Genomic DNA, 57,671 nt, shown 5'->3' with positions numbered 1-57,671 from the left:
TAAAATCCATTTGAGATACTATTTTTAGTATATTTTTAATTTTATATTATGTAAAAAATAATAAAATTTTCTGCGTAAATTAAAAGCAAAAAAGGAATATCTTGAAAAATCTAGTAAAAATAAAAGAATATAAGGGTATATATTTTATAGACAAAGATAAGAAATTGGAGGATATAAAAGAAATTAGCTTAGTAGAATTGCAAAGAAGATTAACTATACCATACGAATTAGCTATAAGATATTATGAAGGAAAAAAATCAAGTTATGAGATATTTCCTATTTTAAATAACACCCAGACCCTTAAAAAGAATTGTGAGTTAATTGCCTTGCAAAGAATTAATGGAAAATTTGCAAAGAAATTTAAAATTAAAGAACCTAAACTAAATGAAGTGTTTGAAGAATGGATTAGTATGCGAAAAAATACTATTTCTAAAAAACATTATGAGGTAACCATATTTTCATATAATGCACATATAAAAGATGTTATAGGAAACATCAAAATAAAACAAGTCAAATTAAAAGATATGCAAAATATTGTCAATAAAATGATTGATCAAGGCAAATCTCCAAGGACAACAAAAACAATAAAAGACATACTTTCTCCAGTATTTGAATTTGCTATTAAAAATGATTATATAGAAAAAAATATAGCAAGAGAAATAGAGATACAAAAATTTGATAACAAAAGATATTTTACTATTGATGATGAGGATAGAAATGCTCTTTATAAAGCTATTATTAATTATGAAAATTTAATGATAAGAGCTATGTTTATATTTCTTTTACATGGAAGAAGAAAAAGTGAAGTTCTTACATTAAAATGGGACAATATTGACTTTGCTAATAAAATTTATTTTTTACCTTCAAGCCAAAATAAATCAAGGAAAAACTTACAATTTCCATTAAGTTCTTTACAAATAGAAGCTTTAAAAAGCATTGGAGTAAAAAATAAAGGATATATTTTTATTAAAGAAGATGGAAACCCTTATAAAGATATAAGATGGCATTGGGATAAAATAAATCAAAAATTAAAAACTCCTATTAGATTGCATGACTTAAGACATTTAATAGGATATATAGGTATTAATATGGGTATATCTTTAGAAGCCATTGGAGAAACATTAGGACATTCAAGCATAGGAGTTACAAAAAGATATGCAAATATTAAAAATGAAACTATTAATAATACTCTAAATGCTATTTTTAGTAATTTTAAAACTGAAAAACGCTAATTTACAATGGTTTTTTAGGTTTTTCGGTTTTTTAGTTAAGTGTGATTAAAATTTTAAACTATTTTTAGAGCTATTAAGTTTTAAATATTCATCAAGATCATCTTTTTTAAAAACAAGTTTTTTACCAATTTTACAAAAAGGAACTTTTCCTAAATTACAATCCTTGTAAAGTTTTGAAGTACTTATTTTTAAATAATTTGAAGCCTGTTGTACATTTAAATTTTCATCAGTTTTATTTTTAATTAATTCATTTTCTTTTAAAATCTTTTTAAAAATATCTTCAAGATCGCTAGCTTTGCAAATTACTATATTATCCATATCCATTATTTTTCCTCATTTTTTAAGTAATAATAAATCGAATTGTTATCAAAACGATCTTTGAGCATGCACCATTTTCCTTTTTTTGCATATTCTTGCAAAAGTTTTCTTGCCTTTTCACGACCAACATATCTTTTGCAATTTCTTAAGACCAATTTAATCAATTCACTTTGATTAATTTTGCCCATTTTTAAAATTTCCAATGTTGTCTTAATAAATTCTAATTCATAGCAACTAAGTTCTGCTTCATTAAATTCAACCTCTTCTATTATTCTTAAATTTTTAACCCTAAAAGCTCTATTTTTAAAAAGAGGGTACCGTCCCATTTTCTCATACATTAGTAAAATAGACTCTTTTTCTTCACTATAAACACATCTAATAGTATAATCAGAATAATCTATAATTTGCTGAGAGTCAGCAAAAACTCCATTTTTGTTCAAATGATGTATAAAAAGCACAGAACCTCCATTTTTTCTAATAATTTTTTCTCTTGCAAACAAATAATTAGGATCTATAAATTTTCCAATTTTTCTTGCTATAGAGTTTAAAGAATCAACAACTATAAATACCTTAAAAGTATCTTGCATACTCAAAATCTCATCGTATATTTTTTCAAGATAAATATATTTTTCATTACAACAAGTAAGATCAGCTACATAAAAACGATTTTCATACAGATCAAGCATTTCCTTAAAACCGTATTTTTTGAGATTTGCAATACCCATGTCCGCATTAATATAAAATACTCTGGTATGGTTATTTTTTTCTAAAATTATTTTACACAAGTATAAAGAAATAGTTGTTTTTCCACTACCGCTAGCACCATATAAAACACCTATAGACTCGCTAGGTATAGTAGAATTTAGCAACCACTCATCCTCATTTGAACTAAAATCACTTTTTTGTATAAATATTGTATTTAATAACATCATGTCTCTTTTATAATTTATTATGATATAATATATCATATTTTATTATTAAATTTCAATTAAGTGATAAAAAGATAATTTATATCATATTAAGTAATATTATTTTACAATTATAAAAAAGGAGTTATAAAATGTTTGGAGAAAATCTAAAAAAGATAAGAAAAGCAAGCGGTTTAACTCAATTAGAACTATCAAAAATGCTAAATACAACACAAAGAACAATTAGTCTTTGGGAAACAGGAAATTTTGAGCCACCGCTTAATACAATTTTGCTTTTATGTGATATTTTTAAAGTTACCCCAAATGATCTATTACTAGAGGGGTGCTATGATGATGATAATGAATATCTTGCACATCATATTGTAAGATTATCAAAAGAACTTAATTACAGAACTTATACAAAAAGATTATTTAATCACATTTTACGTAGACTAGAGTTAGAAAAACTTACATCACATCTGCAAAAATTTAAAGGTGATTCTTTTGCTAGAAAATTAGCTCATTCTTGGACTGGGAAAGGTGAAAGAATGCTCTTGGTTTTTTATTATTTTATTGAATATTTAGAAAAACATAATATTAACGAAAACAATATTGATAAAAATCTTTTTTTGAAACTCTTAAATGATTTTAATCTATCTAAAGATAATACAAATACCATTCATTGTTTTATTTTAAAAGAAAAAGATAAGAGAAATCTTATAGAATGGGTTGAAAAAGAAATGCAAGAATTTGAAATAAAAGTTTTAGTAGCTATGTTAAAAGATGAAATTAAGACACTGATTAAAAAAGAAATAAATATGCTGAATAAATTACTAGTGTAGTATATTTTCAGCCAATATTAAACATCCTGCTTTAATTTTAAATTATGCTTCTCAATATGGAGCAGGTAGTAATGCAGGAGAAACTTTAAAAGTACTATAAATATTAGATATTTAAATATATTAATATCTAATCCATTTTGCAATTTAACTTATTAATTTTAACTTTAAAATTAATATTAGTAAGATAAACCCTGATTTTTACTTGACAATTGTTAAAACATTTATCAAAAATTGTGTATAATAGTATTTAAAAATACCAAAGGAATAATCATGGAAAATCGTTTCGAAATAAAAAGAGAAGTGGATAATGCCTTTGATAAAGTTTTTAATGGTAACGACAGAATCAATGAAGGTTACACTGACAATCATTGCAATAAGGCTACACTTGATTATTTTGTTGGGTTGTTTGATCAAGATAAAAAATCACTAGAAAGACAAGAAAAAATATTAAAAAAAATAGAAGAAGAAGATTTTAGTGATATTGAAAAAAACATTGAGAGCATTTTAAATGGCTGATAATATTAGTAAAATTGGAGAAGTGGCGAATACTGAATACAATAGAAAAGCTATTGCTGGTATGATACTTGAATTTCATAATGTTTGTGCAAAAAAGGGTGTATCGATTCCTAGTGATTATAGGCAGCAGTGCATAGAGGAAATTATTATTTTTTATGACAAGTATTTAGAAACTCATAAACAAAAACTTTTAGATATTGATTATTATAAAATTATTTCTTGGTACGCTGTAATTGTTGCTAAAAAAATGCTTAATTTTTACAAAGAAAAAGAAATTAAAAATAATAGTTGGTTTAAGGTTATTGATTTTGCTGTTTGGAGAATGCTTGAAGAATTAGAAGATAATGAAAAACGAACAATAGATAAAGCTTATAAAAATAAAATTATTGCAATGACTGCTTGTGAATTAACAAATCAAGGGGAGTTTGGTATAGGAAAAAATGGATTATATATGCTAATGCTTATAGCTAGAATAGTCCAACCTATCAATTCATAATCTAATTAAAATTTTAAAAAAACCAAAAAAGTATTCTAAAATTCGTAAATTTATATAAATTCAATAAACTTGTACAAAATTAATCTATCGAAAACTTTCTTGATAAAAGCTAATAATTCTATTTGAATAATAAGAAAAAAATAATTGCATAGATAGATTATATAAAAAACAATAAAGGATAGATTAATTTTTATGCAAGCTGTATAATTTTTTTATATTCATCTTCAAAAATGGCTTTTCTTGTGCATTGATTAGACTTTTTCAAGAAACATTCGAAAAGATTGATAAAAAATTTATCACGAAAAAATATTGCATATTTATTATACTTTTCTGCTTCTTGTTTTTCTTTTTCACCTATTTCGTCTACTTTTTCACATGTTATTTTCGGAAGTCCTAATCCTTCTTGAATAAATCCATCTTTAATTTGAGAATCCTCAAGATACTCATCAATAATTTTCAGAATTTTTGATGATAACGAAGTGGCTTCGTGACTGTTAATAAATTGCCAAAGTAAATCTCCTATAATATATTTCAAATATAAAATCTTATCATCTGGTTGTGTTTTGGTGGCATAGTTAATTACCTCTTCAATCCATTTTTTCATTTCATCTGTATTCAATATAGGCTGATTTGTTATTGGATTTAAAAAAGAAAAAAATTTTAAAAAATAAAAGAGATTTTCTTCGTAAGCTTTTTTTGATTTGCTATCAAGTTTTTGCATATCATTATTATTTGGAAAAATCAAATCGATAAATGAGTGCGGATTTTGAAGCATATATCTTAAAGAAAATATGCAATTAAAATTTCTTAGCTGTAAAAATTTCCATTCTATGTTAAACATAATAAATAGGTTTAAATCTACTTCTTGTAATTTTTTGATTATTTCTCCATAGTAATATCTTTCTTCATCTCCATTACATTTTTTTGGATCAACTTGCAACATTGCATTAGTTATATCTTCTATGTTGATTTTTATTTTATCAAAAGAAATCCACATTGATAATGAGACTCCTAAAAATAACAAAGCCTTTTCTGGCATATTAAAAGATAATAATGTATAAAAAATTGAGGAAATTAAATCAGAATCTTGTTCAACATATATAGTAAAATTTTCCCAATAATGTTTTTGTTCATCGAGATTTTGTTCTTTTAAAATTTTTAATTTTGTATTGTCGGGTTTGCTAATTTTAAATAACTCTATTCTTTGTTGTGCTGTGATAGATTTTAGTTTAATATTGTCTTGTAAAATCTTATCAATATTACGTAAAAAGAAGCCTCTTGCGCATAATTGTTTATTTTTTGTATTAGAAACAAGCCATTTAAACATTGTAGACTCAAATTTCAAATAATTAATTTCATATATAATTTCACCAATTTTTCCACATACTATAGAACTTGATTCTCTAATTAAAATAAATATATATCTTACCCCTGCTTGCTGACATATATTTTTTATTGCTTGTAAACGCTGAGTGTGCAAGTGCTCTGAATTCTCTTTTCCATGATATTGAAAAAGATGTAGATTTTCATAAAGTGGATTGTTAAAACAAATACTTTCCACAAGCTTTTGCATTTTAGTTATACACTCACGGGATACCGGCCAATTATAATTTTTAATATTTTCAATTTGCTCAGTAATTTTCTGTTTGATTTCAAATTTCTTTTTGTTATTCGCATTTTTTAAAAAGGTTTCTAATTTATCCACAAAATCCGATTGATATTTAGTGTTAATTTTTGTTAATATGGATATGCAATAAAAACTTTTTTCAAGATTATTGGTATTTTTCAATATAAGTTGAGTTGCTGCTTCTATGTATTCTGAATATTCATTTGAAATATTTTTGGAATTAAATTCAAATCCATTGTGCCAATTACGGTGTTTAGGATATGAATGTCCTATTTGTACTTCATAGTTCGACGGCAGGATTCCACAAAGTATATTCCATATAACTTCACTATTGTTTGTATAAAAATTTTCTAGCAAAGCAATTCTTTTATTATGCGGAGTATTGGTATTATGAATCCATCCGGTAAATAAAGTTTGAAGTGTGATTAAGCATTCTTTCTTGCAAAAATCATTTTTTCCTAATTCAAATAGCACTTTTACAACTTCTGTAAAATAATTATGATCCCAAGCAATAATTTTAAGTGTGTAAAAAAGACATTGCGAATCATCAAACAAAAAAGTATCTTTTTCAAAAAACCGCTTTAATAATTCTCGCTCTTTTTTATTTTTTACCAAAAGTTTAAATTGGTTAATAATTCCTCTTGGACTAGCTTCTGCTAATAAACCTAAAACATCTTTTAAGTTAAAAATAGACTCTACTATATTATTTTTATCAATAATATCTTCTATTGTTTTATCTATTTTATGTTGATTATTTGGATTATCCACGGCAAGAATAACCAAAGTATCAGCAAGTTCTTTTCGTAAAAAACGTGAATGTGTAAAAGTAAAATTGGAAATAGACGCTTGTTTTTCTTTGAATGTTTTATCTTTTTCCAAAAAAACATTTTTTATATTTTCTAGAAATAAATCATCAATTGTGTAATTATAAAAATAATTTATGATTAATTTTTTCAAAAGAATTTTGTGATAGTGTAAACCTGCTATTTCCAAGAGATTAGTAATTTTTATATTTTCAATATGTTTTTTTAAATCTATATATTTTTTTTCAGAAATTGCTTCTAAAAAATTCACATCTCCTGTGTACGAAGTATCCCAAGAACCAGCTAAAAATAAGGGAAGATATGAGTGCAAATCATTTTTTATTATTTTTTCAAGTTTAATCAGGATATTGTTATCAATGGGTTTTAATTTTGGATGTATGGCTATAAAATCGAGATTTCCAAAAGTATCTTTATTAATTTTATTTGCCTCCAATGTTGAAAATCCCATTTTTTCTAAAACTCGTGTTTTATCTTGCTTGGTAAGATATATATCATTGTGTTCTTTTGTTATTTCTTTGTTATTTCTTGAAATGCGAACTACAAGATGTTTGCTTGTGGCATATCCAATATTATTTGGCTCAAATCCCTCATAAAATAAAATCAATCCGTTATAAACTTCCACAATGTTATCCCAAACATCTTGTGATTGAATAATTAGGGTTCTATCTGTATAATCGGTATTTTTTTCTATTATACTTAAAGAAAAAATTAATCCCTCTGATTCTATAGGTGCAATAATATTTATAAGCCCATTTTTATTTTTAAGAGAATTTATAAATGCAAATTGTTCGTTTTCTCTATTACACAAAACCAACTCATCTTTTAGTTCGACTTGTGTTTGCTTTCTCCAATCTTCTAACCTTGCTGAAATAAGTTTAATGTTTTGTGGTGGCAACTTACCGATTTCTTGTGCTAAATGTAGAGCAATACTTGGATGGTCTTCTAGCCAAGCTTCATAGTCAACAGAATTTAGTGCTTTAACTTCTTTCCATTTATGTTTATCTGTATATTTTTTACAAAAAATATCTTTTTTTGTCCATGCTCTAAAAGTGCCAAATATAAAAGTAATATTTGGGTCTGAATTATGTAGCCGTTTTTTATAGTCTTTTTCTGCTTTTGAGCTAATCTTTTGATCTGTACCAAATTCCCAAATAGATTTTCCAATGGGGATTATTCTGTGGCGATCTTTGGTTTTTATAAATCCATCGTAGCCAGGGTTGCTAATACTGCTTCCTTTAGGAAGATAAATTTGTTCTAATTCTACACTTGCCTTAATTAGTTTATAAGTAAGATTTGGTAGTAGTTCTTGAGCTCTTCTAGGATTTGTATTGCAAAAATTCTCCAAATCTTTAGCGGTAATATTCCATTTCAAATTTCAACCTTATTTTATTATAGATTTATGCAAAAAAATATAAATTTATAATAAGTTGTTTGTTAAAAAGCAACTTATTTCTAGTCTATTATATTTTATTATTGTTTATTGTAATAAATACTTAGATAATTATAACTTTAAATAATGTAAAGTCTTAAATATTTTATCTGTTTTTATAAAATATTTATATTATAATTAGATTATAAAATGTAATTAGAATTTTTTATACAGATTAAAGAATAAAAAGATAAGTAATCATCAATTTAAGTGGTAATATTATAGATTCTTATGAAAAAAAGTCCAAAGAAGCATACCTTACCAAATTTTAATTAAAATATTGTAATTGCTTAGTAAAATTAAATAATAAAAAAAGGAAAACACTATGGAAAAACTATCCCAAGAAGAAATACAAAAAGCTATGAGAGAATGTGTAGTAAGTTCTTATACTTATAATCCAGCTAATCCTAATGGTTATTCTCAAGATTTATTTGATGTAGAAAATGAAGTTTTTGCTAAAGATTATGAGTTTATAGAAAAGTGTGGTTTAGATGATATGGTAAAACACAAAGAAAGTGGTTGTGTTTTTAAAGTTTTTTACAAACAAGATCACAAAGTTAGACTTCTTAGAGTTAGCAATATGCAAGCAATGAATAGTTTTGAAAGCTATAGGGGTATAATGGCAAAAATAATAGGTTTTAAGCCAGAAGATCAAGAGTGATAATAAAAGCATACAGTTTTTAAGAAGTTTAGTGAATTTTTAGAAGAATATCATATTTTTCCTATAAATTCTAATATTAGGAAAAGAGATATCTAAAAAATTTTATCTCATCTAATGATAATATAATTAATAATATAGCAAATATAGCACTTATTACAAAAGAACATAATAATAAAATCAATAATAAAAATCCAAGCACATATATAAAAGAGTTGCTAAATAAAAAAATACAAGATAATCAACAAGAACAATTTTTTAAAGATTTAGAAACACATTTTATAACAAAAGATATGGTTGAATATTTATGTAATGATGATTTTGAGAATTTTATTATTAGTCGAACAGCTTTAATTTATGATTATATGAAAAACATTACTTAAATTCATAGGATAACTATGTTATCCTAACTATAAAAATATATAAATAAGATATAGTAAAAACTTTAAATAATTTTTATTTTAAGCTTTCTAGCATAAAATTCATCATAGCCCAAATGCTTGAAAGTATAGTTACTGTAGTTGCTACTGCAGTACCTAAAAGCCAATAAAGTGCTTTTTGCTTAGCGCTAGAAATTTGTTCTGAGAATTCAGTTTTAATTTCAGCTATTTTGGTGTTAATAATTCCTTCTAGTCTTGCAACTTCAGAATAAATTAAACTTTCCAATCTTTTAATCTCTGATTGAAATAAATCTTTACTTACAAGCTCTTGTCTTATTTCTTCTATAGCTTGATTTTTAAGATTTTCAAAATTCAATCTTTGAGTAGTTGCTCTACCATTAACAAGTTCTTCAAAAGCTTTAATTAATTTTTGTGATTGTTCAGGATTAGAAAAAATACTTTCTAATAAAGCTTTAAAACTTTCGTTAAGTATATACTCTTTTTCCTGAGCCATAATATTTCCTTGTATATTTATCCTTTGTCATTATAACACAATTTGTGATAGGTTATTTATTTTATATATCAAGCTTTTGTATTTAACTTATATTAAGCTGTTTTATATTTTATACTAGATTGTAGGCATTTTCAATGTTTTTTGCGCATATTCACTATATGCAACTTCAACTACAAAAGGTTTATCGCTATCAGTTCTATAAACTTCATAAATTGCAACCAAATCTTGAGCGTATTGCCATTGATTATTCACTAATTTTGGATAGTTTTTAATCTCGCTATAAGAACGAATACCACCAAATTTTCCGCTTTTGCGAGCAATAGCTAAAAAGCCATCTCTGCCCACTAAAGGTTCTATTTTTTCAACCCACACATCTTTACCATTTTTTGTAACTTTTGCCCTATGAGGAACAAAAAATACTTGGTGCAAGAAAGGATCTAGATCATATTTAGTTACAACACTAAGGTAATATTTTATTTCTGTTTTATTACTCCCAACTTATAGGGTGTGTTAAAAGCTAAAGACTAACTTTTTCTTTCATTAATGTATTTATCGTTAAATAATGAGCTACTAAAACCAATGTGCCAAAAATAAGAGTGATAGCGCCGATTAAAATAGCTATATTATAACCATCCATTCTCTCTTATTTTCTTTTAAAAAAAGATCAATCTTTAAGAAAGATCGATGATAGTGCAACTATCGCCCATTTGCAAACCATAAAGACTATTTACAAATAATCCTACGCCAATAGATTCCATGAATCTTAAGATTGTTTCGCAGGTATTTTTATAAATAATGCTTTTTAAAATTTTTATTTATATTATTATCTAGCAATAAAAAATAAAAGCTAAAAGATATAAACATGCTTCTAATAATAAAATATCAAAATCAATTATTTTTTATTATTATCGATTTTTTTATCTTTATCAAAGTCATAAAATGTCACAAATATAGCAACTGCTATTGCAAAGGCTAATACAATATATTGTCCCATTTTATTTCATTTTTTTGTTATAAAAATTATTAAATTAATATATTATCTAATCAACTTTAAAAATACAATATTATTTTTTAATTATAATATTTCAAAGATCTAGCTTTTATCAACTTTGTATTATATCCATAGTTACTTTGTTGATATTCTTGATATTTGCGAAATCTACAAATTTCTACTAAGAATAGTTTAAATAATATATTTACAGAAAAATGTTTATAAGTTATAAAGTCTATTTTTGATATATTCTTTATATTATTAGCTTAGGATTTTTAATGGGTGTAAGCGAAAATACTTTTGAAATTATCTTAGAAAAATTAAAATAAGCAAAATTAAATAATAAAACAAAAGGATAGATATGTTTAAAAACGAAGAATATATAAAGCAGAGAAAAGCATTATGGATAAAAAGTTTTGAGGCTTTTAAAGATGATGAAGAATTTCACAAAGAACAATTAGAACTTGCTGAAGCAGGAATAAATGATGGATTTGAGGAAGATCAATTATATAAATTAAACCAAAATTGTAAAAATAATACAAAACAAACTTACTCATAAATATTTAAATTGTTTTAGCTAAAAAACCAATTTTAGATATTATTGATTAATCTGTATATAATCACAATATAAAAAAGAAGCAGAGTTTTTTTAAATACCATTATATTGTTCTAATAATTTTCTAAAATAATATAGATTACTTTGAGTTAGATTATTTAGTGAATTTTTATCAATCTCACGCTGATCATTGCAAAAAACAGCGATATTACAAAAATACTTTTCAGCATTTTCTATACATCCATCTTTATTTAATATTTGAGAATATAAATCGTTAGTAGATGATTTAAAATTCTTACTATCGCTATATCCTAATTTTTTATAAAAATTTGTTTTGTTATTTTTACTATTATCTACAAAATGAAATCTAAGCCAATCTTCAAAATCATCAAGAGTAAGAAATAAATGTATATCTTTTGACTTTTTTATATGTTTTATAAGTTTTTCTAAAATTTTTAACTCATTAGTATCACTTTTTGCTCTATCTAGATCCATTACAATAATAAGTTTATCAATATAAGGTGCTTTTTCTATTTTATAAAGAATGTTTTTATATGAATTATTATTTTTTAAATTTTTTACATCTATTTTAACATTATCATAATTTAGATATTTAAAAAGGGAATTAAAATAATCTTCTTCTGTTTTACCTTCACACCAAATCTGTATACTGGGTTTTGTTTTTTTATTCATCATAAAGCCCTTTTAAATAATCAATATATGCTTTTTTCTTTTCGCTTCTAATATCATAATCGTAGTAAGTTATTATCTTACTCTCTAGGTGTTGATCTTTTTGAATTAAAAATATTTGTTGTGAATTTAAAAAACTAACATCAAATAATAAAACATTATGAGATGAAACAATTAATTGTCCATTATGATTTTCCTCTGTATTAATAAGATTGTTAAATATAAGTATTAGCGCCAAAGTGCTTATTGAAGAATCTAATTCATCAATAAAAACAATTTTTCCTTCCTTGATAATTTGGGTTATTTTATCTGCAAAATATACTATTTTTTTAATACCTTCTGATTCTATTTGATAATTAAATTTCTTTCCATTGCGAACAAAAAAGATTTCGTATATATTCTTTCCATCTTTTTCATACTTTTTAAACTCAAAATCTTTTATAGTTTTATCTAGCAATTGAAAAATTTCCAAAATACTTTCTTTGTGTTCTAAAAAATATTTCTTTTTATTTTCTTCAAATTCAAAATTATATTTTTTTGAATAATTACTATTCATATAAACTTCGATATTGTTTATAAGATTTATAAATATTTCTTTTTGTTTTATGTCAAAATCTTTTAAGAAATAAAATATATTTTCACTAAGATTTCTTGAAAAGAATAACTCTAGCTGTTTATTTTTTTCTTTGCTATCAATATTAAAAATAGCCTTATCATTCTCAAATTTATATATAATTTTATTATTTTTCAAAAAAGATTCTTTTAGGATATATTTTTTATCAAACTCTATCGAATATGTAAAAATATCTTTATCGTTATTAGATAACTCAATACTTAATTTTATAGAATTTGAATTTTCATTAAAGGCATTGTTTGTTAAATGCTCTCTTAGGGTATGAGAAAAGCCATATTTAATTATATTTAGTAAAATTTTTACGCCTATAAAAAAGTTAGTTTTTCCGCTAGTATTCTTTCCAAAAAAAACTGCTGATTTCATAGGTTTCCCAGCTTGTGATAAATTAAAATTATACTCGTATTTTGTATTTTTCAACTTACTTTTTGGCTTTGCTGTAAAATCAACAATTTGTGTTTCTATTCCAAAAGAATATAGACCAGATATTTCTATTTTTCTTAACATAATATTTTCCTTTTGTGTTATTATAAAGCATTGATAGTTAATATAAACATAAAATATGTTTATATTTACAAATATATAGTTTTAAAGTCTGTTTTGATATTTTTTATAATATTCACTAAAGAATTAAAGCTATAAAAATGAATTAATAAAAATACATTCTTAATCAAGGTAAAAAATAAACAACTTAGCAAATTTCAATATTGCACTTCATAGGCATATAAAATATTAGTATAAAACTAAATCCACAAAATATATTTGCTCTTAATGATTTAAATGAAACATTCAATAAATATATTTTGAAATATTGTTAAGAATAAAATAAGTTATTATGAAGCCCTTTGAAATTAATATAATAATTATGGCTTCAAAGAAAACTAAAGCATAAAACTGTATAAGAAGATATCTCTATAAAGAAAACACTACTGATCTAATAAGCTTTCTAGTAGGTATAATATCCATTTATAATTACACAAAATAAAAATACAAAACTTTTATATTTATAAGTTACAAAGTTAATTTTTGATATATTCTTTATATTATTAGCTTAGGAGTTTTAATGAGTGCAAACGAAACTACTTTTGAAATCATCTTAGAAAAATTAAAAAAAGCAAATTTAAACACTAGATCGAAGGGATCTATGTTTGAAAAACTTTCAAAACATCTTTTAAAAGAAAAAGATACAGCAAATATTTATAAAAATATTTATCTTTGGGATGAATGGGATAAAAAAAATGGGCAAGATTGTGGTATAGATTTAATCATTCAAACAAATGATGATGATTATATTGCAGTTCAATGTAAATTTTATGAAAACTCAAAAGTAGATTTTAAAGACTTAAGTACTTATTTTAGCAAGTTGCAAAGTGGAATAGGGGAGATTAAATTTAGTAAAGGCATTATTATAAGTACTAGCGATCTTACTCAAAACGCTAAAAAAGAGATGGAGCAAATTTTAAAAAACACACCTATAGAATTGATCACTTTAGAAGATTTTTTAAGCTCAAACATAAGTTGGGATAAATTTGATCCAAATAATTCTTTAGAACTACCAATTACTGCAAAGAAAAAACCAAGAGAACATCAAATACAAGCCATAAATAACACAAAAGAATATTTTGCAAACAAAAATAACACAAGAGGCAAGCTTATCATGGCTTGTGGTACTGGGAAAACTTTTACATCTTTAAAAATTATAGAAGAAATTACTCCTAAAAATTCCATTGTTTTATTTTTAGCTCCTAGTATAGCTTTAGTAGGGCAAACATTTAGAGAATACTGCAAAGAGAAAACTGATGATTTTGTTGCTTCTATTGTATGCTCAGATAGTAAATCAGGTAAAAGCATTGAAGATGATATAGATATTTTAGAATTGCCCATTCCTGCTTCTACTGATACACAAAGCATTAAAAAAGCTTACGATATAGCTAAAAAAGACAACAAAAGATTTATCATCTTTTCTACTTATCAAAGTGTTGAAAAAATCATGCAAGCTCAAAAACAAAACGATCTAGATGAGATTGATCTAATCATTTGCGATGAAGCTCACAGAAGTGTAGGAAATTTATATTCAGGTAAGGAAAAAGATAAACTAAATACTTTTACTCTATGCCATAGTGATGAAAACATCAAAGCCAAAAAAAGAATTTACATGAGCGCTACTCCAAAGATTTATTCTAGTTCTCAAAAAAGCAAAGCTTTGGAAAGTGATAATGAAGTATTTTCTATGGATGATGAAGAAATTTTTGGAGATGAAATTTATAGTATTAATTTTAGAGAAGCAGTTGAAAAAGGCTTACTCACTGATTATAAAGTTATCATTTTAGCTATCAAACAAGAAGGTATTGCAAATATAGCAAATACAGCCATAGCAAAATTAAAAGATGAGAAAAATGTAGATGAAAAATATGTAGATATAGACTTTGTATCTAAAATCATAGGTACGCATAAAGGTTTAGCAAGAAATGATTTAGTTGCTCTTGATGAAAATAACCAAATAGATAATGACTTTTTAGAAGAAATGGATAGTAATATTTCAAGAAGAGTTATAAATTTTTGCAAAAGCATAAGAGATTCTAAAAATATAACCAATTCTTTTAAAATTATTATGCAATGCTATGATGAAGCATTAAAAAAAGATTCTTTTAAAAATCTTGATATAAACATAGATCATGTTGATGGAACTATGAACTCCAATATAAGATTAAACAAACTAAATAATCTCAACTCCCCAAAAGAAAATACTTGTAATATACTAAGCAATGCAAGATGTTTAAGTGAAGGTGTGGATGTACCTGCTTTAGATAGTGTAGTATTTTTTGATGGAAGAAATTCTATGGTAGATATAATCCAATCAGTAGGTAGAGTAATGAGAAAAGCTCCAAATAAAAAAACAGGTTATATCATACTGCCTTTAGCATTAAGCGAGAATGAGCTTTCAAATTTAGATGAGGCTATAAAAAATACCAATTTTTTAAATATATGGAATATCTTAAAAGCCCTAAGAAGTCACGATGATACCTTAGTAGATGAGGCTGTATTTAAAGAAAAGATCAAAATAGCTGTGGCTGATTATGTGGCAGATGAAAGCTCGAATAATACAGATAAAAACTATAAGCCAAGCTTGTTTGATAGCTTCACCTTAAGCGAACTTGCAAACACGATGTATAATGCCATACCAACTAAGCTTGGCGATAAAGGTTACTGGCAAAGCTTTAGTGCAAAAACAGCTAAAATAGTAGAAAAATTAAATATAAGATTAAATGCTATCTTTAAAGATCATCCTGAAATTTTAGAAGAATTTTTAACTTCCTTAAAAGAAAATATTCACCCAAACATCAAAGAAGATGAAGCCATAGATATGATATGTTCTCACATTATAACTAAACCTATATTTGATGTTTTATTTGATAAAAATATGGATGATAATCCTATAGGAAAAGCTCTTGATGAAGTAAATCAAAAGTTAAATACCTTTGGTTTAGATGATGAAGAAACAAGATCTTTAAAAGCCTTTTATAAAAACGTAGAAGAAAATGTAAAATTAGCAAAAAGTCAAAAAAGCAAACAAGAACTCATTAAAAACTTATACGATACCTTCTTTAGATCGGCTTTTAAAAAACAAGCTGAAAAATTAGGCATAGTTTATACTCCTATACAAGTGGTTGATTTTATACTTCATTCTGTTAATGAGCTTTTAAAAAGACATTTTAATACAGATTTTAACGATGAAAATGTAAAAATCTTTGATCCATTCACTGGAACTGGAAGTTTTATCACAAGATTATTAAGTAAAGAAAATGACTTAATTAGCGATGAAAATTTCAAAAACAAATACGAAAAAGCAATTTTTGCTCAAGATATAATCTTGCTTGCTTATTATATAGCGCTTATTAACATTACTCAAACTGGTAGTGAAAGGATAAATACTTTAGATAAATTTAAAAATATAGCCTTAGCTGATAGTCTTGATTATCTAGATAAAAAAACACAAGATAATGGCTTATTTGCTTTAGAATTTAAAGATTTAGAAGAAAATAAAAAGATCAAAGATTTAATAGCCAATGAAAAAATAAAAGTTATCATAGGTAATCCTCCTTATTCAGCTGGAGCAAGTAGTGCAAATGATAATAATGCAAACATTTCTCACCCAAATTTAGAAAAACGCGTCAAAGACACTTATGGCAAAGAATCAAGTGCAAATTTAGCTAAAAATACTAGAGATACACTAATCCAAGCTTTGCGTATGGCAAGCGATAAAATAAAAGATAATGGCATTATAGGCTTTGTAGTAAATGGAGGCTTTATAGATGCAACAAGCGCTGATGGCTTTAGAAAATGCGTAGCTAAAGAATTTAGTGATATTTATATTTTAAATTTAAGAGGAAATCAAAGAACTTCAGGTGAAACTTCAAGAAAAGAAGGTGGAAAAATATTTGATAGTGGCTCAAGAGCAAGTGTAGCCATAGTATTTTTTATAAAAGATACAAATGCTAAAACAAATAAAATTCACTATTATGATATAGGAGATTATCTAGATAGACAAACTAAGCTTGATAAGCTAGAAAATTTTAAAAGTGTATCAAATGTGCCTTTTATAAATATAATCCCAAATGAAAAAGGCGATTGGATCAATCAAAGAGGAGAGGACTTTGATAATTTAATGCCTTTAAAAAGCGATAAAAATGAATATGGAATTTTTGCTATAAATGCCACAGGTATAGCAACAAATCGTGATAGCTGGGCTTATAATTTTTCTAAAGAAAAGCTTGGATATTCTATGCAAAAATGCATAGCTACTTATAATGAAGACTTAGCTAAATTTGATCACCAAGCATTTTTAGAAAAAAATAAAAATATTAAAAAATCAGAACTTTATAAAGAGTTAAGTGATAAAGATATAACCATAGATGAAACTAAAATTTCTTGGACTGCCGGATTAAAACAAAATTTTATAAATAATGAAAAAATTAAAGAATTCAATCAAGAAAATATAAGAATTAGTTTTTATCGTCCCTTTACTAAAGAATATCTTTACTGGGAAAAAACTTGGAATGAAAGACAATCTCAATTTTCAAAATTATTCCCTAAAAATACAGATGAGAATTTGTTGATTTTAACAAGCTTAATGGCGACTAAAGATTTTTCATCTTTTATAGTAAATTCCATAGCAGATTTACAAACTTTAGCTAATACTCAAGCTTTTCCGCTTTATTTTTATCAAGAAAATGGAAGTAAAGAATACGCTATAAGTGATTTTGCTTTAGATGAATTTAAAAAACAATTACAAGATGAAACTATAAATAAAGAAGATATATTTTATTATATTTATGCGATTTTAAATCACAAAGGCTATTTAGAAAAATACAAATTTGAACTTTCAAAAGAAGCCCCAAGAGTACCTATAAGTAAAGATTTTAAAAGCTTAAGCATTTTGGGTAAAAAGCTAGCCGCTTTACATTTAAACTATGAAAATAATGAAATGTTTAAAGAAGTAGAATTTAAAGATGGAGTTTTGGCTGATACAGACAATGATGAGTTTTATAAAGTCACTAAGATGAAAAAACTAGGAAATGATATTTTTTATAATCACAATATCACTATAAAAAATATACCAAATATTGCTTATGAGTATAAAATCAATGGCAAAAGTGCGATTGATTGGATTATCGATCGCTATCAAATAAGCATAGATAAAAAAAGTTTGATAGAAAATAATCCAAATGATTATCAAGGTAGTAAATATATCTATGAACTTCTTTTAAAAATCATTAATTTATCTATAAAAAGCGTTGATTTAATAAATGAGATTAGTAAAATGGAGTGTGAGTGATGGAAAAAATAATGAAAGAGGATTTATATACTGAATTTAAAATTGAACTTGGATGGATGGAGCTATCAGATAATAATGGGAAAGTACAGCAAGGTCAAGATGAACTGATAAGAGATATTGTTGCTCTATTTAATACGGTAAACTTTAAAAAACCAAAACAATTTATCATTGGTATCGATGATGATGGTATGAAAAAAAGTTATAAGTGGAAAAGCTATGAGCGTTTACAAGATCAGTCCAACTTTAAAAAGTGGCTGATAGGAATAATAAAGAATAATTTCGAGCCAGATTATTGTGATGAGAAAGATGAGACAAAAAAATTTAAAATAGAGGATTTTATTCAATTCCAACAAGAGAATGATTTATTTTATATAATCATAGAACAGGCTCCATTTTTATTAAAAAGTATAAAACAATCTAGTAGATTTTCAAAAAATGAATACTATGTAAGAGTTATGAAAACAAATAATCAGAATCTAGAGCCAGAAATATCTCGAATGAGTTCTCGGCAAATAGAGGAAGAAAAAAATAAGCTTACTGAAAAACTTAAAGCCAGATTTTTTGCCGCAAAATCAAAAGATTTATCAATTAATAAAATTGTAGAATATTATACAAAGACAACATATCCAAAGGGTAAAATAGAATCTATAAAAGATTGCCCGGAAAAAAGTTTACTTTACATATTAACATATAATAATGCTATCACTATGTTTATGTATATATCTAAGTATTCAACCCAAGAAAGAGTAATAGAATTTTTAAAAGAACAGCAGATCATACAAAGTGCTGAAAAAATTTTCATTTTATATGATGAGAAAAATAAAAGTGGCGGATATACAGACAAAAAACATATCCAAAAACTCATAAATAAATATCTTAAAAATAAAGACAAAGTGGAATTGAGCACTATTTTAGAATGGGTTAAAAACAATTGCAAAGCACTAAATGACAAGAATAAATCTGAAATACCACCTAATCCAGATTTTATTTACCCCTATATAAAAGAACATCAAGAAGAAAAAGAAGTTGAAGCTATTTCTTTTTTAAAAGAATGGCTTAATGAAGAAGGTAGCCCTGTATTAATTATAGAAGGTTCTGGCGGAATCGGAAAAACAACCTTATTTAGAAAGTTTTTATTGGAATTAAAAAGTGATAAAATATTTGTTTTTATTACTTCTGAGACAGTTAAGAGACATATCCAAAATTATCAAAAACTAGACAGTATCAATTTAATAAACATTATAGAACAAGAGGTAAACAATGGGCAACATATAGAAGAAGACTCTCTTGAGCTTGAATTGAGTGCTGGTAAATTATTTATAGTTTTAGATGGATTAGATGAAATTATGAATATTTTTAAAAATAAAATTAATGCCGATGAATTTTTTGAATTTATAAATAGCAATAATGAAAAATTTTTCAAGACTAAAATATTGATATCTTGCAGAACAACTCAATGGATTACTGAAAAAATTGATATAATTAGAAAAGTTAATCTGATTGAATTTAACGAGAAACAAGTTAGAGAATATTTTAAAGAAGATAAAAAACTTCTTAACATAGCTAAGGGGTATAGTAAAGATGAGAAATTTATTCCTTATATTCTTAATATAATTAAAAATAGCTTCATTTATGATAACATAATCAATGATGAAGAAATACCTAAATACCTTTTAGAAAGTAATATTGACGACAAAATTATTTTTAGAATATGCAAAAGAGAAAAAGTAAGGCAAAAAAACGATCTGATCAATAAAGGCATTGATGAGCAAATAAGTATATTTATAAAAATAGCAACAGACTTTGGAGATATTACAACAAACAATATAAAAAACATTGCAACTAAATTTAATTTTTCAGAGGATTCGATTTTAAGTCATCCTATTTTGATGAAATGTGAAAATGAACAAAGATATTCATTTAGATACGAATTTTGGATTAAAAAATTTCAACTTTTAGGGATGGTAAAGAGAATTATTGAAAGCAATGATATTAACAATCTTATGTATGATGATAATTTTCGAAAAAGCTTTAATGGATTTGATATAAAAGAGTTAAGTCAATATTTTACAAAAAGCGATCAATTAGAGAGCTTTAAAATAGAATTTTATGAGTGGATACACGACTCAGAGAAAGGATATCTCAGCGATAAAGACAATAATAAAGAATTTAATGCCAGTTTTTTTCTTTTTTTGTTGTTAATAAACAAAGGAGATAGAACGGACAGGACGAAGTTGTTAGAAGAATTATATGAGGAAAATGGTATTATAACTAATTTATGTATAGTCAATTTTATAGATCAAAGTCCAAAAATAACTTTTAACTTTAGAGGAAAAAAAATCAAAAATTGCATCTTTGAAAACTATGAATATTTTTTAAACTGCACTTTTGATGAAAATACTTATTTTGAAAATACATCTTTTAAAAATGTAGTCTATAATACAACAAATAAAGATTTTCTAAAATGTTTTTTTGAAAATGGATGTGACATGGATAATGAAATAAAATCACGCCTAAGCTTAAATAGCCAAAAGGAGATAACCGTTAGAGATAAGCTATATAATTTTTTATCTCATTTTTACACGGGATTAGGTTCAACTAAAAAATCGAAAGATTCTATTAGCAATTTAAAGCAAGGTGAAATTTTAAAATTTTTAATTGATGAAAATATTTTAAAAGAAGATGAAAAAGATTACTATTCTATATCGGAACCTTACCATAATATTATAGAAATGTTTGATGATGAAAATAAAAATAACCCCATATTTGTTAAAATTGTAGAAAAATATGAAAAAACAAAATAATGTATTGGTTTTCGTCTTTTTTAAAATGTTAGATTTCTTTGTTAATATATTACACCTTGAATTTTAAAATTCAAGGTCTTCTTTAATGCTAGTCACTTTAAATTTTTATCCATTATCTCGTTATGTTAAGATTACTTTAAGTAAAAATAAAAACCGTAGGAAATGAAGCAAATTTCTTTTAAGCGTTATAAAATCATGATTAATAGTAGAATAATAAAAAATTTGATATTATTTTTTTGTATTGACTAGGATGAAGGTGAAAACTTAAATGGCAAATATCGTATTAAAATCTTTTGGTGATATAGAATTAAGAGATGTTTTCTTCAATTCATTAAGAGAAGATTATAAAGAATTTGATACTTGGTATCGTAAAAAAACTATGGGAAATGAAAAAGCTTATGTTTTATATGAAAACAATAAATTACTATGTTTTTTATATTTAAAAAAAGAATATCCCGTAGATAATGTAAATATAAAACCAGAATTAGATATATCAAGACCATGGATAAAGGTTGGAACCCTTAAGGTTGATCCACATAATACAAAATTGGGCGAGCGTTTAATTAAAAGAATCTTTGATTTTGCAATTTCTAAAAATATATACGATGTTTATGTTACTGTTTTTCCAAAACATTTAGGTTTAATAAAATTGTTAGAAAGATATGGCTTTTATGAATGGGGCATGAAAAATAATGAATTGATATTCATAAAAAGAATTCCAACTAAAATCGATGAAATAAAGAACAATATTTATCTAGATTATCCGTCCATTTGCGCTAGGAATACAAATAAATATGTTTTGTCTATTTATCCGGAATATCATACGGGCATGTTTTCAGATTCTATATTAAAAACAGAGAATTTTGATATACTAAAGGATACCTCAGAAGCCAACAGTATTCATAAGATATATATAACTAGAATGGATGGGGTTGAAAATCTTAAAAGAGGTGATTTGCTGATTATATATCGAACAAAAGATAAAACAGCTCCAAACGCAAATTACTCATCAGTTGCTACTTCTTTATGCGTAGTAGAAGAATACAAAAATGTCAATAGTTTTAATAGTAAAGAAGAGTTTGTTGATTATTGTAAACCTTATAATATTTTTACCGATATTGAGCTTAGTAAAATCTATGAAACTAAGAAATTTACTAAAATTATAAAAATGACCTATAATATTTCTTTTAAAAAAAGAGTAGTCTTAAATGATATAAGGCAAATCTTAAAAACGATACCAAATTATATGGGTTTTTATCCTTTAGATGAAGATGAATTTAGAGCTATTTTAAATTATGGAAAAGTTAATGAAAGCATTATTATCGATTAAACCAGAATTCGCTAAAGCTATCTTTGACGGCAAAAAAAGATTTGAATATCGCAAAACTATTTTTAAAAAAGATATCAAATATATACAAGTCTATGTAACCATGCCTATAGGAAAAATTGTTGGTGAATTTGAGATAGAGACTATATTGAAAGGTAATCCTTTAAAAATTTGGGAAAAAACACAAGAGCATTCCGGTGTAAAGAAAAAATTTTATATGCAATATTTTCAAAACAAAGAAACGGCTTATGCAATTAAGATAAAAAATATATTAAAATATGACAATCCCATATGTCCTTATAGCGAATATCACAATTTTGTCGCTCCGCAATCTTTTAAATATATCCAGGAGTAAATATGAATTTTTTAACTGATTCGATCATCATATATAGCGAAAAAGAGGTTGACGTTACTATTCATATTAATATTTTTATTTCTGATATAGATGAGGAATGTTATTTTGAATTGGGACTGTTAACTTCCGGTGATAAAGATTTAAAAGAAATAAGCATCTTTTTACCTATAGAATATAACCTAAATAGCCGTGTTGAAGACTTATATGAGAAATTCGAACAAAATGATAATTATATAAAATTAATTTTTAATGAAAATACCAGTATAAATGGATATGATACATTTAAAATAACAAAGGGCACTATACGTTTTTGTAAAATTAAAAAAATTGACAGAGACAAAATAACTTTAAATATACAACAAACGGGTGATGGGTGTAAAAATTATTTCAGATTTAGAATTAAAAACATAGATAAGAAGTTGTTACGTGTAGAGGAACCAGCATCGAGTCTAATTATTGATCCATTTAAAAGAACTATAAGAGTACTGGGTTTTCATATTAATAATGCTCGTAATTATAAAAAAAAGAAACCTGTATTAGAAGGTAATAAAATCAAAATTAAAGAAATTAATTCTTTTTTAATCTGTGATATAAAAACAGAATTAATTGAGAGTAGTGTAGAGAAAAAATCATTCAGGCTTTTAGAAGATGATGAATGGAACAATTATATAGTTGGACATAAAGATAATAAAAAAAAGATCGTATATCAGTTTAAAAAAACATGCAAGGATGATGAAAATATAGGCGATTATAAATTATTTATTAAAACATATAATATAAACAGTAAGAATTTTTTATATGGAATTCTATTTATTACGTTTATTTTAGGTATGGCACTACTCGCAAATGCGATATTTCTTGAGTTTAATGAGAATGGTCGTCGGATGATTATATTATCAGGTGTTGTTATTTTCTGTGTTTTTATACTCAAACATGTATTAAATTATTGTATTTCGATATTTAAAAAATAAGGAAATAAAATATGTTAACATTTATGGATATTTCGCATTATTGTACTATGGAAATTAAGCAAGATGATGTTTATTTGCTTTATCACTATTTAAAAGAAGCAAAGGCATATTATCCCAATTTTGACATTTGGTATTACACTAATGTAGTTCCATCTATAAATAATAGATCTAAACAAATAATTACAATTTCTGAAAATAATGTAATTAAAGGTATAAGTATCGTTAAACTGCAAGATGAAAAAAAGCTTTGTACATTGAAAGTTATGGATAATTATCAAAATAAAGGAATAGGAATTAGACTTTTTGAAAAAAGCTTTGAGATTCTCAAAACTACAAAACCATTATTAAGTGTTTCTGAGGAGAAGTTGCCCGTATTTGAAAAAATATTTAAATATTATAATTTTGAATTAACTAGTATTAAAGATGGCTATTATAGAAAAAATAAAAAAGAGTATTTTTACAATGAACCAGTTTAGAGTTTTTTACGTTTTTTGCCTTGGTAAGTCATGTTTTAAAAATAAAACACGAGTTTTTAAACAAAATCTACAATCTTTCACAACCCAACAAAACAAGCTCATAAATCGATTTTAATTATTTAATGCTAGGTTGATATTGCTTTATAGTAGATTTTTGATTTTAGGCTTGTTTTTGTTTGTTTTTAGCGGTATTTAATTGCAATAAAATCTTTATAATATTTTCAAAGTCTTCAATATCTTCATTTAATAAAGCACATTTATTGCTTAATATGGCATATTTATAAGCATTGATAATATCTAAATCAGGATATTTTTCTTGTAAGCTTTTTATTTTACTTGATTGCTTTACTCTAGCAAGTTTTGATTTATAGAGATTTTTATATTTATCATAAAGTGAAGAGCTAATACCAATTAAAGCACCTTCATTTTTAGTTTCTTTAAAGATTCTTAAGACGAATTTGATACAGCCATTTTTTCTGTTAATGCGTCTTGTATCATAAGGATTTTTTAAAGAATATTTAGTGCAATTTACTACCCAAGTGTGAATTATTTTTTCTAATCTATCACTTTTGTTTTGCGTAGGAGTTTCATCTAGTTTTATCTCATCTTTAGGATTATCAGCAGATACAGTTTTTTTGAAAAATATATTTTTAAACACAGAATAACTTGCCTTTTTTAACAAAAATTTATAATATTTTATCATACAAAAATTACAAAATCATAACATTTTCATTTTTTAAAAAAACACAGCAAATCTCAAAAAAATCTCAAAAAAACACTAAAGGTAACGAAAACATATAATCTAATACTTACGAAGTAATGTATTGCGAAAACGATTATTTTTAACAAAAATGACAAATTTTATAAAAATCTATAAAAAATACACCAAAAATTTATCAAAATATACGAAATATATACTTTTTAGGCTAAAGGTAACGAAAATGACATATCTGCTTAGCATGGTGTAGTGATTATTTTTATATTGCGGAAAAATATACGAAATATATACTTTTTTACATTAAAGGTAACGAAAACGGCATATTTGCTTAGCACAGAGTAGTGATTGTTTTAAAATGGGCTATTTTTTGATAAATTTTAACCTATAAAACTCCAAAAAGAAAGCTTTAAAATACAGCTTAAAATTTCCATTTTACTAAACTTTTTATCAAAACAAAAAAGGTAAGATTTTTTGAAAAAATTAACTTGTATTTTTTGGATATTTTTTTATAACTTTAATAAAATGAAGATATATTTTAAGAAAAAAATGAGAGTATTTTTAAGCTAGTGATCCAACTAATAAAATTTTAGTTTTTATGAAAAATAAAAAAGATAAAATCAGATTAATTTTTATTTTAATATCAATCATGATCACCTCCTTATAAATTAATAAAATATAAAAAGGATCATAGCTTAAGCTAATCGCTAGCTTAAAAATACTAAGCGATATAATTTTATAATAATTTTAAATTAAAATAATTTTTTTATATTTTTGATAAAAAGATTAAGATGTATATAAAATAATATTTGCTTAATCCTAAAAGCAAAAAACCGAAAAAGCCGAGAAACCATTATTTTACCAATGCTAATAATTATAAAATTTCATATGTTTTAATGGTTTAACTAATTTTAAAGCCTTATGAATAAAATAAATAAATTATAATGTATTTAGTTTATACTGTCTTCTTTATAATAAAAAAAGAAATAGAGAATGAATTAGCAAATTGAATATAAAAAAAGTAAAATGTATTTTTTATTTTATTCTTTTTTTTAAATATTTTTATAAAAGTCAATTTCTTTTTTAGATTATAATGATAAATTATATTATTTTAATATGGAGTATTAAAAATTAATTTTTGAGAAAAAAACCGCTACCAAAACCGCTCCCTGAGTTTTTTAAAAAAATTAAAAAACACTTTGAAAAGTAATGGTGCCCGAGGTCGGACTCGAACCGACACAAGGTTGCCCTTACCAGATTTTGAGTCTGGCGCGTCTACCAGTTTCACCACTCGGGCTTTTTGAAAGTTTTAAAATAATTAAATAGAATATGGGATTATACTAAAAAAAAAATTAAAACAATATAAAATATTTTATATAAAAAATTTAAATATCATTAAAATTTGGAACTTTTTTTGCTTGTAAATAATTAAAAAATTTATTTGCGGAGCAAAATAATGAGAATTAGCAATCAGTATAATTACTACACTTCTATACAAAACTACACAGATGGTCAGTCTTTGCTTAATAAATATAATTTGCAATTGCAAACAGGTCAGCTTATTCAGCATTCTTGGGAAAATGCAAATGTTTATATTAATGGCTCAAGATTAGAATATGAGATGGCAAACATAGGTCAAATAGTTCAAGGAACTCAATCTGCTATGGAGCTAGCAAAAAACACAGATACTGCCTTGAAAAATATCACAGAACTTTTAGAAAAATTTAAAACATTACTCACAAAAGCTGCAAGTGATGGTAATTCTCAAGAATCAAGAGAGGCTATAGCAAAAGAACTCAAACTTGTAAGAGATTCTATTGTAAATATTGCTAATACTAGTATCAATGGGCAATATCTCTTTGCAGGATCAAATAGTGCAAATAAACCTTTTGATAATTATGGAAATTATACTGGGAATAAAGATAATATTTTTGTAGTAAGTGGTGCTGGCACCCAAATTCCTTATAATATACCTGGATGGGATTTATTTTTTAAGCCTGATTCAAATATCAATAAAATTATTTCAACAAATGTTTCTTTTACTGATGCTCGTTATCCGGACAAAAAAGAATTTTTAACCGGAGAATCTAAGTTTTCACATTTAATAGGCCAAAACTATGTTCAAAATGGAGAACTTAAGCCCGATGAGCATTTTGGTGATAGCTATGATGAAAAACTCTCTTTCCCGCATTCGACTATGTATATTCAAGGTGTTAGACCTGATGGAACAAGTTTTAAAGCTACTTTAGATATAGATCCTGATGCAAAAATTGAAGATGTATTAAAAAATATTGGAAGATTATATGGAAATACAGAGGGAAATGAGGTTGTTAAAGTAGCATTAAATGATAGCGGGCAGATAGAAATAAAGAGTTTAAAAGAAGGAAGTAGTTCTTTAGATTTTCATGCTGTTGCTATGACTCCACAACTTTTAGATCCGACTCAAATTAAAGATTTAAGTGATGCTGCTAAAGCCGAAGGTATTACAATGGCTCAAGTTACAGAGCGTATTATGAATGCAGCAATTAAAGATGGTAATTTAAACAATGCTCAAAGTCCAATACAAGTAACAGTAGGTGATAAGCAGTTTAACATAGACTTACACAAAACAGATTTTATTAAAAGTAACATCAATGGTGATAAAACTAATGGGGTTAATTATGATGTGCCTTTTGAAAAAGATGGAAATACTGTTTTTGGCAATGTTTCTCAAGTGATTAAAGGTACAAGTGAATATGCTACTGATAGTACAAAGTTAAGTGAAGTTGTAGCAAATGCCAATGGAAGCATGCAAGGTCAACAACTCCAAATGGAAATCACTTCTAGAAGTGGTCAAAAATATAATGTAACTATTGATTTAGAAAATTCTACTGTAAGTTATCCTGATCCAAATAATCCGGGTCAAACTATAAGTTTTCCTATTACTCACTCTCAATATAATGAAAATACAGGTAATGCAGTGGGTATGCAAACAAGACCTGAAGATATTACTTATGGCCAGTTAAATGATATTATCGGTATGTTTGCAAGTGATAATGTTCCCACAGCAACTATAAATGCAAATGCAAATGGTACTATCAACAATGGAGATTTTCAAACCATTCAACAAAATATAAATGATTCTAAAGGTTTTGTTGAAGTTAGTATGGACTATAAAGGTCGTATAAGTATTACTGATAAATTTTCAAGTAACACTAATATAGGTCTTACTATTAAAGATTCAAATTCAAATAGCGGTTTTCCTCCAGCAGGAGAAATACGCGATGGATCAGGTTTTGTATTTAGTGCAAACAATTCTTTAACTATTGATGATCCAAATGTGGATTTGATTAAAGACTTAGATGAGATGATAGATGCTGTTTTAAATGGCAGTATGAGGGCTGATTCAGAAGGAAGTGATCCTAGAAATACAGGTTTACAAGGGGCTTTAGAAAGAATAGATCATTTGCAAGATCATGTTAGAAAAATGCAAACAACCATAGGAGCTTACACTAATAATATAGAAGAGACAAATAAAAGAATGACTTTTTTAAATATCAATGTAGCTTCTATTAAAAGCGGTGTAACTGATGCTGATTATGGGCAAACTTATATGCAGTTTATGCAAACTATGGTATCTTATCAAGCTATGCTTTCGGCTACTTCTAAAATTTCTCAAATTAGTTTATTAAACTACTTATAATTTTTTGATATAATAGCTTTTTTCTTTATAAAGGATATATTATAAAAAAAGAAGCTATTTTTGTTATTTCTAATATTTTTATTTTTTATTTTTGCTTAAGTGCTTTGATACCCGATCAAGCTTTAGTAAGTATTATAGGGTATTCCTTGGCAAAACTTAGTTATTTTTTATTTGGATCATTGACTAAATTTTACCCTTTTGTCTTTTTTTGGTTTAATTATCTTTTGTATAAAAATAACTATAATTTTGAACTTATAGAGCGTAGATTTAGTGTGGCTGTTTTTGCTTGTATTTTTGCTTCACTTATTTTTGCTTCAGCGTTCTTGCAAGATAAAGGCTATATAGCCTCTGCTATGTTTGTAATCTTAGATGGACTTTTTGGAAAAATAGGAAGTTTGATCTTGGTGATTTTGCTTTTAGCTTTTGCTTTTAGTATTTCTTTTCCGCAAATTATCAAAGAGGTATTTAAAATAGAGCTTGATTTTGATTTTTATTTAAAACTTGAAACTTTAATTAAAAATAAAATTTTTGGCTTTTTTGGTGGCGATAAATATGAAAATGAAACCAAAGAAGAACAAGAAAAGCTCAAACAAGAGCTTTTAATTAAAGATAAAACAGAAGAACTTATCAAGGAAAAAGAGCTACCAAAAAAAGAAATCCAAGAGAATAAAAAATTTAATCTTGAAGATTTAAAAAATCAAGAATTAGAAGAGGTTGTGATTAGTGAAGAGGATAAAAAGCTAGGTTCAAGTTATATTCATGAGCTTTCAGAACCTATTGCAAGTTTTGCTCAAAAAGCTAGTCAAATAAATATAAAGGAAGATGAAATGACCCCTGAAGAGTATTTATTAAAATACAAAAATAAAAGTGAAGATATTTATACTCAAACTTTAAAAAGTAAAAATTTAGATGAACCAAGCTATAAAAGACGCAATATAGATTTAAACGAAAACAAAGAAGAGGTGATAGAAGAAAATTCTTTGTTTGCCAAAGAGCTTAAAGAGCGTGAGCAAATGCTACAAAAAGCTAAATTGCTAGAAGAATATAAAGCCTTGCAAAAAGAAAAAATCTTAGAAGAGCTTAATGAGGATTTTAAAAAAATTGAAGAATTAAATGCTATAGAAGCACAAAAAGAAGCTGAGTTTAAAAAAATTCAAAATAAAACTAGCTTTTTAGGGGTAAAAGAATTTAAAGATGAAGATTTTATTCCACAAAATGAAGTAAAAGAACTTGATTTTAGTGAAGATGATTTTGCCAAGCCTATTAGTATAGAAGAGCTAAGAAGTAAAAGAAACTATGAAAGTCCTTTTGTAGTAGAAGAAGCACAAAATGAAGTTAAAGAAGAAAAAATTCCATTTGAGATTACTCAAGAGCCTATAATAGAAGTAATAGAAAATAAAACACACCATTCTATCACTAATGAAGTGAGTGAAAACAAAGCCTTGTTGAAAGATCTTGATTTTGGAAATTTTGAAAAACCAAAAGATTTTTCTTTACCACCTTTAGATTTTTTAACTATGCCAAAAGAAGGCAAAAGCGAGATAAATGAAGAAGAAATAGATAGAAAAATTTATGATTTATTGGAAAAATTAAGACGCTTTAAAATAGGTGGAGATGTAGTTAGAACTTACACAGGTCCTGTTGTAACTACTTTTGAATTTCGCCCAGCAGCAGATGTTAAAGTAAGTAAAATTTTATCATTACAAGATGATTTAGCTATGGCTTTAAAAGCTCAAACTATAAGAATTCAAGCTCCAATTCCAGGTAAAGATGTAGTGGGAATTGAAGTTCCAAATGAAAAAATCGATACGATTTACTTAAGAGAAATTTTAGAAAGTGAGGTATTTAAAAATTCTAGCTCACCTTTAACTATAGCTTTAGGTAAAGATATAGTAGGCGATCCTTTCATCACAGATCTTAAAAAGCTTCCTCATCTTTTAATAGCAGGAACTACAGGAAGTGGTAAAAGTGTGGGTATAAATTCTATGCTTTTATCTTTGCTTTATAGAAATTCGCCAAAAACCTTAAGACTTATGATGATAGATCCTAAAATGCTTGAATTTAGTATTTATAATGATATTCCACATTTACTTACACCGGTAATTACTGATCCTAAAAAGGCGGTAAATGCTTTATCAAATATGGTGACTGAAATGGAACGCAGATATCGTTTGATGGCTGAAGCAAAAACTAAAAATATAGAAAATTACAATGAAAAGATCAAAGAACAAGGTGGAGAAATTTTACCATTTATTGTAGTGATTATTGATGAGTTGGCTGATTTAATGATGACAGCAGGTAAGGATGTAGAGTTTTATATAGGTCGTTTAGCACAAATGGCAAGAGCAAGTGGAATTCACTTGATCGTAGCCACGCAACGCCCTTCAGTAGATGTTGTTACTGGTGTTGTAAAAGCAAATTTACCAAGTAGAATTTCTTATAAAGTAGGGCAAAAGATAGATTCTAAGGTTATTTTAGATTCTATGGGGGCTGAAAGTTTGTTAGGGCGCGGGGATTGTTTATTTACCCCTCCTGGTATGAGTGGTTTAGTGCGTTTGCACGCACCTTTTGCAAGTGAAAATGAAATCGAAAATATTGTAGAGTTTTTAAAAGCTCAACAAGTAGTAGAATATGATGAGAGCTTTTTAAAAGATGATAGTCAAGATGGAACTTATAAAAGAAGTGAATTTGATGATGGAGATTTAGATGAACTTTATGAAGAAGCAAAGGCTGTAATCTTAGAAGATAGAAAAACTAGTATTTCTTATTTGCAAAGACGCTTAAAAATAGGCTATAACCGCGCAGCAAATATTATAGAACAACTTTCACAAACAGGTGTTTTAAGCGAACCTGATGCAAAAGGCCAAAGAGAAATTTTATAATCAATTTCTTATTGCCTTATTATGATCTTTTAAAGTAGAGGTAAAAATATGCTTATTGGTTTTTTTATCTCTTACAAAGTATAAATATTCTGTTTTAGCAGGAAAAATAGCCGCCTTAATAGCTTCAAATGAAACATTACATACAGCTTCTTTTGGTATGCCATTAAATTTATAAGTATTGTAAGAACTATTATCTGATCTTATTCTTTGTGGAGTGATTTTTTCATGAGAGTATTTTCCATAATTTAATGTCCCATCCATTTGAAGCTTCATGCCTTTTCTTAAGCGATTTCTAATCACAGATGAAACTATAGGCATTTCTTCATTACTTGCTGCTTCTTTTTGTATAATGGAAGCAATGATGATATATTCATGCCATTTTTTTTCATTGTATTCTCTAAAAATTTTATAAGAAAGTTTTTTAAATTCACTTGCAGAGTAAGCCAAAAGATATTTTACTAAAAGCTCTTCTGTAATGCCTTTTGGAATTTTATAAGTTTCGGGAAAAAGCATACCTTCTTTAAAAGGGCTTTGTTTGTAAAATTCTTGCATTAAGGTTTTGGCATTTAAATTTAACTTTGGTGCTAATTCTTCAAAGAAAATTTCAGTCGTTTCCCCAGGAATTAAAGTAATAGTTTCAAGTGCTGCCTTAGCGACGGTAAGCTTATGTAAAAATTCAGCTCTATTTAGTTCTTTTGTACCTATATTTATCCAGCCAGATTGTGGATGGCCTAAAAAATATAAAGTATATTTATCAATATTGCTCATTTTATAGTTATTTTTATCTAATTGCGTTATAATCTTACTAACAGAACCTTGTGGTATAAAAACTACAGAGTTTGTTTTTATAGGTAAAAGTAGATAGTAAAAAATGGATAAAAGAAAAATTAAAATCAAATCACAACATATTAAAAAAATTCTTAAATTTTTAGCATTACCTATGATACTTTTCATTGTTTTGTTTATTTACCTCAAAAATGGAATTTACATAGAAAAATTAGAAATTTCTTCTATTAATTTGGAGAAATTATATATTAAATTAGATAAAAAACTCATTTTAAATGCAAAAAAAGTTATAGTAAATTCTCAAAATCAAAACACTCAAAATGAAACTAGTGCGAGTAAAGCTGTACAGCTTATCAAAGATGTAAAATATATTTATTGGTTTTTTCAAGAAATCAATATAGATGAAATTTTTGTTAATAACTATCCCGTGGAATTAATTTATAAAAATAATCTATTTTTTGTAAACAGTAAAAATCTTTTAGTAAAAGTCAATTTAAAAATTAGTGATAAAAATATACAAGCTAATATTGATAATTTTCTTTTAAAAGATCATAACCTTAGTGTAGTTGGCTCTTTACTTATCAATCCTAAGACAAAATTTTATACTTTTAAAGGAGAAATTGATAGTGATTTTTTAAAAAGTGATGTCAAATTCTCACTTAAAAGAGAAGAGATTGCTTATGAATTAGAAAATATAAGCTCAAATAATATTTCAAAAATTTTTGATATTTTAGTGGAAAATGGAGTGCATTTGCCTTCTAATCTTGCTCTTTGGGTGGGCGGTAAGGTAAAGGCTGATTTTTATTTTATAGAGAAATTAAATGGCTTTGCAGATTTTGGAAAACATAGATATTATTTGAATGATATTAGTGCTAAAGGTTATGTAAATAACTTGAAGGTGGTTTTAGATAAAGGTATAGATCCTATCATTAGTCCTTTTGTAAGGCTTGAATTTAATAAACAAAAACTAGAATTTATCTATGATAAATTATATTTTAACAATTACAATCTCAATCAAAGTCAAATTTATATAGACAATATGCTAAATGAAAAAGCAGGAATTTATATACGCATAAAAAGTGACAATGCTAGAGCTGATTATAGAGTGAATAAAATTTTGCGTTTGTATGATATAAAATTACCATTTTTACAAAACAATGGTATTACAAAGACTGATTTAGTTTTGAAAATTCCTTTTGAACATCCTGAAAGAATTTCATATAAAGGAAATTTTGATATTGTAAATTCTAATATAAATATAAGTGACTTTAAAATCATACAAGCAAATATTGATTTACAAAAAGATAAATTAGAGATTAAAAATGCAAGCGTACAAAGTGAATTAATCAGCGGTGATTTTAATGCAAGTATTGATTTAAAGCAAAAAAAAGGTGATTTTAAGACCTTTATAACAAATTTAAAATTACCACAAGATAGCTTAAAAATGGAAAATAAATTTCTTGATTTAGATCTTAACTATGATAAAAATATCAGTTTATATAATAAAGAGCTTACTACGACTCTAAATTTTGATCAAGGTATGTCTGTTTATGTTGCTAAGCTTGCAAAGTATAAGACTTATTCTAAATTAATGCAAAAAAATAATGTGCATGATGGAGAGTTGTCATTAGACACTTTAAATTTTAAAGATTTTGATGTAGATATAAATAATACCACTTTTGAATCATTTTTACTCTATAAGGATAATAATCCTTATGAGTATGATAGTTTTAGTATAAAAATAAAGGGAGAAGATTTTAATTTAACTAGCGCAAGTGGTAGTGTTTTTGCACAAAAAGACAATGATGATATTAACATTACTTTAAATAATGTTAATTTATTATTTTCAGAACAAGATACAGAAAATACACTAGATAATCTTGAAAATTCAAATTACAATATCAGTGCTAAAAATATAGATTTGATCTTAAAAGATTTTAACAAAACTTTAGATTTTGATCAATTTAATGCTAAAATCAAAAAAGACTATATAAAAGCTTGGGCTAATAGAAATGAGTCTAAATTTGAGCTTTTGCTTAAAGAAAATCAAATGCAAATTAGAGCTTTAAAAATGGATGATGATTTTCTGAATACTTTTATGCGTCAAAATGTTTTTGAAAAAGGCGAGTTTAATCTTTATGTAGATGGTAATAGTACTGATTTTTTTAAAGGCAAATTTTTATTTAAAGATACTTATTTAAAAGATTTAAAATTTCATCAGCAACTCTTAAGTTTTATTGATACAATACCTAGTTTGATTTTATTTAAAGCCCCAACTTTTAATGAAAAAGGTTTTAGTGTAGAAAATGCTGGTATAAGTTTTAATCGCAAAAAAGATCTTTTTGAAATAGATGCGCTAAATTTTAATGGTGATAGTGCAGATATTTTAGGTCAAGCTAAAATCAATTTAAGAAGTAGTCAAGTGGATGGTTTATTAGAGCTTAGAACGCTAAAATCAGCTAGTTCGGTTATTTCTAAAGTTCCAATTATCAATCAAATTATATTAGGCAAAGACAGGCAAATTAGCACACAAATTAAACTAGGTGGAACAATTGATAATCCCGAGTTTAAAACTCAACTTATCGCACAAAGTTTGCAACTTCCTTATCATTTGATAAAAAATATTTTTGAATTACCGACAAATTTAGTTAAATAATACCACAAAGGAGCTAAGATGAAAATTACCATCATAGGAGCAGGAAATGTCGGTGCAAGCATTGCTTATGCTTTAATTTTAAGAGAATTAATAGATGAGATTATATTGATTGATATTAATAAAGACTTGCTTTTTGCTAGAGAATTAGAACTAAGTCAAAGCATAGCTGCTTTTAATTTTGATATTAAAATAACTTGTACGGATGATTATACATACTCAAAAGATTCTCAAGTGGTTATTTTTAGTGCAGGTGTAGCTAGAAAAGAAGGTCAAAGTAGAGATGAGCTTTTTGCTATTAATTCTAAAATTATGCTTGAGTGTGCAAAAAATATTAAAAAATTTAACAACGATCCTTTGTTTATCATAGTAAGCAATCCTGTAGATTTTTTACTCAACGCTCTTTATGAAAGTAAATTATTTTCATTAAAAAAAATCATTGCTATGGCAGGTGTTTTAGATAATGCTAGATTTAAATACGAAGTGAGCAAAAAATTAGATATAAAAACTTCTTATATAGATACTAAGCTTATAGGTTTTCACAATGATAGTATGGTTTTGGTAAAATCTCAAAGTAAAGTGCAAAATAAAGCTTTAAGTGAAGTCTTAAATAAGCAAGATATTGTTCAAATTGAACAAGAGGTTAAAACCGGTGGTGCTAAAATTATAAAATATTTAAAAACTTCAGCCTATTTAGCTCCTGCTAGTGCTTGCGTGAGAATGATAGAGGCTTTAAAAAGTGGAGAATTTTTACCAGTATGTGTGATTTTAGATGGAGAATATAGCATAAGAAAAAAAGCTTTTGGAGTTATGGCAAGGATTAGTCTTGATGGGGTGCTTGAAACTTTAGAATTAAAATTAGACAATCAAGAACAAATTGCATTAGAAAATTCTTTTATTCAGTATAATTATAAATAATTTTTTAGGAGTTTTTTACTCCTAATGTTACTTTGTGTTATAAAATCTTATTAGTTTTATTTTATCTTTTAAATAATATTTAATCATGCTATAAATTCGCTATAATAAAAAGTTTGTTTTAAAAATAATTTTTAATAAAAAATCATTAGAAAATTACAAAAAACTAGAAAGGAATATTAATGATTGCTCCAGAGAATACACCAGTTTGGGTTGATGAAGCAAGATGTAAGGCTTGTAATATCTGTGTTAGCTATTGTCCAGCCGGAGTTTTAGCAATGAGAGATGAAATCAGTGCAGTTTTAGGACAGATGATAGAAGTGGTTCATCCTGATTCTTGTATAGGCTGTAGTGAATGTGAAAGTCACTGTCCTGATTTTGCGATTTTTGTTGCCAAAAGAGATGAATTTAAATTTGCAAAGCTTACGCCAGAAGCTAAAGAAAGAGCACAAGCTGTCAAAGAAAATAAATACAAAAAACTAAATGCATAGGAAAATAAAATGAGAGAAGTTATATCAACAGGTAATGTTTTAGTAGCCAAAGCTGCGATTGATTGTGGCTGTAAATTTTTTGGTGGTTATCCAATTACCCCAAGTTCTGAAATAGCACATGAACTAAGCCATATGTTGCCAAAAAATGATGGTACTTTTATACAGATGGAAGATGAAATTTCGGGTATTAGCGTGGCCTTAGGTGCTTCTATGAGTGGAGTAAAATCCATGACAGCAAGCAGCGGGCCGGGAATTTCTTTAAAAGCTGAACAAATTGGTTTGGGTTTTATAGCTGAAATTCCACTAGTAATTGTAAATGTTATGAGAGGTGGTCCTTCAACCGGTCTTCCAACAAGGGTTGCGCAAGGTGATTTATTTCAAGCAAAAGCTCCAACACATGGAGATTATGCAAGTATAGCTTTAGCTCCTGCTTCATTAGAGGAAGCTTACACTGAAACTATTAGAGCTTTTAATTTAGCTGAAAAATACATGACTCCAGTATTTTTGCTTTTAGATGAAACCATAGGACACATGAATGGTAAGGCAAAATTACCTGATTTAGAAGAATTAGAAATTATCAACCGCAAAAAATTTACGGGCGATAAAAAAGATTACAAACCTTATGCAGCAGGTGAAAATGAAGCTGCCACATTAAATCCTTTCTTTGAAGGTTATCGTTATCATATCACAGGACTTCATCATGGAGACATAGGCTTTCCAACAGAAGATGGAGCAATAGTAGATAAAAATATCAAAAGATTATTTGGTAAGATTAAAAATAATACCGATGAAATTTGTACTTATGAAGAGTTTATGTGTGATGATGCGCAGTTTTTAATCATCGCCTATGGTAGCGTTGCAAGATCTGCTAAAGAAGCTATTTTAAGACTTAGAGAAGAGGGTTTAAAAGTAGGGCTTTTTAGACCTATTACCCTTTATCCAGTTGCTGAGAAAAAAATAGCTCAAGTAGTATCTAAATTTGAAAAAGTTATGGTAAGTGAGCTTAATATGGGGCAATATTTAGAAGAAATTCAAAGAGTAAGTAAAAGAGATGATTTTATTAGCTTGCACCGTGCAAATGGTCGCCCTATAACCCCAAGTGAAATTATTGCTAAAGTAAAGGAGAATATGTAAAATGGCTTTTAATTATGATGAATATTTAAGAGTAGATAAACTTCCAACACAATGGTGCTGGGGTTGTGGGGATGGTGTTGTTTTAAAAGCTATTATTAGAGCTATTCAAAAACTTGGCTGGAATATGGATGATGTTTGCTTAGTTTCTGGTATAGGTTGTAGTGGTAGAATGAGTTCTTATGTAAATTGCAATACAGTCCATACGACTCATGGTCGAGCTATTGCTTATGCAACAGGGATTAAACTGGCAAACCCTAAAAAACATGTAATCGTAGTAAGTGGAGATGGCGATACTTTAGCAATTGGTGGAAATCATACCATCCATGGATGTAGAAGAAATATAGATTTAACTCATATTTTAATCAATAATTTTATTTATGGTCTTACAAATTCACAAACTTCACCAACTACCCCACAAGGCTTTTACACTGTTACAGCTCAAGCAGGTAATATAGACCCAAATTTTGATGCTTGTGAGCTTACTAAAGCCGCTGGGGCTTCTTTTGTAGCAAGAACAAATGTTATAGAGGCAAATAAGCTTGAAAATATCATTTTTAAAGCTTTATCTCACAAAGGTTATAGTTTTGTAGATGTATTTTCAAACTGCCATATTAATCTAGGTAGAAAAAACAAAATGGGCGAAGCTGTAAGCATGCTTGATTGGATTAAAAATCGTTGTATTGAAAAGTCTAAATTTGAACAATTAGACTATGAACAAAGAGCGGATAAATTCCCTACAGGAATTTTACACCAAGATGAAAGTAAAACAGAATATTGTGAAGCTTATGAGGAAGTTAGAAGAGCCTTGAAAGAAAAAAGAATGGTTGATTTGGGAGTATTAAAATGAAATATCAATTAAGATTTTGTGGTGAAGGTGGACAAGGGGTTATCACTGCAGGTGAAATTCTAGCTAAAGCCGCCATTAAAGAAGGGCGTAATGCTTTTAAAGCTTCTACTTATACTTCTCAAGTTAGAGGTGGGCCAACTAAGGTTGATATTATCATTGATGAAAATGAAATCTTTTTTCCTTATGCAGTAGAAGGTGAAGTTAGTTTTATGCTTTCAACTGCTGATAAAGGTTATCATAGTTTCAAAGATGGTGTTTGTGATGGTGGTGTTATAGTTATAGAGCCAAATTTAGTTCATCCAAGTAAAGAAGATTATGCAAGATGGAAAATTTTTGAAATTCCTATTATTACTATAGCTAAAGAAGAAGTAGGGAATGTAGCTACTCAATCAGTCGTTGCTTTAGCTATAGCTGCTTATATGAGTAAATGTATTGATATTGATGCATTAAAACAAACTATGCTTGATATGGTACCTGCAAAAACTAAAGAGGCAAATGCAAAAGCTTTTGATTTAGGTATAGAATACGCTAAAAAAGCACAAGTAGTTTCTTGATTTGCAAGAAACTCTTTCTTGTGAAATAATATTTATTAAATTATCGTTATAATATTTTCCATTTTAAGCAAAAAGGTAAAATAATGAAAGAGCTAAATGGCTCGCAAATGATTTGTGAAGCATTAAAAGAAGAAAATGTTAAAGTAGTTTTTGGTTATCCTGGTGGTGCGGCTTTAAATATTTATGATGAAATTTATAAGCAAACTCATTTTAAACACATTTTAGTCAGACACGAGCAAGCGGCCTTACATAGTGCTGATGCTTATGCTAGAATGAGTGGTAAAGTTGGTGTGGCAGTAGTTACAAGTGGACCTGGTTTTACTAATACAGTTACAGGTTTAGCTACTGCTTATAGTGATTCTATACCTTTGGTTTTAATTTCAGCTCAAGTTGCAAATTCTTTAATAGGAACAGATGCTTTTCAAGAAATCGATGCTATAGGTATTTCAAGACCTTGTGTAAAGCATAATTATTTAGTAAAAAATATCGAAGAATTACCTAAAATTTTAAAAGAAGCTTTTTATATTGCTACAACAGGTAGAAAAGGGCCTGTGCATATTGATATACCTAAAGATGTTACTGCTGCTATGGGTGTATGGCATTATCCTAAAGAAATTTCTATGAAAACTTACAAGCCAACCTATAAAGGAAATATCAAGCAAATTAAAAAATTAGTAAGTTTGATTAAAAATGCCCAAAAACCTTTATTTTACCTAGGTGGAGGTTGTATAGCTTCTAATGCTAGTGACGAATTAAGAGATTTGATTCATTTTTGCCAAATTCCTGCAGTTGAAACTTTGATGGCTCTAGGGATTTTAAGAAGTGATGATGAGCTTAATTTAAAAATGGCAGGTATGCATGGAAGTTATTGTGCAAATATCGCTTTAAGTGAGTGTGATTTGCTCATTGCTGTGGGTGCTAGGTTTGATGATAGGATTACTGGTAAAACAAGTGAGTTTGCTAAGGGTGCAAAAATCGTTCATATTGATATAGATCCAAGCTCTATTTCTAAAATCATCGAAGCGCATTTTCCTATAGTTGGGGATATTAAAAGTGTTATTTTAGATACCTTAGAAGAATTAAAAAAAGAAAGTTTTGACAACACAAAATACCAAGAATGGTTTAAAACTTTACAAAACTATCAACAATTATATCCTTTAATCTATGAAGATAGCGATGAAGTTTTAAAACCTCAATGGGTTATAGAAGAATGTGCTAGATTAGCTCCTGATGCAAGGATAATTACTGATGTGGGGCAACATCAAATGTGGGTAGCGCAATTTTATCCTTTTAATTATGCTAGACAACTTGCAACAAGCGGTGGGCAAGGAACTATGGGGTATTCTTTACCGGCCGCACTTGGGGCTAAATTAGCTGTAGATGAAGAAGTTGTAATAAATTTTGTAGGCGATGGTTCTTTTTTAATGAATATACAAGAGCTAATGACAGCAAGTGCTTATGGAATTAAAGTGATTAATATCATTTTAAATAATTCTTTTTTAGGTATGGTAAGACAATGGCAAAGTATGTTTTATAAAGAAAGATTTTCTAATACAGATCTAACAAGTCAACCTGATTTTGTTACTATTGCTAAAGGTTTTCATTGTGAGGGTTATAATGTTTTTAATAAAGAAGAATTTCAAAAAACTTTTAAAGCAGCCTTAGAATCTAAAAAAACTTGTGTTTTAAATGTAGCTATAGATCGTTATGAAGATGTATTACCTATGGTTCCTGCGGGCGGAGCTATTTATAATATGATTTTACCTAGCTATAAAAACAAGGATAAAAAATGAAAAGAAGAGTAATTTCTGTCATTGTATTAAATGAGCATGGGGTATTATCACGCGTTGTCGGGCTTTTTTCAGGACGCGGTTATAATATAGAATCTCTTACGGTTGCTCCACTTGATGATAAAGAATTCTCAAGGATAAATATCGTTACTTTAGGCGATGAAAAAGTTTTTGAGCAAATCATAAAACAACTTCATAAACTCATACCTACTTATAAGGTAATTGATTCTAGTGATTTTATAGAAAAAGAAACAGCTTTGGTAAAGATTGCTTTAAATGAAAATTTTGCAGGTTTAGATGCCATATTAAAAGCTTATAATGGCAGTGTGACTTATAGTGATGATGAGTTTATTATAGTAATGGCAAGTGATGATGCAAAAAATATCGATAACTTTTTAAAAACTATGAAAAAGTATAATCCTATTAGTGTAGTTAGAAGTGGTTCTATTTTAATGGAGGTAAAATGAAAATTAGTGAAATTGCTAAATTTTTAGGCATAGAATATTGCGGAGATGATATAGAAATTACAGCTTTAAATTCATTAAATAATGCAAGTTTTACTGAACTTAGTTATTGCGATGGAGAAAAAAACTCTAAAAAAATTACAAGTAGTGGAGCTGGGGCTATATTAGTCTCAAAAGAATTTGAAAATTTAGTTTCAAAAGATTGTGTTAAATTAGTTGTTGATAATCCACATTTATCTTTTGCGCTTTTAAGTAAGCTTTTTGCTAAACCTTTAATTTCTAGTGAAAAGAAAAATTCTAAAATCGCTAAAAGTGCCAAGATTATGCCAAATGTTTATATTGGAGAAAATGTCCAAATAGCTGATCATGTAGTGATAATGGCAGGAGCTTATATAGGCGATAATGTAAGTATAGGTGAATATACTACAATCCATCCAAATGTTGTGATTTATAATGACACTAAAATAGGTAAAAAATGTCATTTACTGGCAAATTGTGTTATAGGTAGTGATGGTTTTGGCTATGCGCATACAAAAAATGGCGAGCATTATAAGATTTATCACAATGGGAATGTTATTTTAGAAGATTTTGTAGAAGTTGGAGCTTGCACGACTATTGATAGAGCGGTTTTTGAAAGCACTATCATAAAGCAAGGTACAAAGATTGATAATCTTGTTCAAGTAGGGCATAATTGTGAAGTAGGGGAGAATTGTCTTATAGTAGCTCAAAGTGGAATTTCAGGCTCAAGTATTTTGGGTAAAAATGTCACCATGGGTGGACAAAGCGCTACAAGCGGACATTTAGAAATAGGAGATTTTGCTACCATAGCAGCAAGAGGTGGGGTCACTAAAAATTTAGAAGGTGCTAGGGTTTATGGTGGTTTTCCTATTATGCTTCAAAAAGATTGGTTGAAATTTCAAGCAAAAATTATCACAGCTTTTAGGGATAAACATGAGTAAAAAAATATTTAAAACTATAGAATTACATGGCAGTAAAAGTGGAGAAATAAGCCTTTGTAATCTTTCTAATCCTTATGGTATAGGAAGTAATGATGTCTTAAGTATAGGTGTGGCTTTGAAAAAAGAAAATGGAATAGATTGGAAAGTTCACATTCCATATGAAAATTTAAAAGATCTCATCCATGCACTTCAAGAAATAGAAAAAAGCAAAGCCTAGTTTAAAAACTAGGCGTATTTAAATCCCGTTTTCTTCCTGCGCTAATAATTAAAATAAAATTAAGTACAATCAAAACATACACAAAAGTTGGTATAGGAAAAGCATCACCATTTGCATAAGAATGAAGCCCAGAAAGATAAAAATTCACTCCAAAATAAGTCATTAATATGCTATAAAAGGCTAAAACACTAGCACTTGCAAAAACAAAAATAAAATAAGTTTTAAAAATAAATCTTAAGTGCAATACTATAGTATAAACTACAATAGAAATCAAAGCCCAAGTTTCTTTTGGATCCCAACCCCAATATCTTCCCCAGCTTTCATTGGCCCAAACTCCGCCTAAAAAATTTCCTATTGTAAGCATTGCAAGTCCTATTATCATAGACATTTCATTAACGCAGTGTAATTTAATGATGTTTAAATCTATATTTTTATTTTTACCCCTTAAAGCAAAAAGAATTAAACTCAAAATCCCTATAATAAAACAAAGTGCTAAAAATCCATAACTTGCTGTTATAATAGAAACATGAATATTAAGCCAATATGATTTTAAAACAGGTACTAAATTTCCAATTTGAGGATCCATAAAGCCAAGATGAGCTACAAAAAGCGAAATGCCTGCTAAAAAACTCGCACCACATAAAGCTAAGAGTGATTTTTTAAAAAATATCACAGCACTTATCGCACAAGCAAAAGCTATGTAAATCATGCTTTCATAAGCATTACTCCAAGGAGCATGCCCACCTACATACCAACGAATGCTTAAAGCTAGTGCATGTATGATTACACATATACTTAAAATGATGTAAAAAAATCTATATACAAAGGCAGATAAAGAAATATTTTTTAATATAGTATAAAAACTTAAAAAGAAAAACACTAACGCAAAGCTAATATAAACAAAAGTTAGATTATCAAAGATATTGTAATGATTAAGCAGTATTTCAAGATCTAATCTTTCTTTTGGTGGTAAAACACTGCTTCCATAGTGATTTTGAAAATCTTTTAAAGATTGTAAAATTTCATTCGCATCTTGCCATTGATTATTTTCAACACCATTGCGAACTTGTAAAAAATAGCTAACTAAAAGCATTTGTAAACGCTCTACATCTTCTTTTGCAAAAGGTAAAATTTGCACCGGAGAATACCACTTTAAACTTTGTTCATTAATATCAGGAAAAATAGTTAAAGCTTGACCGCTATAAATATAATATGCATGATTTATTTTTTCATCTAAGGCTAGTAAATCTTTATCGAAGTTAGTTCTTAGTGAGGGCTTTTTGCGGTTAGCTTCCTCAACATAATTACTAAGTTTATATACCTCATTATCAAACACATCATCAAATGCTATGTATTTTTCATTTATATCTGTGCCTATTAATTCTCTTAGCTTGCTTGTTTTTGTAGCTATCATTTTGATTTTTCTAAATTCTTTAGGATAAATCATCATTGCTAGAAAAATTTGATCATAGTGAAGATTTAAAAATTTTTCTTTTTGAGTGATTTTATAAACAAACTCCATTGCCAAAGTATCTAAAGGCTTGATTCTACCATTATGATCTTGCACAAGTAATCTTGCAAAATTTAAAGAATGTTCATAGGAATTTTTTTGCAAATTCGAGATTAAATTTAAAATTTCATTTTTATCTTCTTGTGCAAAAAGTGGAGTTTGTAAATTTGCAAAAAGCAAAATAAACAATACAAAACTTTGACCTTTTTTTAAATAAATGCTTAAACGATGAAATCTTGAGTTTTTATCAAATAAAACCCATAAAAATCCCAAAATCAATAAAGTATAACCTATATAAGTAGGGATTTTACCAGGATCTTTATTAACTGAAAGTATAGTGCCTTGCTCATCTTGATCATAAGAGCTTTGAAAAAATCTATATCCACCATAATCAAGAACATTATTCATAAAAATATCATAATCTAGATTAATATTATTTTGCTTATCTATGATTTGAATTTTTGAAGTATAAGAAGATGGACTCATAGAGCCTAAATAACGCTCTAGTATAAAATCTTTTAAGTGTAATGCAAAAGGAAGCTTAATTTCTCTTGGTCCCCAATTGATAGTAAAATTTTTTCCCTGTAAGTTAAAATGCACTGCTTGTTTGTTTGTAAAATTTGGATTTAAGATTATTTGTGTATTTGCTTTTTGATAATTAATATTTAATTTTAAGCTAGCAGGTGTGATAGAGTCTTTTTGTGGAGTGTATTTGATAGAGCTTATGATTAATTTTTCGCCATTTAAGTCAATAGTTTTTTTAAAATGCTTTTGAGTTAGCGGGGTAAAGCTAATAGGAAATTCAAAACTGGCATTAGTATCAAAATCAGTAATTTTTATAAATTCTTCTCTAGTAACTATGGTACTCGAGCTTTGATTTTCTCTTATATGCATTCCACCTTCTAAGCCAAAATATCTAGTAAGTCCGGCACCGATTAAAATCACTATAAAAGATAAATGTAAAAGCAAGATAGAGTATTTTTTCTTTTGAAAAAGCTTGTTACAAAATATCACTCCGATTAAATTTAAACCTAGTAATAAATGCAACATATCAAACCAAGCATTATTATAAATTAAAGCTTTAGCTGCACTAATACCAAAATCATTTTCTATAAAGGTTGCCACAGCACAAGCTATGGCATATATGCTCATTAGCAAAAAACTCATTGCAAAAGAAAAAAAATACTGCATTTTTAACCTTTAAATATTATTTTCTTTATAAAAATGTATGAGTTTTTGTGCTATGGTTGCTTCGTCTAAATTTTGATTTTCTTTTTGATTTAAAAACTCCATTGTAGCGCTTAGTCTTTTTGCGCTAATAAAACCAGGATAATTTAGCAAAGTTTGGCTATTTTTGTTTAAAATTACAATAGTAGGGGTGGCTACTATATCATAAATACTAGAAAGTTCAGCTGTACTTAAGTCACTTTTATGGTTTTTATAAAATGTATGAATTTTTTTATAGCTTATATTTATATAATATGAGCTGTATTTGTCTTTTATAAGTTCTTGTATTTTTTTATCATTTTTAATTTCTTCTTTTAATTTATCACAATAAAGGCAGTGATTTGCGCTGAAAATGATTAAAATGTTTTTATCATCACTTTTTATATTTGCATTATCTTTAAATAAATGAGCTATTTCTTCATAAGATTTTTTATCTAAATCATTTGCTTTTTGTAAATTTTCTTTAGAAAATTGTGTACCGCTTGAGATTAAATTAGAATCAAGTTTTTCTTCATTAGAACAAGCTATAAAAAAAATACTTAAAAAACTAAGTGAGAGTATTGTTTTAAACATTTAAAATCCTTGAAAAAATTAGAAAAAGTCCTTATTCGCTATTATAGCGAATAAGGTTATAAGATAGTGTTAAAGAAAGTATAAAGCATTAAAAATAAAAATACCAAACCAGTGATTAGCATTGCAAATCCTGCAAGTTTAGCTAGCCATTGATATGCTTTGAAGTTACTTTTATTTTCATATAAAGTGCTTAATTTTCCACTTTCTTTTAAGCGTTTATACCATACATTTCTTTCTTGTTTAATCTCTTCTTCGCTAATACTTCCTGAAAAAATCACCATATCCATAGGGAAGCGATCTGCTCTAAAATGCGTATTAAAGAAGTGAATTGCAAAAATAAATCCTGTAGCAAGTAAAGCTTCATCAGAGTGAAGTAGGGTTGCTAAGTTGATTGCTTCACCTGGTAAAAATTTACCAAAGAAAGCAGGAAACCATAAAATAAGCCCTGAAATACCAATGATAAACATACCCCAAAATACTGCTAGATAGTCAAATTTTTCCCAATAAGTCCAGCGGTCAAATTGCGGTCTTGGTCCAAAACCAAAGAACCATTTAAAATGATCTTTCATATCTTTAAAATCTTGCCAATTTGGCATTAAAGAATCAGGTCCAAAAGTAGCTTTTAAAACTTTCATAAAGCTTATTTTGCCAGTTATTGGATCCCTTGCTACATCACGGCGTTTCCAATTTACGATGATGATTTCTCCAATGTGAGAGAAAAATACTGCAAACATTACTATGGCTGAAATATGATGTATGGTTGCAGCGTTAATGATATCTCCACCCATTAAATCAATCATAGGTTTAGCCCATGCTGAATCATAGAATTTTTGCGGTAAGCCTGAGAATGCAAGACCCAAAAAGCTAACTGCCATAAAAAAATGCTGAATTCTATGAAAAGTGCTAAATCTTCTTACTCTTACTTTATCTTCATGTGCTGCTTTTCTTGCTTCTTTCCATTCTTTAGGATATTTTATACGCATAGCAATTAAACGCAAGCACCAAAGTATAGTATGGGCTCCAAAGAAAACAAATACAGAAATGACCAAAATAGTCATGAATATATAAGCACCATGTAATCCAGGATATTTTTCACCATCACTATGATCAGCATGTGCCATCCAATTTGCGAAATTTTCATTTGCATTTGGGTGGCATGATTTGCAAGTTTGAACACGGTTAATTGGCGAGAGGGTTGAGCTTCTTTCACTTGATTTTAAAATATTGTGTTTGCCATGACAATCAGAACAAGTAGCAACACTTGGAGTTTCACCCGGTGTACTTAATATCATGCCTTTACCATGGAAAGTCATATGAAAAGTTGCACTTTTTTGTTTATGGCATTGTGCACATTTTTGATCGACTAATTGTTTTTGTGAATAAATTCCTGAATGTTTTGGGGTAATATGAATAGAGTGACAAGTCGCACAAGATGGTTTTTCTTTTTTCTTTTGCATATCTTGAGCAGGTAAGAACTTTTCTACTCCATGAGCGCTTTTTGCTAAAGCATTGCTTGCTTTTTCATGGCAAGTTGCACATTTTTGATTGATTAAGTTTTTACTTGCTGCAATATCAGCTCTAATGCCTTTACCTTTTTGAGCATGACAATCACGACAAGATGGGGTATTGCTAAATTTAAATCTTGAGTGAATAGTATCTTTAAACTCGATAATTTCTTTAGCTTTTTCCCATTTAACTGTGTCTATTTTTTCAACTTTTCTACCTGAAGTTACCCATGATTCTATACCATCAAGCATTACAACAGAGTTTTTATAGCCAAGTTCTATAGCAACTGCAGCAGCTTGAGAAGCTTCAAATCTAAAACGATTTAAACCATAAAATACTAAATTTGCATTTTTATCATTAGGTAGTAAATTTTGCCAATTTTCCACATAGGTTGATATGGAATTAGGTATATAGCCATTAGCTTGTCTATCTTGCTCTGAATTGACATCAAAAAAATAAGTATTGTTTTGATCTAGCATTTCTTGAGCTTGTGCTAAGCTAATGCTTTTTACACCTTCTATTGAGCCTATTTCTCCATTAGCCTCAGCAAAAATAAATCCTGATGGCATAAAAAGAGTAAAAAGCACAATAAAAAGTCGAGTAATTAAATTTTTCAAGACTAGCTCCTTATTTTAAGGAAGAATTTTTCATTCTTCCTTTGTTTTTATTTACCATTTAGGATATTTTGTGCTTCTTGGATATAAATTAAAGCTTCTTCTATGATTTTCTTAGAATAAGCAGGTCCATGAACACCCCAAGAACCATCTTTTTCTAGTCTATCAGCTATGGCTTGAGCTTGATTTGTTAGGCTTAATACTTTTGATTTTTGCTCTATTGAAAGTTTATTTTTTTCAGCAAAAGTTTTATCAATATTTGCTATACCTTTTCTAATTTTCTCATATCCTTCTTTAACAGGGTTTTGCCACTGCATTACTTTATCATAAATCATTTCTTGATTGCTAAAGTGAAGTTTTTCAGGTAAGGTTGATTGTACAGGACTATGACAACCACTTGCACCAGGACCCATTAGGTTAATATCACTAAAACTAGTTCTACCACAACTCCACATTAAATCAAGGAAGAATCTACCTTCATCATCTCTAGCTATGGTCCAACCACCAACTTTAGGCGATCTTTCTTTACCTTCTGGTGGATTAAGTGTTTTTGCGGTTTTATCTACTTTGATATTCCAAATATGTGAAGCTCTAACATTATCAAATCCACCTTTATCAGGGTTTTGAACTGCTCCAAAGTTTTCACAACTCATCATATTTGGCATGTGACAAGCTGTACAGTTATCTTTTGCGTGAATTCCACCTTTTTTGAAAAAGCTTGCTTGAGTTTCATGACAATCTTTGCAAGTTTTTTTAAGTTTTGTTTTAGTATAACCGCTTTTCCAATCATTAAAAGTTACTTCATGCGGATCATGACAAGTATTACATCTCATACCCTTATCGTAGTGTGCTGAAGAATACATTTGAGCACCTTCTGTTCCACACGCAGGACAACTTGATTTAAAATACGCATTGAAAGGTTTTCTAGGATTGATTTTAGCATCGGTTTCATTGTATGAAAATCTTTGATGACATCTTTCACAATTTGATGGCATACCCGCACCTCTTGCTCCATAAAGATGTGCTCCAGCCCCATGGCATTCCTCGCAAGTAATGCCTTTTGAGATGGTATGTTTTTGAAGTTCTTTTGGATTACCCAGTGCTTTGTAAAATTCTTCCTTGCTTTTAAAGTCAAATTTAAAAGTATGACAGGTTTCACAATACGCAGTAGCAGGTTGGAAAACCGCTTTTTCTTTATAGGTTGCAGCATAAGAGTTTGTTCCCCATACTTGAGAGCCATTTCCTCCAAAATCTTCCATTTTAGTAGGAAAACCAGGTGCAAATGCAGCTATTTTTTGTGCCATTTCAGGGGTTAAAAACTCACTCCAAAGTCTTGAAAATTGATTACCTCCAGCGGTTAATTTACCACTTAAATCACTCAAATTTCCATCTTCAACATGGTAAGTTCCACGCACAAGCCATCTATCTATAAAACCATATTTTGTTCTTGGCGTTCCAATGAGAGCATAAACATCATTTGGATAAATTCCATCGGGTAAAATAGTAGCTTGAGAATTATACATAGGTTTTTTCAAACCTTCAGCTCCACCAACTTCTTCCATTTCATGTGGAAAACGCACGGTTTTTGCATGACGAGAGCGCTCCCAAGAAGCATATTGAGCAGGATGGCATTCGCCACATTTTTTTGGACCCACAAATTTGTTTGGAAAATCCAAAAAAGATTCATAAGGCAAGCGATAAGTAATAGAAGCTTGTTTTAAATCATGCTCGGCAGCAAATTTAGCTCCATTTTGATTTACAACCCAATTTTCAGTTCTATCACTATGGGTAAATTTACCCACCAAACGCCCTTCTTTTTCATATTTAAAAATAGGGTGATTTTTATAAAGATAATCAAAAAATGCATCTTCTTGAGCCACATAACCATCAAGGGTTCTAGGCTCTGAAGAAGCAAAAGCTTGTGTAGTCAAACTAATGCCCAATGCTAAACAAGCATAAGTGGCGACTTTAGCTAGTTTATGTTTCATAACTTCCCTTTCATGTAGTTTTGTTAAAAGATAAAAACACTCTTATTTATTATCTATTAACTTTTAAAACATAATTTTGACTATTTTTTAATAAAAATTAACTTAAAAATATAATTTATTAACTTTTTATTAATTTAAATAATAAAAATTATCATATAGAAAAAGAAGTTATTTGCTAAATATTAAATTCTACTAATAGTCCCTACTACCTTACCTACAATTAAAAAGTCTCCATTTTGATAATGAACATCCGCATAACTTAGGTTAAAAGAGTGTAAATAAACTCCGCCTTTATTGCTTTTAAAAATTTGTTTGATAAATAAACCATCTCTGGTATTTACTGCAAAAACTCCACCTTCTTTAAAGCTTTTGCTTTTATCTACTAAACACAAAGAATCATCTTTGATTTCAGGCTCCATGCTATCGCCTATACATGGGATGATATCACAATCTTTAGAGTCAAAAAAATCACTTAGCTTTTCATCTATAATCACTTCTGAAAAACTTACATTATCATTTAAAGCTCCACCTCCCATAGAAGCATTAACATCATAATATTTTAAAACATTATAGTTTAGATCATGCGTTAGAGTATTACTCTCAAGGGAATCTTCATAAAAAAACGCATTGATATTAATATTTCTCTCATTTAAAAAATGAAGTATTTGTTTATAAGGTATGGAATTTCTAAATTTCATACTATAAAAGGTATCAGGATTGATATTTAGCATCTTAGCTACATCAGAATCTTTGGCGTTTTTTATTCCTTCTTTTTGGAGTATAAATTTTAATTTATCAGTAATTTCATTCATTTGCATAAAAATCCTTTTAAATAAAAAGTATTTTAGCAAATTTACTTTTATTTTGCAAGAATTCTTTTAAATTAAAAGATATTTAGCTTCCAAATTTATGGAAGCTAAAAATTATTTATTAGTCAGACTTTTGATGTATTGATCTACCATGTATAAGCCATTGCCATTATCGCTTATGAGTTTGATTTTATCTACTATACCTCTAAAAAGCGCTTCCTCTTCGTGTTGTTCGCTTACATACCATTGTAGAAAATTAAAAGTAGAATAATCTTTACTTGAAAGCATAAAATCTACAAGATTATTAATAGAAGCAGTGATACTTTGCTCATGCTCAAAAGTTTTTTCAAATACATCAAGCAATGATTTAAAATCACTATCAGGTTTTTTAACTTCTTTTAATTCTACTTTAGAATCAGTTTCATTCAAATAAGTGATGAGTTTTCTAGCATGATCACTTTCTTCTCTTGCATGCTCGAACAAAAATGCCCCTGCACCATCAAAACTATGCTCATAGCACCATGAACTCATACTCAAATACAAATTTGCTGCATACATTTCTTTATTAATTTGCTCATTTAATAAAGCTACTACTTCTTTTGAAAGCATTTTCTCTCCTTTAAGTGTTATTGCTTTATTATATTAATATAGTTTTATTAAAAAGATATTAATAATAAAAAAATTATTTTGTATTTTTTATACTAAAAGAAAAAACACTGCCTTTTTGTGGGTTAGATTGAATTTTTAAAGAACTTTTGTGTAAAGTGAGTATTTTTTTAACTAAAAACAATCCTAGTCCAAAAGAATTGTTTTGGCTAGTATTGATTTTATAAAATTTTTTTGTGATTAGTTTTAAATATTTTTCCTCTATGCCTATGCCTTGATCTTGTATAGTAAATTCTTGGTTTTTAACTTCAATAAAAATATCTTTTTGACTATATTTTAGTGCATTGCTAATGAGATTAATAATAACTTGCTCAATGAGAAAAGAATCTGCTTTTATGAAAGTTTGCTCTCCTTGAATTTTAATCCTGCCTTCATTAAAATTTTCAACAATATTTTTACTTAAAGCATATAAATCAAAATTTTCTTCATTTAAAGATGTGATATTTAAATTAAAAACAAAATTTAGTTTGTGTGTTAGTTGGTTGATTTTTACGCTTTGCTTGTGAATTTTTTCAAGCATAAATTTTCTCATAGTTTCATCATTATGTTCTTTTTCTAAAGATTGCAAACTTAAATTTATAACACTTAAAGGATTTTTTAACTCATGTGAAATAGCGCTGATTAAATTTGAAAGTTGAGTGTTTTTCATTTTAATTTTTTTGGCTTGTTTTTTATTTTGTAATTCTTTCTCATAAAATAACTTTTTTATTTTTAATAATCTTAAATTTAAAGAATTTAAATCATAAAAAAAGTTCTTTGTAAAATGAAATTCTGATTGACTCTTTATATTTTTAATAAACAAAAGTAATTCTTGAAAGTATTTTTTAAAAAAGTTAAATATAAAAATATATATTGCAGTTAATACTGCTAAAAAAAGTAAAAAAATCAAAATATTTTTTATCCAAAAATCTTGTATTTTTGCGTTTATTTTTGGATAAACAATGATGATGTATTTATATCCTTCATATTGATAAGCTTTATAATAAATTTCTTTATTATTAAAAAATTCATGTGTAAAATCTGCGTTAAATTGATTTTTAAAGAAATCAAAATCATCTAAAGATGAGATGGTTTTTCCATCTTTTTTGATGATAAAATCTGCTCTTGTTTGTTGAGAAAATTCTTGAATATTGTTTGTATTGAGTGTTTTTATAATGCTAAATTTTAATGTATCATTCAAAGTTTTTAATTTTTGCTCATAAGTGCTTTTTATAGTGTTGTTTATATATTGCACATTAACAAAATAAAACAATCCTATAAAAAATATACAAAAACATATAAAAAATAAAGCAAAAAAATTTCTGATTTTTAACACAATTTATAACCCACCGAGCGCACTGAAATGATATTTTCTTTAATTTGTGGAATTTTTTGTTTTAATCTTAAAATAGCCGTATTGATTGTCTTATCGCTTGTTGTGTCATTTTTCCATACCTGCTCACTTAAAAATTGACGGCTTAGAAGTTGATTTTTGTGATTAAAAAAACACTTGAGTAATTCTACATCTAGGGTTGATAAATTTTCAAATGTATTTGTTTGATAAATTAATTTCCTTTCTTCTATATATAAAGTAAAATCTTGATAAGAAATTTGTTCTTTTGGAGTTTTATTTCTTTTAGTTACGGCTTTGATTCTAAATAAAAGTTCATTAAAATCAAAAGGTTTGCATATATAATCATCACAGCCTTGCTCAAAACCTTCTAAAATATCTTTTTGTAAAGTCTTTGCACTAAGAAAAATCACAGGCTCCATATAACCTTTTTTTCTTAATTGTTTTATCATCTCTACACTATCGCCACTTGGTAAATTTCTATCCATGATGATTAAGTCTATTTCATTTGTATCTAGAAAGGTTTCTAAGTCAAAAAAATCAAAATAATTATAAATTTTTATATTTTCTTGACTAAGTCTTAAACTAATTAACTCATTTAAATCTTTATCATCTTCTATCAAAATAACATTTAGCATATAAAATTATATCAAAAAATACATGTATCCAAAATGTTTCCAAGTTTTTTTAAATTTTCATTACTTTTTTAAAACAAGGAGAAAAAATGAAAAAACTTTTGGCTTTAAGTGTGGCTACCTTTGTTAGTTTAAACGCAGCAGAATTAAAAATAGCAGGTTCATCTACTGTCTATCCTTTTACTTCTTTTGTTGCTGAAGAGTATGCTTCTATAAAAAATACAAAAACACCTATAGTTGAAAGTCTTGGCACAGGCGGTGGTTTTAAAGTGTTTTGCGAGGGAATTACTGATATTTCTAATGCTTCAAGAGCAATCAAGCCAAGTGAATTTGAAACTTGTAAAAAATCAGGTGTGAGTGATATAGTCGGGATTATGATAGGTTATGATGGCATAGTTTTAGCTCAAAATAAAATCAATGCTCCATTAAATATAAGCTTACATGAGTTATTTTTAGCTTTGGCCAAAGAAATTCCACAAGATGGAAAATTAGTCCCAAATCCTTATACAAATTGGCAACAAATCAATAAAAATCTACCAAATAGAAAAATTACAATCTATGGCCCTCCATCAAGTTCAGGAACAAGAGATAGTATAGAAGAACTTGTAATGGTAGATATTTCTAAAAAAATTCCTGAATATAAAGGTGCATATAAAACTATACGCCAAGATGGAGCATTTATACCAAGTGGAGAAAACGATAATTTAATTGTTTCAAAACTTTCTGTTGATAAAGAAGCTTTTGGGCTTTTTGGATACGGATTTTTAGCTAGCAATGATGATAAGATTAATGCAGTTGATATTGATGGTGTAAAAGCTGATGAGAAAAATATTTCCGAAGGAAAATATAAACTAGCTCGTTCTTTGTTTATATATATGAATGCTAAGAAAAATCCAGAAGTATTTGAATTTGCAAAAATTTATATGAGTGATGATTTAGCTAAAAGCGGAGCAGAATTAGAAAAAATAGGATTAGTTCCTTTGGATGAAAAAACTTTAAAACAAACCCAAAAACATATAGAAGAAAAAGGTTTATTAACTGATGAGCTTGTTAAAGCAGGGAAAGTTTTTTAATTTTTAGGATGAAAAATTGATAAAAGAAAAAATAATAAAATTAACGCTTTTTCTTTGTGCTTTTGTTAGCGTAGTAGTAAGCTTTGCTATTATGCTAACTATTTTAATAGAGGCATTAAAATTTTTTCAAAAAGAAAGCGTATTTACTTTTTTATTCTCAAGTCAGTGGGCAGCAGATGCTGCATTTGTAGGTGCTGATGGAAGTAGCAAGCATGGGGTTTTTGGTGCTTTGAGTTTATTTTGGGGAACTTTTTATATTTCATTAATAGCAATGCTAACAGCCTTACCTTTAGGTGTAATGTGTGCTATTTATCTTGGAGTATTTGCAGGTAAAAAATCTAAAAACTATTTAAAACCTATTTTAGAAATCATAGCAGGAATTCCTACTGTAGTTTTTGGATTTTTCGCAGCCATAGTTGTAGCTCCTTTTATAGTGTGGTTTTTTTCTCTTTTTGGTATAGAAGCTAGTTTTCAAAGTGCCCTAGGTGCAGGTTTTATCATGGGTATTATGATAGTTCCTATAGTGGCTTCACTCTCACAAGATTGCATTGAAGCTGTAAGTTTAAAAAGGATAAATGGAGCTTATGCTTTAGGTATGACTAAAAAAGAAGTCGTTTTTGCAGTAATTTTACCAGAAGCAATGCCAGGTATAGTTGCAGCTTGTCTTTTAGGACTTTCAAGAGCTTTAGGTGAAACGATGATTGTTGTTATGGCTGCTTCATTGCGTCCAAATTTAACAATGAATTTTTTAGAAGATATGACAACAGTGACTGTAAAAATAGTAGAAGCATTAAGCGGTGATCAAGCTTTTGATAGTTCTTTAGCTTTAAGTGCATTTTCTTTAGGGCTTGTGCTTTTTATTATTACATTAATCATTAATATTTTTAGCGTTTATTTGATAAATCGCTTCCATAAAAGGAAAAATTTATGAAAAAACTTTTTAAACAAAGAAAAAAAGCTTCAAAAAATTTCAAAAGATTCTGTAAAATGGGGCTTTATATAAACCTTATTTTTCTTTGTATTTTTTTATCAAGCGTAGGGTATCTTGGGATAGGAGCTTTTAAGCAAACTTACATTTATGCCCAGGCTGATAGAAATAGCCCTTCATATGAGCTTTTATCGCGTGCTGAACAAAGGAAAATAAGAACGGGTCAAATCAAAGAAAAATCTTGGCTTTTAGCAAATTCTGAAGTTGATCAATATATGAAAAAAAATTACAATAAACTAAGCGATGAACAAAAAACTTTAGTTGATGAATTAGTTCAAAAGCAAGAAATCAAACTAAGTTTTAATACAAATTTTTTCCTTAATGGAGATTCTAAATCACCTGAAAATTCAGGAATCTTTGCTTCTGTGGTTGGAACTTTACTTGTGATGATAGTATGTATGGTTGTAAGTATCCCAATAGGAGTTGGAGCAGCTATTTATTTAGAAGAATTTGCTCCGCAAAATGTATTTACGCATTTTATAGAAGTGTGTATTAATAACCTTGCAAGTATTCCTAGTATTTTATTTGGACTTTTAGGACTTGGGGTGTTTATTAATCTTTTTGGGATGCCTCGTTCTAGTGCTTTAGTTGGAGGATTAACTTTGGCTATTATGAGCTTACCTATTATTATTGTTTCAACTAAAGCTGCCTTAAAAAGTGTGGATATTAATATGAAAAATGCAGCATATGCTTTAGGCATGACTAAAATTCAAATGATAAAAGGCATTATGTTACCTTTGGCAATGCCTATGATTTTAACAGGTTCTATTTTAACTTTAGCTCAAGCTATTGGCGAAACCGCACCTTTGATGATTATAGGTATGATAGCTTTTATACCTGATGTGGCAAATAGTGTTTTTGCGCCAACAAGTGTTTTACCTGCTCAAATTTTTTCATGGTCAGCTATGCCAGAGCGTGCATTTTTAGAAAGAACAGCAGCAGGAATTATAGTGCTTTTATCTCTTTTGGTGATTTTAAATTTAGCAGCAATACTTTTAAGAAGATATTTTCAAGGAAAATTAAAATGATAGCAAAAACAACAAATCTAAATTTATTTTATGGTAAAAAACAAGCTTTATTTGATATTAATATGGAAATTCAAAAAAATAAAATCACAGCTTTAATAGGTGCTTCAGGCTGTGGAAAATCCACATTTTTGCGTTGTTTTAATAGGATGAATGACAAAATAGCAAAAATCGATGGTCTTGTTGAGATTGATGGAAAAGATGTTAAAAATCAAGATTTAGTCGTGCTTAGAAAAAAAGTTGGAATGGTATTTCAACAACCTAATGTTTTTGTAAAAAGCATTTATGATAATATTTCTTATGCTCCAAAACTCCATGGGATGATCAAAAACAAAGATGAAGAAGATGCTTTGGTGGAAGATTGTCTTAAAAAAGTAGGGCTTTTTGAGGAGGTAAAGGATAAACTAAAACAAAATGCTCTAGCACTTTCAGGTGGTCAGCAACAACGCCTTTGTATAGCAAGAGCTTTGGCCATAAAGCCAAAATTATTACTTTTAGATGAACCAACTTCTGCACTTGATCCTATATCTTCAAGCGTTATAGAAGAGCTTATTAAAGAATTAAGTCATAATCTTTCTATGATCATGGTAACGCATAACATGCAACAAGGTAAGCGCGTAGCTGATTATACTGCATTTTTTCATCTAGGCGAACTTGTAGAATTTGGAGAGAGCAAGGAATTTTTTGAAAATCCTAAAGAAGAAAAAACAAAAGCTTATTTAAATGGAGCTTTTGGATAATTTTTATTTATTTAGAAATTTTGATGATATAATTAATCAAAATTTCTAAAAGGCTTAATATGCTTAAAAATGAAACTTATTTTATAGACTCTTGCAATGATGTAGAATTAAATATAAAAAGAGAAAGTAAATTAGAATATAGAATCACTTATGATGATAGTAAGCAAATGGAAGCTATTGTTTTTATCATAGGTGGATTTGGAGCAAATGCAAATATACATTTTCTAGAAAGTTATAGAAATTTTATAGCTAAAAAATTTGATGTAGTAGCTGTAAATGTATTTTATCATTGTTTTTGCCAAAGAGTTTCTGATGTGGACAAATATAGTGCAACTACTACTTTTATGGAAGATGATTTACCTTTTTTGAAAGAAGTTTTAGAAAATTTCAAAATTCAATCAAGTAAATTAGATACCAATAATGCTCATATACATTATGATTATTTGTATCATACCATTACTAATTTAAAAAATAATAAAATTTTAAATCAAGATTATAAAGCACATATTTATGGAAG

Annotated in this window: 46 protein-coding genes, 1 tRNA gene and 1 pseudogene; 30 read left to right on the top strand and 18 right to left on the bottom strand. The window is 27.5% G+C overall.

Annotation, left to right across the window (positions count from 1 at the left end):
• Positions 1 to 101: 101 nt before the first annotated feature.
• A complete protein-coding gene (locus L8Y18_RS06885; RefSeq protein WP_263676546.1) occupies positions 102 to 1,232 on the top strand; it encodes a tyrosine-type recombinase/integrase in 1,131 nt (376 codons plus the stop codon).
• A gap of 45 nt (positions 1,233 to 1,277) precedes the next feature.
• On the opposite strand, the gene L8Y18_RS06880 is transcribed toward L8Y18_RS06885, so the two are convergent.
• Positions 1,278 to 1,556, bottom strand: a complete 279-nt coding sequence (locus L8Y18_RS06880) for a helix-turn-helix domain-containing protein (protein WP_167333027.1) — start codon at positions 1,554 to 1,556, stop codon at positions 1,278 to 1,280.
• The gene (locus L8Y18_RS06875) at positions 1,556 to 2,479 is read right to left on the bottom strand and encodes an AAA family ATPase (RefSeq protein ID WP_263676545.1); all 924 of its coding nucleotides are present in this window, start codon (positions 2,477 to 2,479) and stop codon (positions 1,556 to 1,558) included. Before L8Y18_RS06875 ends, L8Y18_RS06880 begins: the two co-directional genes overlap by 1 nt.
• Before the next feature lie 131 nt (positions 2,480 to 2,610).
• Here L8Y18_RS06875 and L8Y18_RS06870 point away from each other — a divergent pair, with 131 nt between their 5' ends.
• From L8Y18_RS06870 to L8Y18_RS06860, 3 genes are all read left to right on the top strand, one after another.
• Positions 2,611 to 3,300, top strand: coding sequence for a helix-turn-helix domain-containing protein (locus L8Y18_RS06870; RefSeq protein ID WP_263664975.1), 690 nt, complete (start codon positions 2,611 to 2,613; stop codon positions 3,298 to 3,300).
• A gap of 270 nt (positions 3,301 to 3,570) precedes the next feature.
• A complete protein-coding gene (locus L8Y18_RS06865) occupies positions 3,571 to 3,816 on the top strand; it encodes a hypothetical protein (protein ID WP_263664973.1) in 246 nt (81 codons plus the stop codon).
• The gene (locus tag L8Y18_RS06860; protein WP_263664972.1) at positions 3,809 to 4,312 is read left to right on the top strand and encodes a hypothetical protein; all 504 of its coding nucleotides are present in this window, start codon (positions 3,809 to 3,811) and stop codon (positions 4,310 to 4,312) included. The genes L8Y18_RS06865 and L8Y18_RS06860 overlap by 8 nt, the downstream gene beginning before the upstream one ends.
• A gap of 190 nt (positions 4,313 to 4,502) precedes the next feature.
• Here the strand turns inward: L8Y18_RS06860 and L8Y18_RS06855 are convergent, their stop codons facing one another.
• Positions 4,503 to 8,135, bottom strand: coding sequence for a hypothetical protein (locus L8Y18_RS06855; protein ID WP_263676544.1), 3,633 nt, complete (start codon positions 8,133 to 8,135; stop codon positions 4,503 to 4,505).
• Positions 8,136 to 8,517: 382 nt separating this feature from the next.
• On the opposite strand from L8Y18_RS06855, the gene L8Y18_RS06850 reads away from it, so the two are divergent.
• Positions 8,518 to 8,853 (top strand): hypothetical protein, encoded by a 336-nt coding sequence (locus L8Y18_RS06850; protein WP_263676542.1) that lies wholly within the window; start codon positions 8,518 to 8,520, stop codon positions 8,851 to 8,853.
• A 212-nt stretch (positions 8,854 to 9,065) separates the two neighbouring features.
• On the top strand, positions 9,066 to 9,233 hold the full coding sequence (locus tag L8Y18_RS06845) for a hypothetical protein (RefSeq protein ID WP_158512111.1): 168 nt from the start codon (positions 9,066 to 9,068) through the stop codon (positions 9,231 to 9,233).
• A gap of 73 nt (positions 9,234 to 9,306) precedes the next feature.
• On the opposite strand, the gene L8Y18_RS06840 is transcribed toward L8Y18_RS06845, so the two are convergent.
• Both L8Y18_RS06840 and L8Y18_RS06835 read right to left on the bottom strand, forming a co-directional pair.
• On the bottom strand, positions 9,307 to 9,744 hold the full coding sequence (locus L8Y18_RS06840) for a hypothetical protein (RefSeq protein ID WP_263676541.1): 438 nt from the start codon (positions 9,742 to 9,744) through the stop codon (positions 9,307 to 9,309).
• A gap of 114 nt (positions 9,745 to 9,858) precedes the next feature.
• Entirely contained in the window at positions 9,859 to 10,221 is a 363-nt protein-coding gene (locus tag L8Y18_RS06835; RefSeq protein ID WP_412175795.1) for a recombinase RecT, read from the bottom strand.
• 875 nt (positions 10,222 to 11,096) lie between these two features.
• On the opposite strand from L8Y18_RS06835, the gene L8Y18_RS06830 reads away from it, so the two are divergent.
• Entirely contained in the window at positions 11,097 to 11,294 is a 198-nt protein-coding gene (locus L8Y18_RS06830; RefSeq protein ID WP_263676539.1) for a hypothetical protein, read from the top strand.
• A gap of 90 nt (positions 11,295 to 11,384) precedes the next feature.
• On the opposite strand, the gene L8Y18_RS06825 is transcribed toward L8Y18_RS06830, so the two are convergent.
• Together L8Y18_RS06825 and L8Y18_RS06820 are read right to left on the bottom strand one after the other, a co-directional pair.
• A complete protein-coding gene (locus tag L8Y18_RS06825; protein ID WP_263664961.1) occupies positions 11,385 to 11,984 on the bottom strand; it encodes an RloB domain-containing protein in 600 nt (199 codons plus the stop codon).
• Entirely contained in the window at positions 11,977 to 13,119 is a 1,143-nt protein-coding gene (locus L8Y18_RS06820; RefSeq protein WP_263676538.1) for an AAA family ATPase, read from the bottom strand. The genes L8Y18_RS06825 and L8Y18_RS06820 overlap by 8 nt, the downstream gene beginning before the upstream one ends.
• A gap of 556 nt (positions 13,120 to 13,675) precedes the next feature.
• On the opposite strand from L8Y18_RS06820, the gene L8Y18_RS06815 reads away from it, so the two are divergent.
• From L8Y18_RS06815 to L8Y18_RS06790, 6 genes are all read left to right on the top strand, one after another.
• Positions 13,676 to 18,448 (top strand): type ISP restriction/modification enzyme, encoded by a 4,773-nt coding sequence (locus L8Y18_RS06815; RefSeq protein ID WP_263676537.1) that lies wholly within the window; start codon positions 13,676 to 13,678, stop codon positions 18,446 to 18,448.
• Positions 18,448 to 21,252, top strand: coding sequence for an NACHT domain-containing protein (locus L8Y18_RS06810; RefSeq protein ID WP_263676536.1), 2,805 nt, complete (start codon positions 18,448 to 18,450; stop codon positions 21,250 to 21,252). The genes L8Y18_RS06815 and L8Y18_RS06810 overlap by 1 nt, the downstream gene beginning before the upstream one ends.
• 268 nt (positions 21,253 to 21,520) lie before the next feature.
• Positions 21,521 to 22,582: a GNAT family N-acetyltransferase gene (locus L8Y18_RS06805; RefSeq protein WP_126236086.1), complete on the top strand. Its 1,062-nt coding sequence runs from the start codon at positions 21,521 to 21,523 to the stop codon at positions 22,580 to 22,582.
• Positions 22,560 to 22,934, top strand: a complete 375-nt coding sequence (locus tag L8Y18_RS06800) for an ASCH domain-containing protein (RefSeq protein ID WP_126236085.1) — start codon at positions 22,560 to 22,562, stop codon at positions 22,932 to 22,934. Before L8Y18_RS06805 ends, L8Y18_RS06800 begins: the two co-directional genes overlap by 23 nt.
• Positions 22,935 to 22,936: 2 nt before the next feature.
• The gene (locus L8Y18_RS06795) at positions 22,937 to 23,905 is read left to right on the top strand and encodes a hypothetical protein (RefSeq protein ID WP_126236084.1); all 969 of its coding nucleotides are present in this window, start codon (positions 22,937 to 22,939) and stop codon (positions 23,903 to 23,905) included.
• An 11-nt stretch (positions 23,906 to 23,916) separates the two neighbouring features.
• A complete protein-coding gene (locus tag L8Y18_RS06790; protein ID WP_126236083.1) occupies positions 23,917 to 24,381 on the top strand; it encodes an N-acetyltransferase in 465 nt (154 codons plus the stop codon).
• A 160-nt stretch (positions 24,382 to 24,541) separates the two neighbouring features.
• Here the strand turns inward: L8Y18_RS06790 and L8Y18_RS06785 are convergent, their stop codons facing one another.
• Positions 24,542 to 25,039: a hypothetical protein gene (locus tag L8Y18_RS06785; RefSeq protein WP_263676529.1), complete on the bottom strand. Its 498-nt coding sequence runs from the start codon at positions 25,037 to 25,039 to the stop codon at positions 24,542 to 24,544.
• 1,267 nt (positions 25,040 to 26,306) lie between these two features.
• Positions 26,307 to 26,393, bottom strand: a tRNA-Leu gene (locus L8Y18_RS06780).
• Positions 26,394 to 26,552: 159 nt separating this feature from the next.
• On the opposite strand from L8Y18_RS06780, the gene flgL reads away from it, so the two are divergent.
• Together flgL and L8Y18_RS08765 are read left to right on the top strand one after the other, a co-directional pair.
• Entirely contained in the window at positions 26,553 to 28,778 is a 2,226-nt protein-coding gene (flgL, locus tag L8Y18_RS06775) for a flagellar hook-associated protein FlgL (protein ID WP_263664957.1), read from the top strand.
• 1,361 nt (positions 28,779 to 30,139) lie between these two features.
• Positions 30,140 to 31,660, top strand: a pseudogene (locus L8Y18_RS08765) (DNA translocase FtsK); the annotation flags it as partial.
• On the opposite strand, the gene mltG reads toward L8Y18_RS08765, so the two are convergent.
• Positions 31,661 to 32,614: an endolytic transglycosylase MltG gene (gene mltG / locus L8Y18_RS06765; RefSeq protein WP_133318850.1), complete on the bottom strand. Its 954-nt coding sequence runs from the start codon at positions 32,612 to 32,614 to the stop codon at positions 31,661 to 31,663.
• On the opposite strand from mltG, the gene L8Y18_RS06760 reads away from it, so the two are divergent.
• The 10 genes from L8Y18_RS06760 (at position 32,601) to L8Y18_RS06715 (ending at position 42,470) form a co-directional block, all read left to right on the top strand.
• Positions 32,601 to 35,102, top strand: a complete 2,502-nt coding sequence (locus tag L8Y18_RS06760) for an AsmA-like C-terminal domain-containing protein (protein WP_263664956.1) — start codon at positions 32,601 to 32,603, stop codon at positions 35,100 to 35,102. The genes mltG and L8Y18_RS06760 overlap by 14 nt on opposite strands.
• Before the next feature lie 18 nt (positions 35,103 to 35,120).
• Complete coding sequence (locus L8Y18_RS06755) at positions 35,121 to 36,017, top strand: malate dehydrogenase (RefSeq protein ID WP_263664955.1); 897 nt, start codon at positions 35,121 to 35,123, stop codon at positions 36,015 to 36,017.
• 173 nt (positions 36,018 to 36,190) lie between these two features.
• On the top strand, positions 36,191 to 36,505 hold the full coding sequence (locus L8Y18_RS06750; protein ID WP_133318853.1) for a 4Fe-4S binding protein: 315 nt from the start codon (positions 36,191 to 36,193) through the stop codon (positions 36,503 to 36,505).
• A gap of 9 nt (positions 36,506 to 36,514) precedes the next feature.
• A complete protein-coding gene (locus L8Y18_RS06745) occupies positions 36,515 to 37,639 on the top strand; it encodes a 2-oxoglutarate synthase subunit alpha (RefSeq protein ID WP_039628358.1) in 1,125 nt (374 codons plus the stop codon).
• A 1-nt stretch (position 37,640) separates the two neighbouring features.
• Positions 37,641 to 38,486: a 2-oxoglutarate ferredoxin oxidoreductase subunit beta gene (locus L8Y18_RS06740; protein WP_220566397.1), complete on the top strand. Its 846-nt coding sequence runs from the start codon at positions 37,641 to 37,643 to the stop codon at positions 38,484 to 38,486.
• Complete coding sequence (locus tag L8Y18_RS06735) at positions 38,483 to 39,040, top strand: 2-oxoacid:acceptor oxidoreductase family protein (RefSeq protein ID WP_214118920.1); 558 nt, start codon at positions 38,483 to 38,485, stop codon at positions 39,038 to 39,040. The genes L8Y18_RS06740 and L8Y18_RS06735 overlap by 4 nt, the downstream gene beginning before the upstream one ends.
• Before the next feature lie 83 nt (positions 39,041 to 39,123).
• Positions 39,124 to 40,833, top strand: a complete 1,710-nt coding sequence (locus L8Y18_RS06730) for an acetolactate synthase large subunit (RefSeq protein WP_263676528.1) — start codon at positions 39,124 to 39,126, stop codon at positions 40,831 to 40,833.
• Complete coding sequence (gene ilvN / locus L8Y18_RS06725) at positions 40,830 to 41,297, top strand: acetolactate synthase small subunit (RefSeq protein ID WP_039626144.1); 468 nt, start codon at positions 40,830 to 40,832, stop codon at positions 41,295 to 41,297. Before L8Y18_RS06730 ends, ilvN begins: the two co-directional genes overlap by 4 nt.
• Positions 41,294 to 42,253, top strand: a complete 960-nt coding sequence (gene lpxD / locus L8Y18_RS06720; RefSeq protein WP_263664953.1) for a UDP-3-O-(3-hydroxymyristoyl)glucosamine N-acyltransferase — start codon at positions 41,294 to 41,296, stop codon at positions 42,251 to 42,253. The genes ilvN and lpxD overlap by 4 nt, the downstream gene beginning before the upstream one ends.
• Positions 42,246 to 42,470: a hypothetical protein gene (locus tag L8Y18_RS06715; RefSeq protein WP_133318859.1), complete on the top strand. Its 225-nt coding sequence runs from the start codon at positions 42,246 to 42,248 to the stop codon at positions 42,468 to 42,470. The genes lpxD and L8Y18_RS06715 overlap by 8 nt, the downstream gene beginning before the upstream one ends.
• A gap of 1 nt (position 42,471) precedes the next feature.
• Here the strand turns inward: L8Y18_RS06715 and ccsA are convergent, their stop codons facing one another.
• From ccsA to L8Y18_RS06675, 8 genes are all read right to left on the bottom strand, one after another.
• The gene (ccsA, locus tag L8Y18_RS06710) at positions 42,472 to 45,171 is read right to left on the bottom strand and encodes a cytochrome c biogenesis protein (protein WP_263676527.1); all 2,700 of its coding nucleotides are present in this window, start codon (positions 45,169 to 45,171) and stop codon (positions 42,472 to 42,474) included.
• 9 nt (positions 45,172 to 45,180) lie between these two features.
• Positions 45,181 to 45,780 carry a SoxW family protein gene (locus L8Y18_RS06705; RefSeq protein ID WP_263660777.1) on the bottom strand — a complete coding sequence of 200 codons (600 nt, stop codon included), beginning with the start codon at positions 45,778 to 45,780 and terminating at the stop codon, positions 45,181 to 45,183.
• 56 nt (positions 45,781 to 45,836) lie between these two features.
• Positions 45,837 to 47,855: a rhodanese-like domain-containing protein gene (locus tag L8Y18_RS06700; RefSeq protein WP_412175458.1), complete on the bottom strand. Its 2,019-nt coding sequence runs from the start codon at positions 47,853 to 47,855 to the stop codon at positions 45,837 to 45,839.
• A gap of 95 nt (positions 47,856 to 47,950) precedes the next feature.
• Positions 47,951 to 49,888: a multiheme c-type cytochrome gene (locus L8Y18_RS06695; RefSeq protein ID WP_133318862.1), complete on the bottom strand. Its 1,938-nt coding sequence runs from the start codon at positions 49,886 to 49,888 to the stop codon at positions 47,951 to 47,953.
• A 182-nt stretch (positions 49,889 to 50,070) separates the two neighbouring features.
• On the bottom strand, positions 50,071 to 50,706 hold the full coding sequence (locus L8Y18_RS06690) for a helix-turn-helix transcriptional regulator (RefSeq protein ID WP_263664950.1): 636 nt from the start codon (positions 50,704 to 50,706) through the stop codon (positions 50,071 to 50,073).
• 105 nt (positions 50,707 to 50,811) lie between these two features.
• Positions 50,812 to 51,306, bottom strand: coding sequence for a non-heme ferritin (gene ftnA, locus L8Y18_RS06685; protein WP_220566403.1), 495 nt, complete (start codon positions 51,304 to 51,306; stop codon positions 50,812 to 50,814).
• 73 nt (positions 51,307 to 51,379) lie between these two features.
• Complete coding sequence (locus L8Y18_RS06680) at positions 51,380 to 52,543, bottom strand: sensor histidine kinase (protein ID WP_263676526.1); 1,164 nt, start codon at positions 52,541 to 52,543, stop codon at positions 51,380 to 51,382.
• 128 nt (positions 52,544 to 52,671) lie between these two features.
• The gene (locus L8Y18_RS06675) at positions 52,672 to 53,331 is read right to left on the bottom strand and encodes a response regulator transcription factor (RefSeq protein ID WP_043019788.1); all 660 of its coding nucleotides are present in this window, start codon (positions 53,329 to 53,331) and stop codon (positions 52,672 to 52,674) included.
• 86 nt (positions 53,332 to 53,417) lie between these two features.
• Here L8Y18_RS06675 and L8Y18_RS06670 point away from each other — a divergent pair, with 86 nt between their 5' ends.
• The 5 genes from L8Y18_RS06670 to L8Y18_RS06650 all read left to right on the top strand — a co-directional run.
• Positions 53,418 to 54,401 carry a substrate-binding domain-containing protein gene (locus L8Y18_RS06670; protein WP_257928718.1) on the top strand — a complete coding sequence of 328 codons (984 nt, stop codon included), beginning with the start codon at positions 53,418 to 53,420 and terminating at the stop codon, positions 54,399 to 54,401.
• 16 nt (positions 54,402 to 54,417) lie between these two features.
• Positions 54,418 to 55,332 carry a phosphate ABC transporter permease subunit PstC gene (pstC, locus tag L8Y18_RS06665; protein WP_047208303.1) on the top strand — a complete coding sequence of 305 codons (915 nt, stop codon included), beginning with the start codon at positions 54,418 to 54,420 and terminating at the stop codon, positions 55,330 to 55,332.
• Positions 55,329 to 56,417, top strand: a complete 1,089-nt coding sequence (gene pstA, locus L8Y18_RS06660) for a phosphate ABC transporter permease PstA (RefSeq protein ID WP_133318866.1) — start codon at positions 55,329 to 55,331, stop codon at positions 56,415 to 56,417. Before pstC ends, pstA begins: the two co-directional genes overlap by 4 nt.
• Positions 56,414 to 57,154, top strand: a complete 741-nt coding sequence (pstB, locus tag L8Y18_RS06655; protein ID WP_087700725.1) for a phosphate ABC transporter ATP-binding protein PstB — start codon at positions 56,414 to 56,416, stop codon at positions 57,152 to 57,154. Before pstA ends, pstB begins: the two co-directional genes overlap by 4 nt.
• Before the next feature lie 59 nt (positions 57,155 to 57,213).
• On the top strand, positions 57,214 to 57,671 hold a 458-nt coding region (locus L8Y18_RS06650; protein ID WP_263676525.1), incomplete at its 3' end, for a DUF2920 family protein.

It is taken from the genome of Campylobacter sp. CNRCH_2007_0968H, from assembly GCF_025773245.1.
In the GTDB taxonomy this organism is placed as follows: domain Bacteria; phylum Campylobacterota; class Campylobacteria; order Campylobacterales; family Campylobacteraceae; genus Campylobacter_D; species Campylobacter_D lari_D.
Note: the sequence above shows the minus strand (reverse complement) of the source record. Positions and strands in the feature narration are given on the sequence as shown.

Bases quoted from the DNA above. Each gene is read 5' to 3' on its own strand.
- L8Y18_RS06875 (WP_263676545.1), bottom strand. From the start codon at position 2,479: ATGTTATTAAATACAATATTTATACAAAAAAGTGATTTTAGTTCAAAT.
- L8Y18_RS06675 (WP_043019788.1), bottom strand. From the start codon at position 53,331: ATGCTAAATGTTATTTTGATAGAAGATGATAAAGATTTAAATGAGTTA.
- L8Y18_RS06850 (WP_263676542.1), top strand. From the start codon at position 8,518: ATGGAAAAACTATCCCAAGAAGAAATACAAAAAGCTATGAGAGAATGT.
- L8Y18_RS06860 (WP_263664972.1), top strand. From the start codon at position 3,809: ATGGCTGATAATATTAGTAAAATTGGAGAAGTGGCGAATACTGAATAC.
- mltG (WP_133318850.1), bottom strand. From the start codon at position 32,614: ATGAAAAGTATCATAGGTAATGCTAAAAATTTAAGAATTTTTTTAATA.
- L8Y18_RS06820 (WP_263676538.1), bottom strand. From the start codon at position 13,119: ATGTTAAGAAAAATAGAAATATCTGGTCTATATTCTTTTGGAATAGAA.
- L8Y18_RS06825 (WP_263664961.1), bottom strand. From the start codon at position 11,984: ATGAATAAAAAAACAAAACCCAGTATACAGATTTGGTGTGAAGGTAAA.
- L8Y18_RS06790 (WP_126236083.1), top strand. From the start codon at position 23,917: ATGTTAACATTTATGGATATTTCGCATTATTGTACTATGGAAATTAAG.
- L8Y18_RS06730 (WP_263676528.1), top strand. From the start codon at position 39,124: ATGAAAGAGCTAAATGGCTCGCAAATGATTTGTGAAGCATTAAAAGAA.
- pstA (WP_133318866.1), top strand. From the start codon at position 55,329: ATGAAAAAACTTTTTAAACAAAGAAAAAAAGCTTCAAAAAATTTCAAA.
- L8Y18_RS06870 (WP_263664975.1), top strand. From the start codon at position 2,611: ATGTTTGGAGAAAATCTAAAAAAGATAAGAAAAGCAAGCGGTTTAACT.
- L8Y18_RS06805 (WP_126236086.1), top strand. From the start codon at position 21,521: ATGGCAAATATCGTATTAAAATCTTTTGGTGATATAGAATTAAGAGAT.
- L8Y18_RS06670 (WP_257928718.1), top strand. From the start codon at position 53,418: ATGAAAAAACTTTTGGCTTTAAGTGTGGCTACCTTTGTTAGTTTAAAC.
- flgL (WP_263664957.1), top strand. From the start codon at position 26,553: ATGAGAATTAGCAATCAGTATAATTACTACACTTCTATACAAAACTAC.
- L8Y18_RS06760 (WP_263664956.1), top strand. From the start codon at position 32,601: ATGATACTTTTCATTGTTTTGTTTATTTACCTCAAAAATGGAATTTAC.
- L8Y18_RS06880 (WP_167333027.1), bottom strand. From the start codon at position 1,556: ATGGATATGGATAATATAGTAATTTGCAAAGCTAGCGATCTTGAAGAT.
- L8Y18_RS06690 (WP_263664950.1), bottom strand. From the start codon at position 50,706: ATGCAAATGAATGAAATTACTGATAAATTAAAATTTATACTCCAAAAA.
- ccsA (WP_263676527.1), bottom strand. From the start codon at position 45,171: ATGCAGTATTTTTTTTCTTTTGCAATGAGTTTTTTGCTAATGAGCATA.
- L8Y18_RS06795 (WP_126236084.1), top strand. From the start codon at position 22,937: ATGAATTTTTTAACTGATTCGATCATCATATATAGCGAAAAAGAGGTT.
- L8Y18_RS06815 (WP_263676537.1), top strand. From the start codon at position 13,676: ATGAGTGCAAACGAAACTACTTTTGAAATCATCTTAGAAAAATTAAAA.
- L8Y18_RS06810 (WP_263676536.1), top strand. From the start codon at position 18,448: ATGGAAAAAATAATGAAAGAGGATTTATATACTGAATTTAAAATTGAA.
- L8Y18_RS06705 (WP_263660777.1), bottom strand. From the start codon at position 45,780: ATGTTTAAAACAATACTCTCACTTAGTTTTTTAAGTATTTTTTTTATA.
- L8Y18_RS06840 (WP_263676541.1), bottom strand. From the start codon at position 9,744: ATGGCTCAGGAAAAAGAGTATATACTTAACGAAAGTTTTAAAGCTTTA.
- L8Y18_RS06735 (WP_214118920.1), top strand. From the start codon at position 38,483: ATGAAATATCAATTAAGATTTTGTGGTGAAGGTGGACAAGGGGTTATC.
- ilvN (WP_039626144.1), top strand. From the start codon at position 40,830: ATGAAAAGAAGAGTAATTTCTGTCATTGTATTAAATGAGCATGGGGTA.
- L8Y18_RS06745 (WP_039628358.1), top strand. From the start codon at position 36,515: ATGAGAGAAGTTATATCAACAGGTAATGTTTTAGTAGCCAAAGCTGCG.
- L8Y18_RS06740 (WP_220566397.1), top strand. From the start codon at position 37,641: ATGGCTTTTAATTATGATGAATATTTAAGAGTAGATAAACTTCCAACA.
- L8Y18_RS06695 (WP_133318862.1), bottom strand. From the start codon at position 49,888: ATGAAACATAAACTAGCTAAAGTCGCCACTTATGCTTGTTTAGCATTG.
- pstB (WP_087700725.1), top strand. From the start codon at position 56,414: ATGATAGCAAAAACAACAAATCTAAATTTATTTTATGGTAAAAAACAA.
- L8Y18_RS06700 (WP_412175458.1), bottom strand. From the start codon at position 47,855: ATGCCATCAGGATTTATTTTTGCTGAGGCTAATGGAGAAATAGGCTCA.
- L8Y18_RS06865 (WP_263664973.1), top strand. From the start codon at position 3,571: ATGGAAAATCGTTTCGAAATAAAAAGAGAAGTGGATAATGCCTTTGAT.
- lpxD (WP_263664953.1), top strand. From the start codon at position 41,294: ATGAAAATTAGTGAAATTGCTAAATTTTTAGGCATAGAATATTGCGGA.
- L8Y18_RS06800 (WP_126236085.1), top strand. From the start codon at position 22,560: ATGAAAGCATTATTATCGATTAAACCAGAATTCGCTAAAGCTATCTTT.
- L8Y18_RS06755 (WP_263664955.1), top strand. From the start codon at position 35,121: ATGAAAATTACCATCATAGGAGCAGGAAATGTCGGTGCAAGCATTGCT.
- L8Y18_RS06715 (WP_133318859.1), top strand. From the start codon at position 42,246: ATGAGTAAAAAAATATTTAAAACTATAGAATTACATGGCAGTAAAAGT.
- L8Y18_RS06830 (WP_263676539.1), top strand. From the start codon at position 11,097: ATGTTTAAAAACGAAGAATATATAAAGCAGAGAAAAGCATTATGGATA.
- ftnA (WP_220566403.1), bottom strand. From the start codon at position 51,306: ATGCTTTCAAAAGAAGTAGTAGCTTTATTAAATGAGCAAATTAATAAA.